General features: G+C 39.9%; 67 protein-coding genes, 1 rRNA gene, 2 pseudogenes and 2 other annotated features (1 of these 72 running past the window's edge). Of the genes and pseudogenes, 1 reads left to right on the top strand and 69 read right to left on the bottom strand.

The window, feature by feature from the left end; all coding sequences use genetic code 11:
* On the bottom strand, positions 1-2,101 hold the 5' portion of the coding sequence (locus AC1DUW_RS02875) for an alpha-mannosidase (protein WP_053349042.1). It extends 617 nt beyond the left edge of the window; 2,101 of the gene's 2,718 nt are visible here — the first part of the coding sequence; the start codon lies at positions 2,099-2,101; its stop codon lies beyond the left edge, outside the window.
* Between the two features lie 846 nt (positions 2,102-2,947).
* Here AC1DUW_RS02875 and AC1DUW_RS02870 point away from each other — a divergent pair.
* Positions 2,948-3,087: pseudogene (locus tag AC1DUW_RS02870) on the top strand (site-specific integrase); the annotation flags it as partial.
* 107 nt (positions 3,088-3,194) lie between these two features.
* On the opposite strand, the gene rpsI reads toward AC1DUW_RS02870, so the two are convergent.
* The 68 genes and pseudogenes from rpsI to rrf all read right to left on the bottom strand — a co-directional run bounded on the left by rpsI (position 3,195) and on the right by rrf (position 56,889).
* Entirely contained in the window at positions 3,195-3,587 is a 393-nt protein-coding gene (gene rpsI / locus AC1DUW_RS02865; protein WP_053349043.1) for a 30S ribosomal protein S9, read from the bottom strand.
* Between the two features lie 20 nt (positions 3,588-3,607).
* Complete coding sequence (gene rplM / locus AC1DUW_RS02860; RefSeq protein WP_034304960.1) at positions 3,608-4,045, bottom strand: 50S ribosomal protein L13; 438 nt, start codon at positions 4,043-4,045, stop codon at positions 3,608-3,610.
* A gap of 267 nt (positions 4,046-4,312) precedes the next feature.
* Positions 4,313-5,053 (bottom strand): tRNA pseudouridine(38-40) synthase TruA, encoded by a 741-nt coding sequence (truA, locus tag AC1DUW_RS02855; RefSeq protein WP_053349044.1) that lies wholly within the window; start codon positions 5,051-5,053, stop codon positions 4,313-4,315.
* A 16-nt stretch (positions 5,054-5,069) separates the two neighbouring features.
* Positions 5,070-5,867: an energy-coupling factor transporter transmembrane component T family protein gene (locus AC1DUW_RS02850; protein WP_477641945.1), complete on the bottom strand. Its 798-nt coding sequence runs from the start codon at positions 5,865-5,867 to the stop codon at positions 5,070-5,072.
* A complete protein-coding gene (locus AC1DUW_RS02845) occupies positions 5,867-6,733 on the bottom strand; it encodes an energy-coupling factor ABC transporter ATP-binding protein (RefSeq protein ID WP_053349046.1) in 867 nt (288 codons plus the stop codon). Before AC1DUW_RS02845 ends, AC1DUW_RS02850 begins: the two co-directional genes overlap by 1 nt.
* On the bottom strand, positions 6,709-7,548 hold the full coding sequence (locus AC1DUW_RS02840; protein ID WP_053349047.1) for an energy-coupling factor ABC transporter ATP-binding protein: 840 nt from the start codon (positions 7,546-7,548) through the stop codon (positions 6,709-6,711). The genes AC1DUW_RS02845 and AC1DUW_RS02840 overlap by 25 nt, the downstream gene beginning before the upstream one ends.
* A gap of 375 nt (positions 7,549-7,923) precedes the next feature.
* Entirely contained in the window at positions 7,924-8,286 is a 363-nt protein-coding gene (rplQ, locus tag AC1DUW_RS02835) for a 50S ribosomal protein L17 (RefSeq protein WP_053349048.1), read from the bottom strand.
* An 82-nt stretch (positions 8,287-8,368) separates the two neighbouring features.
* The gene (locus AC1DUW_RS02830; protein WP_053349049.1) at positions 8,369-9,313 is read right to left on the bottom strand and encodes a DNA-directed RNA polymerase subunit alpha; all 945 of its coding nucleotides are present in this window, start codon (positions 9,311-9,313) and stop codon (positions 8,369-8,371) included.
* Positions 9,314-9,489: 176 nt separating this feature from the next.
* The gene (rpsK, locus tag AC1DUW_RS02825) at positions 9,490-9,879 is read right to left on the bottom strand and encodes a 30S ribosomal protein S11 (RefSeq protein WP_028390438.1); all 390 of its coding nucleotides are present in this window, start codon (positions 9,877-9,879) and stop codon (positions 9,490-9,492) included.
* Between the two features lie 22 nt (positions 9,880-9,901).
* The gene (rpsM, locus tag AC1DUW_RS02820; RefSeq protein ID WP_053349050.1) at positions 9,902-10,267 is read right to left on the bottom strand and encodes a 30S ribosomal protein S13; all 366 of its coding nucleotides are present in this window, start codon (positions 10,265-10,267) and stop codon (positions 9,902-9,904) included.
* Positions 10,268-10,289: 22 nt separating this feature from the next.
* A complete protein-coding gene (gene rpmJ, locus AC1DUW_RS02815) occupies positions 10,290-10,403 on the bottom strand; it encodes a 50S ribosomal protein L36 (protein ID WP_003156543.1) in 114 nt (37 codons plus the stop codon).
* A 40-nt stretch (positions 10,404-10,443) separates the two neighbouring features.
* A complete protein-coding gene (infA, locus tag AC1DUW_RS02810) occupies positions 10,444-10,662 on the bottom strand; it encodes a translation initiation factor IF-1 (RefSeq protein ID WP_028390440.1) in 219 nt (72 codons plus the stop codon).
* A 177-nt stretch (positions 10,663-10,839) separates the two neighbouring features.
* A pseudogene (locus tag AC1DUW_RS02805) lies at positions 10,840-11,057 on the bottom strand (M24 family metallopeptidase); the annotation flags it as partial.
* A 169-nt stretch (positions 11,058-11,226) separates the two neighbouring features.
* Positions 11,227-11,880, bottom strand: coding sequence for an adenylate kinase (locus AC1DUW_RS02800; protein ID WP_053349051.1), 654 nt, complete (start codon positions 11,878-11,880; stop codon positions 11,227-11,229).
* 58 nt (positions 11,881-11,938) lie between these two features.
* Positions 11,939-13,234 (bottom strand): preprotein translocase subunit SecY, encoded by a 1,296-nt coding sequence (secY, locus tag AC1DUW_RS02795; protein ID WP_053349052.1) that lies wholly within the window; start codon positions 13,232-13,234, stop codon positions 11,939-11,941.
* Positions 13,234-13,674, bottom strand: coding sequence for a 50S ribosomal protein L15 (gene rplO / locus AC1DUW_RS02790; RefSeq protein ID WP_053349053.1), 441 nt, complete (start codon positions 13,672-13,674; stop codon positions 13,234-13,236). The genes secY and rplO overlap by 1 nt, the downstream gene beginning before the upstream one ends.
* A 32-nt stretch (positions 13,675-13,706) precedes the next feature.
* Positions 13,707-13,889: a 50S ribosomal protein L30 gene (rpmD, locus tag AC1DUW_RS02785; protein ID WP_053349054.1), complete on the bottom strand. Its 183-nt coding sequence runs from the start codon at positions 13,887-13,889 to the stop codon at positions 13,707-13,709.
* Positions 13,890-13,905: 16 nt separating this feature from the next.
* On the bottom strand, positions 13,906-14,406 hold the full coding sequence (gene rpsE / locus AC1DUW_RS02780; RefSeq protein WP_034304987.1) for a 30S ribosomal protein S5: 501 nt from the start codon (positions 14,404-14,406) through the stop codon (positions 13,906-13,908).
* Positions 14,407-14,429: 23 nt separating this feature from the next.
* Positions 14,430-14,792: a 50S ribosomal protein L18 gene (gene rplR, locus AC1DUW_RS02775; protein WP_053349055.1), complete on the bottom strand. Its 363-nt coding sequence runs from the start codon at positions 14,790-14,792 to the stop codon at positions 14,430-14,432.
* Between the two features lie 32 nt (positions 14,793-14,824).
* Positions 14,825-15,361, bottom strand: a complete 537-nt coding sequence (gene rplF / locus AC1DUW_RS02770; RefSeq protein WP_053349056.1) for a 50S ribosomal protein L6 — start codon at positions 15,359-15,361, stop codon at positions 14,825-14,827.
* Between the two features lie 30 nt (positions 15,362-15,391).
* Positions 15,392-15,790, bottom strand: a complete 399-nt coding sequence (gene rpsH, locus AC1DUW_RS02765) for a 30S ribosomal protein S8 (RefSeq protein ID WP_053349057.1) — start codon at positions 15,788-15,790, stop codon at positions 15,392-15,394.
* A 30-nt stretch (positions 15,791-15,820) separates the two neighbouring features.
* On the bottom strand, positions 15,821-16,006 hold the full coding sequence (locus AC1DUW_RS02760) for a type Z 30S ribosomal protein S14 (protein ID WP_034304998.1): 186 nt from the start codon (positions 16,004-16,006) through the stop codon (positions 15,821-15,823).
* Positions 16,007-16,031: 25 nt separating this feature from the next.
* Complete coding sequence (gene rplE, locus AC1DUW_RS02755) at positions 16,032-16,571, bottom strand: 50S ribosomal protein L5 (protein WP_053349058.1); 540 nt, start codon at positions 16,569-16,571, stop codon at positions 16,032-16,034.
* A gap of 29 nt (positions 16,572-16,600) precedes the next feature.
* Positions 16,601-16,912 (bottom strand): 50S ribosomal protein L24, encoded by a 312-nt coding sequence (gene rplX, locus AC1DUW_RS02750; RefSeq protein ID WP_053349059.1) that lies wholly within the window; start codon positions 16,910-16,912, stop codon positions 16,601-16,603.
* Positions 16,913-16,955: 43 nt separating this feature from the next.
* Positions 16,956-17,324, bottom strand: coding sequence for a 50S ribosomal protein L14 (gene rplN, locus AC1DUW_RS02745; protein WP_053349060.1), 369 nt, complete (start codon positions 17,322-17,324; stop codon positions 16,956-16,958).
* Positions 17,325-17,365: 41 nt separating this feature from the next.
* Positions 17,366-17,629 carry a 30S ribosomal protein S17 gene (rpsQ, locus tag AC1DUW_RS02740; RefSeq protein WP_034305007.1) on the bottom strand — a complete coding sequence of 88 codons (264 nt, stop codon included), beginning with the start codon at positions 17,627-17,629 and terminating at the stop codon, positions 17,366-17,368.
* Positions 17,630-17,647: 18 nt separating this feature from the next.
* Positions 17,648-17,851 carry a 50S ribosomal protein L29 gene (gene rpmC / locus AC1DUW_RS02735; protein WP_034305010.1) on the bottom strand — a complete coding sequence of 68 codons (204 nt, stop codon included), beginning with the start codon at positions 17,849-17,851 and terminating at the stop codon, positions 17,648-17,650.
* Entirely contained in the window at positions 17,841-18,275 is a 435-nt protein-coding gene (rplP, locus tag AC1DUW_RS02730; protein ID WP_053349061.1) for a 50S ribosomal protein L16, read from the bottom strand. The genes rpmC and rplP overlap by 11 nt, the downstream gene beginning before the upstream one ends.
* A gap of 1 nt (position 18,276) precedes the next feature.
* Positions 18,277-18,933: a 30S ribosomal protein S3 gene (gene rpsC, locus AC1DUW_RS02725; RefSeq protein ID WP_053349062.1), complete on the bottom strand. Its 657-nt coding sequence runs from the start codon at positions 18,931-18,933 to the stop codon at positions 18,277-18,279.
* Positions 18,934-18,936: 3 nt separating this feature from the next.
* Positions 18,937-19,278: a 50S ribosomal protein L22 gene (gene rplV / locus AC1DUW_RS02720; protein ID WP_034305017.1), complete on the bottom strand. Its 342-nt coding sequence runs from the start codon at positions 19,276-19,278 to the stop codon at positions 18,937-18,939.
* 17 nt (positions 19,279-19,295) lie between these two features.
* Positions 19,296-19,574: a 30S ribosomal protein S19 gene (gene rpsS / locus AC1DUW_RS02715; RefSeq protein ID WP_034305018.1), complete on the bottom strand. Its 279-nt coding sequence runs from the start codon at positions 19,572-19,574 to the stop codon at positions 19,296-19,298.
* 60 nt (positions 19,575-19,634) lie between these two features.
* Positions 19,635-20,465 carry a 50S ribosomal protein L2 gene (gene rplB / locus AC1DUW_RS02710; RefSeq protein WP_053349063.1) on the bottom strand — a complete coding sequence of 277 codons (831 nt, stop codon included), beginning with the start codon at positions 20,463-20,465 and terminating at the stop codon, positions 19,635-19,637.
* Positions 20,466-20,491: 26 nt separating this feature from the next.
* Positions 20,492-20,776, bottom strand: a complete 285-nt coding sequence (rplW, locus tag AC1DUW_RS02705; protein ID WP_034305023.1) for a 50S ribosomal protein L23 — start codon at positions 20,774-20,776, stop codon at positions 20,492-20,494.
* A complete protein-coding gene (gene rplD, locus AC1DUW_RS02700; RefSeq protein ID WP_053349064.1) occupies positions 20,776-21,399 on the bottom strand; it encodes a 50S ribosomal protein L4 in 624 nt (207 codons plus the stop codon). The genes rplW and rplD overlap by 1 nt, the downstream gene beginning before the upstream one ends.
* Positions 21,400-21,424: 25 nt before the next feature.
* Positions 21,425-22,054, bottom strand: coding sequence for a 50S ribosomal protein L3 (rplC, locus tag AC1DUW_RS02695; protein WP_053349065.1), 630 nt, complete (start codon positions 22,052-22,054; stop codon positions 21,425-21,427).
* Positions 22,055-22,094: 40 nt separating this feature from the next.
* A complete protein-coding gene (gene rpsJ / locus AC1DUW_RS02690) occupies positions 22,095-22,403 on the bottom strand; it encodes a 30S ribosomal protein S10 (RefSeq protein WP_019244375.1) in 309 nt (102 codons plus the stop codon).
* Positions 22,404-22,825: 422 nt separating this feature from the next.
* Positions 22,826-24,013, bottom strand: coding sequence for an elongation factor Tu (tuf, locus tag AC1DUW_RS02685; RefSeq protein WP_053349066.1), 1,188 nt, complete (start codon positions 24,011-24,013; stop codon positions 22,826-22,828).
* Between the two features lie 121 nt (positions 24,014-24,134).
* Complete coding sequence (fusA, locus tag AC1DUW_RS02680; protein WP_056521830.1) at positions 24,135-26,213, bottom strand: elongation factor G; 2,079 nt, start codon at positions 26,211-26,213, stop codon at positions 24,135-24,137.
* A 44-nt stretch (positions 26,214-26,257) separates the two neighbouring features.
* Positions 26,258-26,728 carry a 30S ribosomal protein S7 gene (gene rpsG / locus AC1DUW_RS02675; RefSeq protein ID WP_048677878.1) on the bottom strand — a complete coding sequence of 157 codons (471 nt, stop codon included), beginning with the start codon at positions 26,726-26,728 and terminating at the stop codon, positions 26,258-26,260.
* A 41-nt stretch (positions 26,729-26,769) separates the two neighbouring features.
* Entirely contained in the window at positions 26,770-27,192 is a 423-nt protein-coding gene (gene rpsL / locus AC1DUW_RS02670) for a 30S ribosomal protein S12 (protein ID WP_053349068.1), read from the bottom strand.
* 104 nt (positions 27,193-27,296) lie between these two features.
* Entirely contained in the window at positions 27,297-27,545 is a 249-nt protein-coding gene (locus tag AC1DUW_RS02665; RefSeq protein ID WP_034305040.1) for a 50S ribosomal protein L7ae-like protein, read from the bottom strand.
* Between the two features lie 294 nt (positions 27,546-27,839).
* The gene (gene rpoC, locus AC1DUW_RS02660) at positions 27,840-31,439 is read right to left on the bottom strand and encodes a DNA-directed RNA polymerase subunit beta' (RefSeq protein ID WP_098174991.1); all 3,600 of its coding nucleotides are present in this window, start codon (positions 31,437-31,439) and stop codon (positions 27,840-27,842) included.
* A gap of 181 nt (positions 31,440-31,620) precedes the next feature.
* The gene (gene rpoB / locus AC1DUW_RS02655) at positions 31,621-35,190 is read right to left on the bottom strand and encodes a DNA-directed RNA polymerase subunit beta (RefSeq protein ID WP_053349070.1); all 3,570 of its coding nucleotides are present in this window, start codon (positions 35,188-35,190) and stop codon (positions 31,621-31,623) included.
* Positions 35,191-35,428: 238 nt separating this feature from the next.
* Complete coding sequence (locus tag AC1DUW_RS02650) at positions 35,429-36,034, bottom strand: class I SAM-dependent methyltransferase (protein ID WP_477641951.1); 606 nt, start codon at positions 36,032-36,034, stop codon at positions 35,429-35,431.
* Between the two features lie 190 nt (positions 36,035-36,224).
* Positions 36,225-36,584, bottom strand: a complete 360-nt coding sequence (gene rplL, locus AC1DUW_RS02645) for a 50S ribosomal protein L7/L12 (RefSeq protein WP_053349071.1) — start codon at positions 36,582-36,584, stop codon at positions 36,225-36,227.
* Between the two features lie 63 nt (positions 36,585-36,647).
* Positions 36,648-37,148: a 50S ribosomal protein L10 gene (gene rplJ, locus AC1DUW_RS02640; RefSeq protein ID WP_053349072.1), complete on the bottom strand. Its 501-nt coding sequence runs from the start codon at positions 37,146-37,148 to the stop codon at positions 36,648-36,650.
* Between the two features lie 39 nt (positions 37,149-37,187).
* Positions 37,188-37,338 (bottom strand) — a sequence feature (ribosomal protein L10 leader region).
* Positions 37,339-37,388: 50 nt separating this feature from the next.
* Positions 37,389-38,081: a 50S ribosomal protein L1 gene (rplA, locus tag AC1DUW_RS02635; protein ID WP_477641944.1), complete on the bottom strand. Its 693-nt coding sequence runs from the start codon at positions 38,079-38,081 to the stop codon at positions 37,389-37,391.
* Positions 38,082-38,185: 104 nt separating this feature from the next.
* Positions 38,186-38,611: a 50S ribosomal protein L11 gene (gene rplK, locus AC1DUW_RS02630; RefSeq protein WP_053349074.1), complete on the bottom strand. Its 426-nt coding sequence runs from the start codon at positions 38,609-38,611 to the stop codon at positions 38,186-38,188.
* A gap of 174 nt (positions 38,612-38,785) precedes the next feature.
* Positions 38,786-39,319 carry a transcription termination/antitermination protein NusG gene (gene nusG, locus AC1DUW_RS02625; protein WP_053349075.1) on the bottom strand — a complete coding sequence of 178 codons (534 nt, stop codon included), beginning with the start codon at positions 39,317-39,319 and terminating at the stop codon, positions 38,786-38,788.
* 257 nt (positions 39,320-39,576) lie between these two features.
* Positions 39,577-39,759, bottom strand: a complete 183-nt coding sequence (gene secE, locus AC1DUW_RS02620; RefSeq protein ID WP_098174992.1) for a preprotein translocase subunit SecE — start codon at positions 39,757-39,759, stop codon at positions 39,577-39,579.
* 54 nt (positions 39,760-39,813) lie between these two features.
* The gene (gene rpmG, locus AC1DUW_RS02615; RefSeq protein WP_082527447.1) at positions 39,814-39,963 is read right to left on the bottom strand and encodes a 50S ribosomal protein L33; all 150 of its coding nucleotides are present in this window, start codon (positions 39,961-39,963) and stop codon (positions 39,814-39,816) included.
* Positions 39,964-40,163: 200 nt separating this feature from the next.
* A complete protein-coding gene (gene sigH, locus AC1DUW_RS02610; protein ID WP_098175004.1) occupies positions 40,164-40,796 on the bottom strand; it encodes an RNA polymerase sporulation sigma factor SigH in 633 nt (210 codons plus the stop codon).
* 85 nt (positions 40,797-40,881) lie between these two features.
* Entirely contained in the window at positions 40,882-41,391 is a 510-nt protein-coding gene (locus AC1DUW_RS02605) for an NYN domain-containing protein (protein WP_053349078.1), read from the bottom strand.
* A 4-nt stretch (positions 41,392-41,395) separates the two neighbouring features.
* On the bottom strand, positions 41,396-42,139 hold the full coding sequence (rlmB, locus tag AC1DUW_RS02600; RefSeq protein WP_053349079.1) for a 23S rRNA (guanosine(2251)-2'-O)-methyltransferase RlmB: 744 nt from the start codon (positions 42,137-42,139) through the stop codon (positions 41,396-41,398).
* Complete coding sequence (locus AC1DUW_RS02595; protein ID WP_053349080.1) at positions 42,136-42,558, bottom strand: Mini-ribonuclease 3; 423 nt, start codon at positions 42,556-42,558, stop codon at positions 42,136-42,138. The genes rlmB and AC1DUW_RS02595 overlap by 4 nt, the downstream gene beginning before the upstream one ends.
* Positions 42,559-42,561: 3 nt before the next feature.
* Positions 42,562-43,959, bottom strand: a complete 1,398-nt coding sequence (gene cysS, locus AC1DUW_RS02590; RefSeq protein WP_053349081.1) for a cysteine--tRNA ligase — start codon at positions 43,957-43,959, stop codon at positions 42,562-42,564.
* A 1-nt stretch (position 43,960) separates the two neighbouring features.
* Positions 43,961-44,611, bottom strand: coding sequence for a serine O-acetyltransferase (gene cysE / locus AC1DUW_RS02585; protein ID WP_053349082.1), 651 nt, complete (start codon positions 44,609-44,611; stop codon positions 43,961-43,963).
* An 85-nt stretch (positions 44,612-44,696) separates the two neighbouring features.
* Positions 44,697-44,946 (bottom strand) — a binding site (T-box leader).
* A 42-nt stretch (positions 44,947-44,988) separates the two neighbouring features.
* Positions 44,989-46,446, bottom strand: a complete 1,458-nt coding sequence (gene gltX, locus AC1DUW_RS02580; protein WP_477641943.1) for a glutamate--tRNA ligase — start codon at positions 46,444-46,446, stop codon at positions 44,989-44,991.
* Between the two features lie 90 nt (positions 46,447-46,536).
* Positions 46,537-47,016, bottom strand: coding sequence for a 2-C-methyl-D-erythritol 2,4-cyclodiphosphate synthase (gene ispF, locus AC1DUW_RS02575; protein WP_053349084.1), 480 nt, complete (start codon positions 47,014-47,016; stop codon positions 46,537-46,539).
* A 17-nt stretch (positions 47,017-47,033) separates the two neighbouring features.
* Positions 47,034-47,714 carry a 2-C-methyl-D-erythritol 4-phosphate cytidylyltransferase gene (gene ispD / locus AC1DUW_RS02570; RefSeq protein ID WP_053349085.1) on the bottom strand — a complete coding sequence of 227 codons (681 nt, stop codon included), beginning with the start codon at positions 47,712-47,714 and terminating at the stop codon, positions 47,034-47,036.
* A 21-nt stretch (positions 47,715-47,735) separates the two neighbouring features.
* On the bottom strand, positions 47,736-48,833 hold the full coding sequence (locus tag AC1DUW_RS02565) for a PIN/TRAM domain-containing protein (protein ID WP_053349086.1): 1,098 nt from the start codon (positions 48,831-48,833) through the stop codon (positions 47,736-47,738).
* Positions 48,834-49,059: 226 nt separating this feature from the next.
* Positions 49,060-50,133: a DNA integrity scanning diadenylate cyclase DisA gene (gene disA / locus AC1DUW_RS02560; protein ID WP_053349087.1), complete on the bottom strand. Its 1,074-nt coding sequence runs from the start codon at positions 50,131-50,133 to the stop codon at positions 49,060-49,062.
* Positions 50,130-51,524 (bottom strand): DNA repair protein RadA, encoded by a 1,395-nt coding sequence (gene radA / locus AC1DUW_RS02555; protein WP_053349088.1) that lies wholly within the window; start codon positions 51,522-51,524, stop codon positions 50,130-50,132. Before radA ends, disA begins: the two co-directional genes overlap by 4 nt.
* Positions 51,525-51,757: 233 nt before the next feature.
* Complete coding sequence (gene clpC, locus AC1DUW_RS02550) at positions 51,758-54,199, bottom strand: ATP-dependent protease ATP-binding subunit ClpC (protein WP_053349089.1); 2,442 nt, start codon at positions 54,197-54,199, stop codon at positions 51,758-51,760.
* Positions 54,200-54,317: 118 nt separating this feature from the next.
* On the bottom strand, positions 54,318-55,394 hold the full coding sequence (locus AC1DUW_RS02545; protein ID WP_053349090.1) for a protein arginine kinase: 1,077 nt from the start codon (positions 55,392-55,394) through the stop codon (positions 54,318-54,320).
* Positions 55,391-55,942 (bottom strand): UvrB/UvrC motif-containing protein, encoded by a 552-nt coding sequence (locus AC1DUW_RS02540; protein ID WP_201188188.1) that lies wholly within the window; start codon positions 55,940-55,942, stop codon positions 55,391-55,393. The genes AC1DUW_RS02545 and AC1DUW_RS02540 overlap by 4 nt, the downstream gene beginning before the upstream one ends.
* Before the next feature lie 20 nt (positions 55,943-55,962).
* The gene (locus tag AC1DUW_RS02535; protein ID WP_053349092.1) at positions 55,963-56,424 is read right to left on the bottom strand and encodes a CtsR family transcriptional regulator; all 462 of its coding nucleotides are present in this window, start codon (positions 56,422-56,424) and stop codon (positions 55,963-55,965) included.
* Positions 56,425-56,773: 349 nt separating this feature from the next.
* Positions 56,774-56,889, bottom strand: a 5S ribosomal RNA gene (gene rrf / locus AC1DUW_RS02530).
* Between the last annotated feature and the right edge of the window lie 89 nt (positions 56,890-56,978).

The following is a 56,978-nucleotide window of genomic DNA, read 5'->3' as shown; positions in this document are numbered from 1 at the left end:
TAGGACGTTTTGCCACTTCAAAAATACTGTCTGCATAGTGTTCATTCGTACTTAGATTAGTTGGAAAAAGAACACGTAGACGATGATCCTTTGCTTGGTTTTCAATTGTAACCTTAACAGAAGGCCCCTTCGCTTTTTGATCTAACTGAATATGAGTAGTTAAACGAATTGTTACATTTTCAGAAGATCGACCTGATAGCCGGTCCTTATGCCAAACTAATAGTTCCTTTTCTCGTTGAAACTGTTCACCAGCCTCTTTTGGAATCTCCCACTCATGAACAAGTTCTATAACGGAACGTAATGAATGGTCTTCAACTACTCTTATCTCCGCTTTCAAATCTTTCGTTGTAAGTGGAACTTCACCATTTGGCTTCTTAAACATATATTCGTTACCAATGTCCCCGCTATTTTCATAAATTCCTAGATTTTCGAATACTTTCCCAGTCTGTTTGTCAGTCAATGTATACGAACCATTTTCATGAACAAACAAATGAACAAATTCATTCTCCAATTCACGAGCACATTGATTAATCGATGGCTGTTCATTCAACTTCGTTTCCTTGGCCGGTTTGATATAAAATGTTTTATATCCATAGCCCGGAAGAGATTGAGCTAGGAATGTTAATTTGATAATTCTTGCATAATAGGGACGTCGGAAACCATCTCCTGGTAACTCATATCCAAAACGGGTACCAAGGTCCTTTGTTTTACAAACATGTACCTTACCACTTTTATCAACCAAATTAATATCAGGTAAATCCTTCGAACCAAGGAAATCTGGAATCTCTGAAAAAGGCATATCTGAAAAATAGACTTTTTCTAGCTCAACTTCCTTTTCGATAACCACATCTCGTGAATTTCCTGATGTGTTAAAAACAACAACTGGAATCATATCCTCATCAACAACACTTTGTTTCGTTGAAATATGAGATACAACTTCATTGGCCTTCTCCTCGATAATAGTTGATGTAGTCTGCTGAACCTTCTCAAAACGAGTTACCATTTCTCGATGTACTTCATCTACACTACAACCGCAAATACTGTCATGTGGATGGTTTTCCATCAAAGTTTTCCATGCATATCGTAAATAATCACGTGGATATTCATGACCAAGAAAATATGAAAAAACGGATAGTGGTTCAGCCACTTTTTCTAAAAGTGTTTGACACTTTTGATTCATCTGCTTTAAATAGATGCGGGCAGATGCTGTATTTACAAGAGTTGACCACCCATCTGTACGTTGATTTCGCAGTTCACCGGTAATAGTCTGGAGTTGTTCTGGTAATGATTCCTGAAGTACTTCCATATAATCATCAAAATTAGAGTGTACAAACGTGATATCTGGAAAAAGTTCTTCAGCCACCTTGATTGCTTCTCCTATATCCACTTGAATTGGCTGATGATCACAACCATTCATGAAAAGAAGATTTGGTGTTGAAGAATATTTCTTAGCATCAGCTAGTTTTGTTTCCCAATACTTTTTCGCACTCTCTCTATCAACTGGTACTTCATTGCCGTTTGAATACCAATTCGCAAACAAAACACCAAGCACCGCCGAGCCATCTGGCGACTTCCACTTAAGTTCTGAATATGGCGATTCAAATGTTTTCGCATCGCTCACCATATTATTAAATCCGGTTGGTTTCACACCTCTCCCAAACGCAGCAGTTTTAATATTAGCTTGCTGAAGCAATTGAGGTGCTTGCCCGTAAATGCCAAATGTATCTGGGAAGTACCCTACCTTTGACACAACACCGTATTCCTTTGCAGCTTGTAACCCATACAACATATTTCTGACATTCGCTTCCGAGCTTGTTAAAAATGCGTCCTGTAACACATACCAAGGACCGATATGAAGCTTTTTTTCTTGTACTAGCTTCTTAATCAATTCTTTTTTATCAGGACGAATTTGGAAATAATCTTCTAAAATAATCATTTGTCCATCCAAGTGAAAGCTCTGAAAATCTTCCCCCTTTTCAAACAAATCGATAAGTGTATCCATCAACTTCACTAAATAGTACCGATGCTTTTCAAAAGGCATATACCATTCCCGATCCCAGTGGGAGTGGGAAATAATATGCGCAGTAGTCTTAAATTCCATTTTGTTTCCCTCCTATATCTCAATCCTTCGACAGGATAGCAACCGCAGCATCCTTTACTCCCGTCAATGTACCAAGACGCTTTTTATAACTTCAGTAATTAGCTATCTTGGTGTAAAAGGTAATTGGTTATTTACTACTAGCCATTAATAAAATGCTGGCTGTTCGATGATGGCACCACCACCTAATACGAACAGCTAAGGATTTAATACTTGAACTGCTAGATCGGTATTAGGAAAGCGCTATCAATATTTTGCACTATAGGATAACCATGCCACGATTTAAATTGTGTGGATTTAGTACCTTCACTTGTTTCAAATCTAGCTGACCCGGAGCACCTATACCGATTCCTGTAATGGTTAGGAATTGTTGCATTGAATTCTTTTACACACGATACACTCAAGTTGGTAGCGTATAACCTGGTATTTTACTTAGGTCGGAAATTCATGTGCTGTTAGGACGTCTCCATCCTCTTGTACAAAGTCAATCGCTATATTCGTTCCTCCAATATCATGCCTATAGCAGTTTTCATGTACAATCGCCTTCTTCTACTTTTCTTCACATTAACGATATGTTTCAGCAAATCAATAGTCAATCACCACAGAGAAAGTGATAAGCTTTTTCCATATAATCTAAAATTTATCCATATTTTATGAAAGTGTAATTTTTTTTTAGTATAAGACCTTGTTCAAATAGAAAGACAAAAAGAGCCGAGTAGATCAATGCACCGAAATTTAGAGTAGTGGGGGAGATATCTTTTTAAAGTCAAAATTTCAATACTTGGCTAACTTATATGATAAGTATCTGTAATTTTTGAGAAGCATGAGGAACTTTAGCCCATTACTATACATGCTTCCCTTTTATTTGAAGCTGGTGTAGGTATAAAAGAGGCTCAAGAGCGGTTAGGTCATCTGGGGATATTCAAATTACAATGAACGCCTATATACACCTTACAGACTACTTAATAGAGCAGACAGGAGAGCCCTAAAGGTACATTGAGCTATGATAGTGATGAAATACGTGTGGGCAAAAAATTTTATACAAAAAAAAGACCCCCAACCAAAATGGTTGAGAGCCTTTGAAACGGTAATAGAATTAACGTTTTGAGAACTGAGGTGCACGACGTGCGCCTTTAAGACCGTATTTTTTACGTTCTTTCATACGTGGGTCACGAGTTAGTAAACCAGCAGATTTAAGAGCTGGACGGAATTCTGGATCAACTTGAAGCAATGCACGAGCGATACCGTGACGGATTGCTCCAGCTTGACCAGTGTATCCACCACCGCTAACGTTTACAAGAACGTCGTAATTTCCAGTAGTTTCTGTTGCAACTAGTGGTTGGTTAACAACTTCACGTAATGCTGCGAAAGGAATATATTCATTAATGTCACGACCGTTAATAACGATGCGACCTTCGCCTGGTACTAAACGTACACGAGCTACTGAGCTCTTACGGCGACCAGTACCATAATATTGAACTTGTGCCAAGATAGTAACCTCCTTAGTAATTATCCGCGTAATTCGTATACTTCTGGTTGTTGAGCAGCGTGTGGGTGCTCAGCTCCAGCGTATACGTGTAATTTTTTATAGATTTGACGACCAAGAGAATTCTTTGGAAGCATACCTTTGATAGCAAGTTCAAGCATTCTCTCAGGGTAGTTTGTACGCATTTCAAGAGCAGTTCTAGTTTTAAGACCGCCTGGATGCATAGTGTGACGGTAATAAATTTTGTCAGTCAATTTTTTACCAGTCAAATGGATTTTTTCAACATTGATCAAAATTACATGATCACCAGTGTCAATGTTTGGTGTAAAAGTTGGTTTATGTTTACCACGTAAGATGGATGCTACTTCAGTAGAAAGGCGACCCAAAGTTTTGCCTTCAGCGTCAATCACATACCATTTACGTTCTACTTCATTAGCTTTCGCCATAAATGTCGTACGCATGGTTAACCTCCTAAAAAACTTTTTAATTTTTTATATTTATTTTCAATCACAATAAACTTCCGGGGCTTATCGTGGGATTAAAATACATACCATATTATATTAACTTCTCCCAGTTTCATTGTCAAGGGAATGTTACACTAGGATAAGTTGTCTATAAAACACTTTCTACAACTCAGCGAAAAGATCAGTATCGCCTCAACCCGCTTTACTATTGATCTTAACCATTTTGTCACTTGTAAAAAAACTGATATCACACTTAAAATATTTTTATTTGTAAAATACTTTCCATAAATACAGTCCATGACCTGGTGCTGTTTTCCCAGCAAAACTACGGTCTTTCTTGTCCAATATCCCAATTATATCTCGAGGTGCTATTTTGCCGCTCCCGACTTCTAGAAGCGTCCCAACTAAGATACGCACCATATTATACAGAAAGCCTTCTCCAACAAAGCGAAAAACCATAAATCCATCAGTCTCATTAAAATCCATTTCTTGAATAGTTCGGACTTTATCGACCACTTCTGTTTTTGCCGAACAAAAACTTGTAAAGTCATGGGTCCCTATTAAATAGGAAATTGCTTCCCTCATTGCCTTCTCATCTAATGAATAAGGATAATGATAGGCGTAATTGCGTTGAAACGGATCCTGCAGTTTTGAACGGGCAATAATATATCGGTACTCCTTGCCAGTCGTATGGAACCTTGCATGAAAATCTGCAGACACAATATCGACTTCCAAAACGACGATATCGCTTGGAAGAAGGGCGCTGAACGCCTTTACCCAATTTTCAGTAGGAAATGTAAGGGGTGATTCAAAATGAATGACCTGACCCTTTGCATGAACCCCTGAATCTGTCCGGCCTGAAGCTGTCACTTTTACAATTTCACCCTTATGCATTTTGGCTAGGACTTCCTCAAATTCACTTTGTATCGTTCGTTTCTCAGGTTGCACCTGATAACCAGCGAAATCTGTGCCATCATAAGCAATCACACATTTATATTTTGGCATATAGTACTCTTCCTTATTATGAACGTAATAAAAATAACATGACCGCAAGAGCACCTAGAGAGACCATCAACAGGGTGTCACTAGTCTTCCAACTTAATTGACGGTATTTTGTACGGCCTTCCCCACCACGGTATCCTCTGGATTCCATGGCTGTTGCCAATTCTTCTGCCCGTTTGAACGAGCTCACAAATAATGGGACAAGCAGCGGTACTATCGATTTAACCCTATCCTTTATTGGACCTGATGAAAAATCAACTCCCCTTGCTGTTTGTGCCTTCATGATTTTTTCGGTTTCTTCCATTAGCGTTGGAATGAAGCGAAGGGCAATGGACATCATCAATGCTAGTTCATGAACCGGCATCTTCCATTTTTTTAAGGGCCCCAACAACTCTTCCATTCCATCAGTAATGGATATCGGTGTTGTCGTCAACGTTAATAGAGACGTAACCAGAATTAGTAAGGTAAACCTTAAGGATATAAATAACCCTTGCATCAAGCCACCTTCGTAAATTTCAAACCAGCCATATTTAAAAAGGACTTCTCCTTCTTTCGTAAACAAGATATGCAGTAAGAATGTAAAGACGATTAAGAAAAAGATAGGTTTTAATCCATTATAAAGATAGCGAAGCGGAATCTTAGAAAGACTAATTAACATAACAGTAAATACAGCAAGCAAAGAGTATGAAACGACATTATTCGCCAAAAAAACGACACAGACAAACAGGAATACCAACAGTAGCTTAGCCCTCGGGTCCATTTTATGCATCATAGAGTCAGAAGGGACATAACGCCCGATAATCATTTTATCCAGCATTAGCGGTTCCCCCGTTTCATCGCTTTATCGATTTCTATCGCTAAATCCCCGATATTAAGACAAGGGTGATCAAAACGAACACCTAGTTCCTTCTGAAGCTTGAGCTGAAAACGGACCGTATCAGGTACATCTAGACCAAGCTCTAGCAACTGCTCAGGCTGGGAAAAAATCTCCTGAGGAGTTCCTTTTTTGAACACCGTACCCTGGTGCATGATAATGATGTCATCTGCATACTTAGCTGCATCCTCCATGCTATGAGTCACCAGAATCGTTGAAATGCCGCGAACTTTATGCAAATCATAAAACATATCCATAATCTCTTTCCGTCCTCTTGGATCAAGTCCGGCTGTAGGCTCATCTAGTACCAATACTTCCGGTTCCATAGCCAGTACACCTGCAATTGCTACCCGTCGCATTTGACCACCGGATAAGTCGAATGGAGATTTTACCAGGATATCCTCACTTAGTCCAACTTGTACAATGGCTTTCCTTGCTAATTTCTTAGCTTCTACTTCAGAAACCCCAAAATTCATTGGCCCGAAACATATATCCTTTTCAACGGTTTCATCAAATAGCTGGTGTTCCGGAAACTGAAAAACAATACCGACCTTTTGTCTAATCGGCCGTAATAACTTTTCTTTTTTTCCGGCTTCTATCGTCCGGTCTCCAATGAAGACTCGGCCCTTAGTCGGTTTTAAAAGAGCATTTAAATGCTGCAGTAACGTTGATTTACCGGAGCCTGTATGGCCTATTATTGCAGTATAGGTTCCCGATTCCATTGAAATATTAACATCATGAAGGGCTAGATGTTCAAAGGGAGTATTGACCTGATAGCGGTATTCTACATCATCGAGTGTAATTCGCATAAATCCTTCACCAACTCTTCCTCTGTCAAATGCCCATTCACAACACGAACACCATTTTTTTGCAACTCTTTAGTTAGTTTTACCGAAAAGGGAATATCTAGACCAAGAGCTATTAATTCTTCCTCTAATTCAAAAATATCTTGAGGAGGCCCTTCGCGATATAACTGACCTTGATTCATGACTATCATACGATCAGCTTTCGCAGCTTCCTCAAGATCATGGGTAATCGATATAACTGTAATCTCATTTTCCTGTTTTAATTCTCTCACAGTTTCAAGCACTTCTTCACGGCCTCTTGGGTCAAGCATAGAGGTTGCTTCATCTAAGATGATGATATCTGGCTGTAAGGCAATGACACCTGCTATGGCCACTCGTTGCTTTTGACCGCCGGATAGATGGTGCGGCTCTTGATTAAGAAAGGCATTCATTTTAACCTTATTCAGCGCACCATGAACACGCTCCACCATAACCTGCTGAGAAACACCGGCGTTTTCTAAACCAAAAGCCACATCATCCTGAACTGTAGTGCCTACAAATTGATTATCTGGATTTTGAAAAACCATGCCAATTTTCTGGCGTACATCCCAAACGGTTTCTTCCGTCATTATTTGATCATTAATCATAATCGTACCTGAGTGGGCGAACTGAAGACCATTCAATAACTTCGCTAATGTCGACTTGCCGGAACCATTATGGCCAACGATCGCAAGCCACTCCCCTTGATAAATATCAAAAGAAACATCATCTAAGGCGTTTCGAGACTGACCCTCATATCTAAAAATAATATTCTCTAAAGAAACCAGCTTCTTCCCCATGTGGCCCTCCTCATCCTCGACTGCACTCATCTTATCTTAACTCTGCTGAATTAACATAAATAAACAATGAAATATCAGTATTTATTCTTCTGAAAATATAAAAAAACGCTGCACCCCTTCCACCGAAAGAATTTTCGGTAAATTAAGAGCAGCTTACAGCGGGCCTGTTACGAAAAACAGGTTATCTTATAATCGCTTATAAAAAGCGGGAAGGGATGCTTGAGCTAGACGTGAAGGCTCCCTGTAGAACAGGTTCCGCCAGCCATCGTAACACTCAATGCGAATTTCTAAAAAAACAGAATTTCTATAAAAAAAGAAAAAGGGCAAAGAACAAGTGAGTATATTCATTTGTCCCGCCCTTTTTCATCGTTGTTATTAAACTAATTCAATAACCACGACTGGTGCACCGTCACCGCGGCGTGGACCAACTTTCATGATACGAGTGTATCCGCCTTGACGTTCTTCATAACGTGGAGCAACGTCACTGAATAGCTTATGAAGGGCATCTGTACCATTCTCAGCGTCAGCGATTTCGTTACGGATGAATGCTGCAGCTTGACGGCGTGCATGCAAGTCACCACGTTTACCAAGAGTGATCATTTTATCTACTACAGAACGTAATTCTTTTGCACGTGCTTCAGTAGTTTCAATGCGCTCATGGATAATAAGATCCGTAGCTAAATCACGAAGTAATGCTTTACGTTGTGCGCTAGTGCGTCCTAACTTTCTGTAACCCATTAGAGATTCCCTCCTTTGTTGAAGTTCTATATTGTGTGTCTATTACAAGGCTCACAACATAATGGATGATTCCGCCATGTTATCAGTCGTCTTTACGAAGACCTAAGCCTAATTCTTCTAGTTTCGCTTTCACTTCTTCAAGTGATTTACGGCCTAGATTACGAACTTTCATCATATCTTCTTCCGTTTTGTGAGCAAGCTCTTGAACGGTATTGATTCCAGCACGTTTCAAGCAGTTATAAGAACGAACAGAAAGGTCTAATTCTTCGATCGTCATCTCAAGAACTTTTTCTTTTTGATCCTCTTCTTTTTCAACCATGATTTCAGCATTTTGAGCTTCGTCAGTTAACCCAACAAAGATATTTAAATGCTCTGTTAAAATCTTAGCTCCAAGTGCTACCGCTTCTTGCGGACCCGTACTGCCATCAGTCCAAACATCGAACGTTAACTTGTCAAAGTTAGACAACTGTCCAACACGTGTATTTTCAACTTGGAAAGATACTCGTGAAACTGGAGTGTAAAGAGCATCGATTGGAATTACACCAATTGGCTGATCTTCTCTCTTGTTTTGAACAGCAGGAGTGTAGCCGCGGCCGCGACGTGCAGATAAACGCATACGCATATGACCGTTTTTACCGATTGTAGCAATATATAAATCCGGATTAAGAATTTCTACATCACTATCATGAGTGATATCAGCAGCCGTAATGACTCCGTCACCTTGAACGTCAATTTCTAGCGTCTTCTCTTCATCAGAGTAAATCTTTAGAGCTAGTTTTTTCACATTAAGAATGATAGATGTAACATCTTCTACGACGCCTTCAATTGTTGAGAACTCATGTAGCACTCCATCAATTTGTATAGCTGTGACAGCAGCACCTGGGAGTGAGGATAAAAGGATACGACGTAAGGAGTTACCCAATGTAGTACCATACCCACGCTCTAGTGGCTCTACGACGAATTTACCGAATTTGGTATCGTCGTTGATTTCAACCGTTTCGATTTTTGGTTTTTCTATTTCGATCATCAATAAACCCTCCTTCAAAACGTCAAAACCCCGGTAAGTAAACATGTCACTTAAACCGAAATTCCCCATGTATACGTTCCCGCTGTGCGCAACAACTGAAAATTAATCTTCTGTAAGAACGCAAACTTAGTATTATATCCCATTATTGACAGGAATACAAAATCTATACAGAAAAATTAAACACGGCGACGTTTTGGTGGACGGCATCCGTTATGTGGAACTGGAGTTACATCTTTAATTGCAGTTACTTCTAGGCCAGCAGCTTGAAGTGCACGAATAGCAGCCTCACGTCCAGCACCAGGTCCTTTAACTGTAACTTCAAGAGTTTTCATACCATGTTCAATTGATGTTTTAGCAGCTGTTTCAGCAGCCATTTGTGCAGCGAATGGCGTAGATTTACGAGATCCACGGAATCCTAAAGCTCCAGCACTTGACCAAGAAATAGCATTACCATGAGAGTCAGTGATCGTAACGATTGTGTTATTGAATGTTGAACGAATATGTGCAATACCAGTTTCTATATTCTTTTTCACACGACGTTTACGTGTATTAGTTTTACGTGCCATGAAAAGTAACCTCCTTTACTAATTATTTTTTCTTGTTAGCTACAGTACGACGAGGTCCTTTACGCGTACGAGCATTGTTTTTTGTATTTTGTCCACGAACAGGAAGTCCACGACGGTGACGTAAACCACGGTAAGAACCGATTTCCATTAGACGTTTAATGTTAAGGGAAATTTCACGACGAAGGTCGCCTTCTACTTTTAACTTGTCAATGATATCACGAATTTTGTTCAATTCGTCTTCCGTTAAGTCACGAACGCGAGTTTCTTCAGAAACACCAGCTTCTGCAAGAACTTTAATCGCTGTTTGTTTTCCAATACCATATATATATGTTAATGAGATAACAATACGTTTGTCACGGGGAATATCTACTCCAGCAATACGTGCCATGCTTGAGTGCACCTCCTTCTATTTAGCCTTGTTTTTGTTTATGTTTAGGGTTTTCGCAAATAACCATAACTTTACCTTTTCTGCGGATAACTTTACACTTTTCGCAGATTGGTTTGACTGATGGTCTGACTTTCATTGCTATCTAACCTCCTTATACAGATCGGAGCGTAACCGGATTATTTAAACCGGTATGTGATTCTGCCGCGAGTTAGATCATACGGGGAAAGCTCAACCGTAACTTTATCTCCAGGCAAAATGCGAATAAAGTGCATACGAATTTTACCGGATACATGAGCTAAAACAGTATGACCATTTTCTAATTCTACCTTAAACATTGCATTTGGCAAAGTCTCTTGTACTGTGCCTTCTACTTCAATTACATCATCTTTCGCCATTAAAGTGATTCTCCCTTCTCTATGCGTGAACCTATTAAAGGTACACATCTTTCCGTCAACATTACTCCAGTCCAATTATCCTCAAAAGTCATACAATTCTGCATCAAGTATTCACCATTTTGTAGAACCAGGCTTTAACTGAGGACCTTTATCAGTTGGACCGAAATGAGGAATTTATGGGTCCTCATGTAAGTCTTGACCGATTCCGTGACCGACATACTCTCAAAATAGAGAAGCAATTAGTCTCGACATAGGTTTGAATAGCATGGGAGATGTTTGAAAGGCGCACGCCTGACATAGCTTCTTTCAACCCTCTATATCATGACTCTTTAGGAATCCTAATAGAGTCACTGCATTTCTTCATCAATTTTGCCGACCGGATATGTCCATGAAGATTACTTATAAAGTAATCGCCCAATTCAGGGAATACCAAGTACAAGAACCTGATTAATAAATGTGAGAATGCTCTAGCGAAATCCATTATACCCTTTGTATTAAAGGAATGCACCAAGTTTAACTAGTAAGTTGTAAAAATGGTATGAATTTCATAAATCAATACGATGATTAATTTTGCAAAGCACCAAGTAACACATCAATGTTTTCAAATACCTTATTAATATCTTGCTGTCCGTTAATGTTTACCAAGTATCCTTTTTCTCCGTAGAAATCAAGAAGTGGCTTAGTTTGTTTCAAATTCACATCTAAGCGATTTTGAACCGTTTCTTCATTATCGTCAGCACGTTGATATAATTCTCCGCCACAGCGGTCGCATACATCATCTTTAGTAGGAGGATTGAATACAAGATGGTATGTCGCACCACATGATTTGCAAATACGACGTCCTGTCAATCTTTCCATTAAGATGCTTTTATCCACATCGATATTAATGACAAAATTTATTTTACGATCTAAATCAGTAAGGATGCTTTCAAGTGCTTCTGCTTGTGCCACAGTACGTGGGAATCCATCAAGCAAAAATCCTTTTAGGCAGTCCTCCTTGCTTAAACGCTCACGTACAATGCCGATGGTAACTTCATCAGGTACCAATTCGCCTTTGTCCATGAATGATTTTGCCTTTAGACCTAATTCTGTTCCATCTTTGATAGCTGTTCGGAACATATCTCCAGTAGAAATATGAGGGATATTATATTTTTCTACGATTTGTTCGGCTTGAGTGCCCTTACCAGCACCCGGCAGACCCATTAACACTAGATTCAATTTTCTTCCCCCTCAAACTCTATAATGGGTAAAGGGAACATGTTGTTCCCAAAACTCATTACTTTATAAAGCCTTTATAGTGTCTTTTCACAAGTTGTGACTCTAGCTGTTTCATCGTATCAAGGGCTACCCCTACAACGATTAGTAAACTAGTTCCACCAATCTGTGCAGATTGAGGAAGGTCAGCAAGCTTTATGAAAAATACCGGTAAAACGGCGATGACTGCTAAGAATATAGAACCAACAAACGTTAGACGGTATAAAACACGTGTTAAATATTCTTGTGTACTCTTACCTGGACGAATCCCCGGCACATAGCCACCTTGCTTTTTCAAATTCTCAGCCATTTGTTCAGGATTAACCTGAATGAATGCATAAAAATACGCAAAAGCAATGATAAGAGCAACATATATGATCATACCAATTGGATTGGTATAAACAAGATGTTCTGTAATCCAACTAGTGACACTGTTCTTTCCAAAAAAAGAAGCGATTGTAGTTGGGGTGATAAGAAATGCCATTGCAAAGATTACCGGAATAACCCCCGCAGCATTTACTTTCAATGGTAAATGTGTAGACTGGCCACCCATTTGTGTACGACCTACCGCAGCACGTTTAGCATACTGAATAGGAATTTTACGCAATGCCTGCTGAATAAAAATAACAGCAACCACGATTGCTAATACTGCTAAAACAATAAGGACAATAGTTATTATTCGTAAAAATAATTGATCTCCAGCATTTTCGAACTGCTGTGCGTAGATCTGGTTTGCCGTATTTGGCAAACTAGCCACGATACCAGCAAAGATTATGATAGAAATCCCATTACCTACACCTTTAGCAGTGATCAGCTCTCCTAACCACAGAAGAAAAGCTGTTCCTGCCGTTAAGACAGTCGCAATAAGCAAGTATGTTGCAATTCCAGGATTTTCAATCAACTGGCCACCTGACATATTATTGAACCCATAAGACATACCAAAAGCTTGGATAAATCCGAGTATAATAGTGAAGTACCTCGTGAATTGAGCTAATTTACGGCGCCCTGCTTCTCCTTGTTTAGACCATTCAGTGAACTTTGGTACAACATCCATCTGTAATAGTTGAACGATAATAGATGCCGTGATATACGGCATAATACCCATCGCTAAAATAGAGAAGTTTTGAAGTGCTCCGCCGCCAAAGGTATTTAAAAGACCTATGACGCTTAGCTGGTCCTGTGCAGCGAGAAAATCGGCATTCACATGCGGCACAGGAATAAATGTACCGATGCGATAGACGATTAACATTAGAAGGGTAAAAATAATCTTATTCCTTATTTCACCCACGCGCATAAAATTGGAGATCGTGCGAAACATTAGATCACCTCTGTATTACCGCCAGCAGCTTCGATAGCTTCTTTAGCAGTAGAAGAGAATTTGTGAGCTTTAACAGTAAGCTTTTTCTCAATGCTTCCTTTTGCAAGAATTTTGATTCCTGCTTTTTCTTTACTTACAATACCAGTCTCAAGTAATAGAGCTGGTGTTACTTCAGTACCGTCTTCGAAAAGATTTAACGTATCAAGATTCACGATAGCATAGTCTTTACGGTTAATGTTGGTAAATCCACGTTTAGGTAAACGTCTGAATAGAGGAGTTTGTCCCCCTTCAAATCCAAGGCGTACACCGCCGCCGGAACGAGCGTTTTGTCCTTTGTGACCTTTACCTGCTGTTTTACCGTTACCAGATCCAATACCGCGACCTTTACGTTTACGTTCTTTACGAGAACCTTCTGCAGCTTTTAACTCATGAAGTTTCATGTTGGCACCTCCTTGTTAAGTTAAAAATTATTTTATTGTTCTTTTACAGTAACAAGATGAGCAACTTTGGTAATCATACCGCGAATCGCAGGGTTATCATCATGAACAACCGTTTGATGCATTTTACGTAAACCCAAAGTGTTAACTGTAACACGTTGATCTTCAGGACGACCAATCAAGCTGCGAGTGAGGGTAATTTCTAATTTATTAGCCATAATTTGATTTCCCTCCTTATCCTAACAGTTCTTGTACTGATTTTCCACGTAACTTAGCTACGTCTTCAGCACGTTTCAATTGCTTCAATCCTTCGATTGTTGCGCGAACCATATTAATAGGTGTGTTAGTACCTAATGATTTAGACAAGATATCGCTAACTCCGCCTAATTCAAGTACCGCACGAACAGGACCACCAGCAATTACTCCTGTACCTTCAGAAGCTGGTTTCAATAGAATGTGACCTGCGCCATAGCGTCCGTTCACAAGGTGAGGAATTGTAGTTCCAACCATTGGTACAGTAATTAGATTTTTCTTAGCGTCCTCAATAGCTTTACGGATTGCATCCGGAACTTCTTGAGCTTTACCAGTACCAAATCCAACATGACCGTTTTTATCACCTACAACTACTAGTGCAGTGAAACGGAAACGACGTCCGCCTTTAACAACTTTAGCTACACGATTTACTGTAACTACGCGTTCTTCAAGTTCTAATTTATTAGGATCAATGCTACGCATCTGTTTATGTCCCTCCTTATCCATTAAAATTCTAAGCCGTTTTCACGAGCAGCGTCAGCCAATGCTTTAACACGACCATGGAAGAGGTAACCACCGCGGTCAAATACCACAGCTTTGAAACCTTTTTCAACAGCACGTTTCGCAATAAGTTCGCCAACTTTTTGAGCTGCTTCAGCATTGCTACTAGCTTCGATACCGATCTCTTTATCAAGAGTTGAAGCACTTGCTAATGTTACGCCTTTTGCATCGTCAATTAATTGTGCGTAAATGTGTTTGTTTGAACGAAACACATTTAAACGAGGACGAGCTTCTGTTCCAGAAAGCTTTGCACGCACACGTGCATGTCTTTTCTGACGAGTAGCATTTTTATCAAGCTTCGTAATCATTTACGTCACTCCTTTCGTTTACTTATGCGGCATTACTTACCAGTTTTACCTTCTTTACGACGAACGAATTCGCCTTCGTAACGAATACCTTTACCTTTATATGGTTCAGGTGGGCGAACATCACGGATATTAGCTGCAAGAGCTCCTACACGTTCTTTGCTAGCACCTTTAATAATTACTTTTGTATTAGAAGGAACTTCGACTTCAACACCAGCTTCTGGTTCTATTTCTACAGGGTGAGAATATCCTACGTTAAGGATAAGCTTAGTACCTTGCTTTTGCGCACGGTACCCAACCCCAATAAGTTCAAGTGATTTTACAAATCCTTTTGATACACCTTCAACCATGTTAGAGATAAGTGCGCGAGTAGTACCGTGTAAAGAACGGTGAGTCTTCTCGTCAGATGGGCGTGTAACAGTTACCACGTTCTCTTCAACAACGATTGTAAGATCAGGACTAAATGATCTAGATAATTCACCTTTAGGTCCTTTAACAGTTACTTCACTTCCGTTAACAGTAACTGTTACACCTGCAGGGATTTCAATAGGTTTTTTACCTATACGAGACATATTGTGCACCTCCATTCTTGTGAAAATGTATTACCAAACGTATGCTAAAACTTCTCCGCCAACTTGTTTAGAGCGAGCTTCCTTGTCAGTTAAAACTCCGTGAGAAGTAGAAACAACTGCGATACCTAAACCGTTTAAAACGCGTGGTACTTCTCCAGTTTTTGCATATACACGCAAACCAGGTTTGCTGATACGTTTTAGACCAGTGATAACACGTTCGTTGTTTGCACCGTATTTTAAGAAGATACGGATGATACCTTGTTTGTTGTCTTCGATTAATTCAAAGTCACGTACGAAGCCTTCACGCTTTAAGATCTCAGCAATTTCTTTCTTGATCTTTGAAGCAGGAACTTCTAGTTTTTCGTGACGAACCATATTCGCATTACGGATGCGAGTAAGCATATCTGCAATAGGATCTGTCATGACCATTATATTTTACCTCCTTCCCAAACTCGGGTTTTACCAGCTAGCTTTTTTAACGCCAGGAATTTGTCCTTTATATGCAAGTTCGCGGAAACAAATACGACAAAGCTTAAATTTACGTAATACAGAATGTGGACGTCCGCAACGTTCGCAACGTGTATATTCTTGTACTTTAAACTTTTGTTCGCGTTTTTGCTTTACGATCATAGACTTTTTAGCCACGATTTCGCCTCCCTTTATTTAGAGATTACTTTTGGAACGGCATTCCAACTTGAGTAAGTAGTTCACGAGCTTCTTCGTCAGTGTTGGCAGTCGTTACGATAACGATATCCATACCACGAACTTTGCTCACTTTATCGTAATCAATCTCAGGGAAGATAAGTTGTTCTTTAACACCTAATGTATAGTTCCCACGTCCGTCAAAAGATTTCTTTGAAACGCCGCGGAAATCACGTACACGTGGTAAAGATACTGATACTAGCTTATCAAGGAATTGATACATACGTTCTCCACGTAATGTAACTTTCGCTCCGATAGGCATACCTTCACGCAAACGGAAGCCTGCGATTGATTTTTTAGCTTTTGTTACAACTGGTTTTTGACCAGTGATAAGTGTAAGTTCTTCAACAGCTGTATCTAAAGCTTTTGAGTTAGATACTGCGTCACCAACACCCATATTAATAACGATTTTCTCAATGTTTGGTACTTGCATTACTGATTGATAGTTGAATTTACCCATCAATGATGGTGTAATTTCACTTTTGAATTTTTCTTTAAGGCGGCTCATTGCTTAGTGTACCTCCCTTCATTTATGACTTATTTATCTAAAGTTTCACCTGATATTTTAGCTACGCGTACTTTTTTACCATTTTCAATCTTATATCCAACACGAGTCGGTTTACCTGATTTTGGATCAAGTGGCATTACATTGGATACGTGAATTGCAGCTTCTCTGCTAATAATTCCACCTTGTGGATTAATTTGAGATGGCTTGGAATGCTTTTTCACGATGTTAATTCCTTCAACAAGCACACGATTTTGTTTCGGATATGCTTCAAGAATTGTTCCTTGTTTGCCTTTGTCCTTACCAGAGATGACTACGACTTTGTCACCTTTTTTAACATGCATTAGCTTGGCACCTCCTTGAAAGGCTTTATACAAATTTTACATATTATAGAACTTCTGGAGCTAGAGAAACGATCTTCATGAAACTATTGTTACGTAATTCACGAGCAACAGGTCCAAAAATACGAGTTCCACGTGGGCTCTTATCGTCACGGATAATTACACATGCGTTTTCATCAAAACGAATGTAAGAACCGTCAGGACGACGCATACCACGTTTTGTACGGACAACAACAGCCTTAACGACTTCACCTTTTTTAACAACGCCTCCTGGTGTTGCCTGTTTAACTGTACAAACGATAACATCACCGATGTTAGCATATTTACGGCCAGAACCACCTAGGACTTTAATTGTTAGTACTTCACGAGCACCTGAATTGTCAGCGACTTTTAAACGAGATTCTTGTTGAATCATGTACGGTACCTCCCTTCGGAATTAGCTTAATCCGAACTATATTAAATAATTACTGCTTTTTCTACTACTTCTACAAGACGGAAGCGTTTTGTAGCTGAAAGTGGACGAGTTTCCATAATACGTACTACGTCGCCAGCTTTCGCTTCATTTAGCTCGTCATGAGCTTTTAACTTTTTAGAGTATTTCACGCGTTTACCGTATAAAGAATGCTTTTTATAGGTTTCTACAACAACTGTTACTGTTTTATCCATTTTATCGGATACTACGCGGCCAGTGTAGATTTTGCGTTGGTTGCGTTCGCTCATTCTGCAAACCTCCATTCATTATCGATTAGTGACACCGATCTCTCTTTGACGAACAACTGTTTTCATACGAGCAATCGATTTGCGAACTTCACGGATGCGAGCTGTATTTTCAAGTTGTCCAGTAGCTAACTGGAAACGAAGATTAAATAGTTCTTCTTTAAGAGATTTTAGTTTTTGTTCAATTTCAGCAGTGGTTAGATCTTTGATTTCATTAGCTTTCATTTGTTTCACCACCAATTTCCTCTCTTTTTACAAACTTACATTTGATTGGAAGTTTGTGTGCTGCAAGGCGCAATGCTTCTCTTGCCACCTCTTCAGATACACCAGAGATTTCAAACAATACTTTGCCCGGTTTAACTACTGCTACCCAACCTTCAGGAGCACCTTTACCGGAACCCATCCGTACTTCAAGCGGTTTTGCAGTGTAAGGTTTGCTTGGGAAAATCTTAATCCAAACTTTTCCTCCACGTTTCATGTAACGAGTCATCGCAATACGAGCTGCCTCGATTTGACGGTTAGTGATCCAAGAAGCTTCTTGAGCTTGAAGTCCAAATTCTCCAAAATGAACTTCAGTGCCGCCCTTAGCCATCCCTCTCATCTTACCGCGATGTTCACGACGGTATTTTACGCGTTTTGGCAATAACATATTATTTTCCTCCTTCCTCAGATTTCTTCTTAGTAGGAAGAACTTCTCCACGGTAGATCCAAACTTTCACGCCTAGCTTCCCGTAAGTAGTATCTGCTTCAGCATGAGCATAATCTATGTCAGCACGAAGTGTGTGAAGTGGAACTGTTCCTTCGCTGTAGTGTTCAGCACGAGCAATATCAGCACCGCCAAGACGACCAGAAACTTGTGTTTTGATTCCTTTTGCGCCAGAACGCATAGTGCGTTGAATAGCTTGTTTTTGAGCACGACGGAATGAAACACGGTTTTCTAATTGACGAGCGATGTTTTCAGCAACCAATTTTGCATCAAGATCTGCTCTTTTAATTTCAATGATATTAATATGAACTCTTTTGCCAGTTAGCTGGTTCAAAGCTTTACGAAGTGCTTCAACTTCAGTACCGCCCTTACCGATAACCATTCCTGGTTTAGCAGTATGAACTGATACATTGATGCGGTTAGCAGCACGTTCGATTTCAACCTTGGATACAGAAGCATCACTTAAGCGTTTCGCGATATATTCACGAACTTTAATGTCTTCATGCAAAAGAGTAGCGTAGTCTTTATCAGCGTACCATTTGGATTCCCAATCACGAATGATTCCGATACGCAAACCGATAGGATTTACCTTTTGACCCACAGATTACCCCTCCTTCTTTTCTGATACAACGATTGTAATATGACTAGTACGTTTGTTTATTGCACTCGCACGACCTTGAGCGCGAGGACGGAAACGTTTTAATGTTGGTCCTTCGTTTACGTATGCCTCTGAAACGACTAGGTTATTAATATCCATTTCGTAGTTGTGTTCTGCATTTGCGATAGCAGATTTCAGAATTTTTTCTACGACTGGAGAAGCAGATTTTGGTGTTAAGCGAAGAATCGCTACTGCTTCACCTACTTGTTTTCCTCGAATTAAATCTGCGACTAAACGCACTTTACGAGGAGCAATACGAACTGTTTTAGCGACAGCTTTTGCTTGCATGAGATGCCCTCCTCTCATTAACGTCTTGTTTTCTTGTCATCACTTGCGTGACCTTTATAAGTGCGTGTAGGCGCGAATTCGCCTAGTTTGTGACCTACCATATCTTCTGTTACATAAACCGGCACATGCTTACGACCGTCATAAACAGCGATTGTATGTCCGATGAATTGCGGGAAGATTGTTGAGCGACGAGACCAAGTTTTTACTACCTGTTTCTTGTCAGCTTCATTTAATTTTTCAACTTTTACCAATAAATGATCATCAACAAAAGGCCCTTTTTTTAAGCTACGACCCATGCGAGTACCTCCCTTCGTGACTGTTCTACGGTTCTATATATGAACCGTAGGTCAATCCCGTTATTTTTTACGACGACGTACGATAAATTTATCGGATTTGTTTTTCTTCTTACGAGTTTTGAATCCAAGAGTTGGTTTACCCCATGGAGACATTGGTGATTTACGTCCGATTGGAGATTTACCTTCACCACCACCGTGTGGGTGATCATTCGGGTTCATTACTGATCCACGAACAGTTGGGCGTTTGCCTAACCAACGATTACGACCAGCTTTACCAATGTTGATAAGTTCATGTTGTTCGTTACCAACTTGACCGATTGTAGCACGGCAAGTAGCAAGAATCATACGAACCTCACCTGAGTTTAAACGTACAAGTACATAACGACCTTCTTTACCAAGTACTTGAGCAGATGTTCCTGCTGAACGGACTAATTGTCCACCTTTTCCTGGTTTAAGTTCGATGTTATGAATTACTGTACCAACTGGGATGTTAATAAGAGGAAGAGCGTTACCCACTTTAATGTCAGCTTCTGGACCTGACATGATTTCCAAACCTACTTCTAGGTTTTTCGGAGCTAGGATATAACGTTTTTCTCCATCAACATAATTAATTAATGCAATGTTTGCAGAACGATTTGGATCGTACTCAATAGTAGCAACGCGTCCAGGTATACCATCTTTATTCCGTTTGAAATCGATGATACGGTATTGACGCTTGTGGCCGCCACCTTGATGACGAACTGTTAACTTACCTTGGTTATTACGGCCGCCTTTGCTGTGTAAAGGAGCAAGTAATGATTTTTCCGGTTTGTCTGTAGTAATCTCAGCAAAATCGGAAGTTGTCATATTACGTCGACCGTTAGAGGTAGGTTTATACTTCTTAATCGCCATTTGTATTTCCCTCCTTCTCTAATGAATTAAGCCTCGAATAGCTCGATTTCTTTGCTGTCAGCAGTTAATTTAACAATAGCTTTACGGCGCTTGTTAGTATAGCCTGCATGTTTGCCCATACGTTTAAATTTACCTTTGTAGTTCATGATGTTTACTTTCTCAACTTTAACGCCGAAAATTTCTTGAACAGCATCTTTAACTTGAGTTTTGTTAGCTCTAACATCAACTTCAAAAGTATATTTTTTCTCAGCCATTATGTCTGAAGAGCGTTCAGTGATTACGGGGCGCTTAATGATATCGCGTGCATCCATTATGCAAGCACCTCCTCTACTTTTTCGACAGCTGATTTAGTCAAGATCAATTTGTTGTGTGAAACAACATCAAGAACATTAAGACCAACAGCTTCCACTACAGTAACACCAGGGATGTTACGTGCAGAAAGAGCAACTTTCTCATCTAAACCGTCAGTAACGACTAACGTTTTAGTATCAACAGAAAGGTTTTTAAGTACTGCTACAAATTCTTTTGTTTTTGGAGCTTCGAAAGACAAGCTTTCAAGTACCAAAATGTTCTCTTCCAATGCCTTTGCAGACAATGCAGATTTAATAGCTAAACGACGTACCTTTTTAGGTAGCTTGTAAGCGTAAGATCTTGGAGTTGGTCCAAAAACAACGCCACCGCCACGCCATTGTGGAGAACGGATAGAACCTTGACGCGCGCGTCCAGTTCCTTTTTGTTTCCAAGGTTTACGTCCACCGCCTGCAACTTCAGAACGGTTTTTAACTTTATGAGTTCCTTGACGTAAGGAAGCTCGTTGCATAATGATTGCTTCAAATAATACATGATTATTAGGTTCGATACCAAAGATGGATTCATTTAGTTCGATGTCGCCAACTTGTGAACCTGTTTGGTTGAACAATGTAACTTTTGGCATTCTATTGCTCCTCCTTTCTCAGAAATTACTTTGCTTTAACAGCAGTTTTTACTTTGATCAATGCTTTTCTAGCACCAGGTACATTACCTTTGATCAATAGTAGGTTACGTTCAACATCAACTTTAACGATAGCTAAGTTTTGAACAGTAATTTGTTCCCCACCCATACGTCCTGGTAATAGTTTACCTTTGAATACGCGGTTTGGAGCTACAGGACCCATTGAACCTGGGCGACGGTGGTAACGAGAACCATGAGACATTGGTCCGCGTGATTGTCCATGACGTTTGATAGAGCCTTGGAAACCTTTACCTTTTGAAATTCCTGTTACATCTACTAAATCGCCTTCAGCGAAAATACTAACATTGACTTCTTGACCGATCTCATATTCAGTAAGATCCGTTCCGCGGAATTCGCGAATGAAGCGCTTAGGAGTAGTATTTGCTTTTTCAACATGTCCCTTTTCAGGTTTGTTAGAAAGCTTTTCACGTTTGTTTTCAAAACCAACTTGAACTGCTTCATAGCCATCAGTTTCAACAGTTTTCTTTTGAAGAACCACGTTATTAGCAGCTTCGATAACTGTTACCGGGATAAGTTCGCCGTTTTCAGCAAAAACTTGAGTCATACCGATTTTTCTTCCTAAGATTCCTTTGGTCATAAGTCACACCTCCTAGAGTAATTGTTCATATTTATATGAATTATAATTTGATTTCAATGTCAACGCCTGATGGTAAATCTAAACGCATCAATGAATCAACTGTTTGTGGAGTTGGATTAACGATGTCGATTAGACGTTTATGCGTACGCATTTCGAATTGTTCACGAGAATCTTTGTATTTATGAACCGCACGTAGGATCGTGTATACCGATCTTTCAGTAGGTAATGGAATTGGACCAGATACAGCCGCACCAGAACGTTTTGCAGTTTCAACAATTTTCTCAGCAGATTGATCAAGAATTCTGTGATCATATGCTTTTAAACGGATACGAATTTTTTGTTTTGCCATAATTTTCCCTCCTTTTCGCCTATTTTAAAATAGACCTTCTCAATGGAAATTTCCCACACACTCGCCATGGCAAAGCGGCCGGGTGTGTCAGCAACCTTCCATATCATCGCAGTCAAAGACCAACATTGTCTATTATACATAAAGCACAAGTAGAATGCAAGTTAAAGTTAAACTTTTCTTGTGCAACACACTTTTATTATTATACATACTATCACAAGTATTTACAAGTACATTCTACACGGTCTTTCATATCCATTTTCTTCTTTTGAAATATCATTATAATTCTCTTTAAAATTTAATTACTTTTTAGGCAATACTATAGAAGAAATAAATTAAAAGTCTTTAATAAATAAAAAAAAGCAGATGGCGTCCCATCTGCTTTTCCTGGAAGGCGTCCCTTCCAATATTCATTAAAGAATCAATTACTCAGTGATTGTAGCAACGACACCAGCGCCTACAGTACGTCCACCCTCACGGATAGAGAATTTAGTACCTTCTTCGATAGCGATTGGAGCGATAAGTTCTACAGTCATTTCGATGTTGTCTCCAGGCATAACCATTTCTACGCCTTCTGGAAGGTTACAAATACCAGTTACGTCAGTTGTACGGAAGTAGAACTGAGGACGGTAGTTTGTAAAGAATGGAGTGTGACGTCCACCTTCTTCTTTAGAAAGAACATAAACTTCAGCTTTGAACTTTGTGTGTGGAGTGATTGTACCTGGTTTAGCAAGTACTTGTCCACGTTGGATATCTTCACGGGATACACCACGAAGTAGTGCACCGATGTTGTCACCAGCTTCAGCATAATCAAGAAGCTTACGGAACATTTCAACACCTGTTACAGTTGTTGGTTTAGACTCTTCGTTGAAACCGATGATGTCAACAACGTCACCGACTTTAACTTGTCCACGCTCAACACGGCCAGTAGCAACTGTACCACGACCAGTGATAGAGAATACATCCTCAACTGGCATCATGAATGGTTTGTCAGTGTCACGAGTTGGTTCTGGGATATACTCGTCAACAGCTGTCATTAATTCATGAATTTTTTCTTCCCAAGCAGCTTCTCCTTGAAGAGCTTTTAGTGCAGATCCTTTGATAACTGGAATGTCATCGCCAGGGAATTCGTATTCAGATAGAAGATCACGGATTTCCATTTCTACTAATTCAAGAAGTTCTTCGTCATCAACCATGTCGCATTTGTTCATGAATACTACTAGGAATGGTACACCTACTTGACGAGAAAGAAGGATGTGCTCACGAGTTTGTGGCATTGGGCCATCAGCAGCAGATACTACTAAGATTCCGCCGTCCATTTGTGCAGCACCAGTGATCATGTTTTTAACATAGTCAGCATGTCCTGGGCAGTCAACGTGTGCATAGTGACGAGTAGCTGTTTCGTACTCAACGTGTGCAGTAGAGATTGTGATACCACGTTCTCTTTCTTCTGGAGCACCATCGATTTGGTCATAAGCGCGAGCTTCTGCTCCACCAGTTTTAGCAAGTACAGTTGTGATTGCAGCTGTTAGAGTTGTTTTACCATGGTCGACGTGACCAATTGTTCCAACGTTAACGTGCGGTTTTGAACGATCAAATTTAGCTTTTCCCATTAGGAATTCCTCCTTAAAATTATATATAAAATATTAAGTATATAAGGGCTGTGAAAGAAGACTAATTCTTCCATCACAGCTTACATAAGATAGTTATACTTTAATAAGAGATGAAAATCAATTATTCACCTTTATTTTTTTTGATGATTTCTTCAGAAATGCTCTTAGGTACTTCTTCATAATGATCGAAGTGCATAGAGAATGTTCCGCGTCCTTGTGTGTTAGAACGTAGAGATGTAGCATATCCGAACATTTCAGATAGTGGAACCATCGCTTTAACCATTTGTGTGTTACCGCGAGCTTCCATACCTTCTACGCGACCACGACGAGATGTGATATCTCCCATGATGTCGCCTAGGTAATCTTCAGGAATTACAACTTCTACTTTCATAATTGGTTCAAGGATAACAGGCTTACATTTAGAAGCAGCATTTTTTAGTGCCATGGATGCTGCAATTTTAAATGCCATTTCATTGGAGTCAACGTCATGGTAAGAACCGTCAAATAATTTTGCTTTGATGTCAACTAGCGGGTAACCAGCAAGTACACCACGGTCAAGTGAATCAACTAATCCAGCTTGTACAGCAGGGATGTATTCACGTGGTACTACACCACCGACAATAGCATTTTCAAATTCGAATCCTTTACCTTCTTCGTTCGGACCAAATTCAATCCATACGTGTCCGAATTGTCCACGACCACCTGATTGGCGAACGAATTTACCTTCAACTTTAGCTGAACCACGGAAAGTTTCACGGTATGCTACTTGAGGAGCACCAACGTTAGCTTCCACTTTAAATTCGCGACGCATACGGTCAACAAGGATGTCCAAGTGAAGTTCACCCATACCAGCGATAATCGTTTGACCAGTTTCTTGGTCAGTATGCGCACGGAATGTTGGATCTTCATCTTGTAGCTTTTGTAAAGCTTGACCCATTTTGTCTTGGTCTGCTTTCGATTTTGGTTCAACTGAAAGAGAAATAACTGGTTCTGGGAATACCATGGACTCAAGAATAACTTGGTTCTTGTCGTCACATAGAGTATCACCAGTTGTAGTATCTTTCAATCCTACAGCTGCAGCAATATCTCCTGCGTATACAGTTGATATTTCTTCACGGCTGTTTGCGTGCATTTGAAGGATACGTCCAATACGTTCACGTTTACCTTTAGTTGAGTTGATTACATAAGAACCTGATTCTAATGTACCTGAGTACACACGGAAGAATGTAAGTTTACCAACGTAAGGATCCGTCATTACTTTAAACGCTAAAGCAGAGAACGGTTCAGAATCATCTGAGTGGCGTTCTACTTCTTCTTCTGTATCAGGAAGAGTACCTTTAATTGCTGGTACATCTAACGGAGATGGAAGGAAGTCGATAACGTTATCAAGCATTAATTGAACACCTTTGTTTTTGAAAGCTGATCCACAGATAACTGGGAAGAATTCAACGTTAACAGTTGCTGTACGAATAGCTGCTTTTAATTCAGCAATGCTGATTTCTTCGCCGCCAAGGTATTTTTCCATTAAGTCTTCATTAACTTCTGCTACTGCTTCAATTAACTTTTCACGGTATTCTTCAGCTAGTTCCCGATGTTCTTCAGGAATTTCACCAACAGTGATATCAGTTCCTAAATCATTAGCATAGAAATGAGCTTTCATTTCAATTAGGTCAATGATTGCAGAGAATTGATCTTCAGCACCGATTGGTAACTGAACTGGATGAGCATTAGCTTGTAGACGATCGTGGATTGTTCCAACTGAATAAAGGAAATCCGCACCGATTTTGTCCATTTTATTTACGAATACGACACGCGGTACACCATAAGTTGTAGCTTGGCGCCAAACTGTTTCAGTTTGAGGCTCAACACCTGATTGGGCATCAAGTACAGCTACAGCTCCATCAAGTACACGCAATGAACGTTCAACTTCAACTGTGAAGTCTACGTGTCCTGGTGTATCGATGATGTTTACACGGTGACCTTTCCACTGTGCAGTTGTTGCAGCGGATGTGATCGTGATTCCGCGTTCTTGTTCCTGTTCCATCCAGTCCATTTGTGAAGCACCTTCGTGTGTTTCACCAATTTTATGGATTTTACCAGTGTAGTATAGAACACGTTCTGTTGTTGTCGTTTTACCAGCATCGATGTGAGCCATGATACCAATATTACGAGTGTTTGCTAAGGAGAACTCTCTTGCCATTTGTCTTTCTCCTTCCTTCTATAAGGATTTTATAGTAATTGATCTTACCAGCGATAATGAGCGAATGCTTTATTAGCTTCAGCCATTTTGTGTGTATCTTCACGTTTCTTAACAGCTGCTCCAGTATTGTTAGCAGCATCCATGATTTCATAAGCTAAACGCTCTTCCATCGTTTTTTCTCCACGAAGGCGAGAGTAGTTTACTAACCAACGAAGTCCTAGAGTTGATTTACGATCTGGGCGCACCTCAACTGGTACTTGGTAGTTAGCTCCACCCACACGGCGTGCTTTTACTTCTAATACAGGCATGATGTTTTTAAGTGCTTGATCAAAAACTTCGATTGGTTCATTGCCAGTACGTTCTTTGATTAAATCAAATGCAGAGTAAAGAATTTTTTGTGATTTACCTCTTTGTCCATCAACCATTAATTTGTTGATTAAGCGAGTCACAAGTTTTGAATTATAAATTGGATCTGGTAATACGTCTCTTTTCGTTACAGGTCCTTTACGAGGCATTATATTTCCTCCTTTCAAGAAAGTTAATTTTTTGTTTCAAATTATTTTTTTGCTGCTTTCGGACGCTTAGTACCGTATTTAGAACGGCTTTGCATACGATTATTTACTCCTGCAGTATCAAGAGCACCACGTACGATATGATAACGTACCCCTGGTAAATCTTTTACACGACCGCCACGGATAAGAACCACGCTGTGTTCTTGTAGGTTGTGTCCAATACCTGGGATATAAGCTGTTACCTCGATACCGTTTGTTAAACGTACACGCGCATATTTACGTAACGCGGAGTTTGGTTTCTTCGGTGTCATAGTACCCACACGAGTGCAAACACCACGTTTTTGCGGAGATGATACGTTAGTTTGTGCTTTTTTAAAGCTGTTGTAGCCTTTGTTAAGTGCTGGAGATTTTGAATTAACCTCTTTAGACTCGCGTCCTTTACGCACTAATTGATTAATAGTAGGCATTACATTTTTCCTCCCTTCACGTTTTCATTTCTAGTACCACACATCCAGGTGGTTCATAAATGGGTAAAAACAAAGTCTTTGCAAATATTATTGCAAAAACATTTTTACTTTTTAATGGCAACAGTTGCTGCTCCGACATCAATACCACATGCTTTGCCAAGCATTCTCATCGAATCAACATATGTGATAGGAACATCCAATTCTTTAGCGGTCTCAACGACACGCCCAGTCAAGTATATATCTGCATCATCAGCGATGATAACTTCTTGAATTAAATTGTTTTTCAGAGCTCTAACTGCTTGTTTCGTCCCTATAATCACTGACTTTGCCTGTATTACTTTTTCATAAGACATGGTCCATATCCTCCAAAGTTACAGGGTAACATAGGAGCACCTTTGCTATAGTATCACTTTTAGTCGGATACTGTCAACTTCTTTCAAAAAATTAATTTAAGCAAAAGGTTTTCCTTACATAATACTATTAAGATATTCACTTTGCCTAAAATAGAAATAAAGCGAGTTTTCACTCGTCTATTTAGTTAGTCGTTCTTATTAAGAGAGACCAGCTCAATAAATTCTGATCCTTCAACTCCTCCATAATAAAGGAGTCCGGTCTTCAGTTTTAATGATGAGCTGGTCATATTTCATTTAATCTACTGTTACTGTATCTGTGCTTTCGCCACCAACAACGACAGGGTTAGCTTTTCTGTAACGAAGCATACCTGTTCCTGCAGGGACAAGTTTACCGATGATAACATTTTCTTTAAGTCCAAGCAATTCATCACGTTTTCCTTTAATTGCTGCATCCGTCAAGACTCTAGTTGTTTCTTGGAATGACGCTGCGGACAAGAAGGAATCCGTTTCTAGAGATGCTTTTGTAATACCTAGTAATACAGGACGTCCAGTAGCAGGTAATTTGCTAGTCAGTAATGCATCTGTGTTCGCAGTTGTAAACTGGTTAACATCCAATAATGTTCCTGGAAGAACTTCAGTTTCACCAGCGTCAAGCACACGGACCTTACGCATCATTTGTCTAACCATAACCTCGATGTGTTTATCACCGATTTCTACCCCTTGCATCCGGTATACTTTTTGTACTTCATGAAGCAGGTATTCCTGAACAGTAAGTACATCAGTAACTTTCAGCAATTCTTTCGGATCGATTGAACCCTCTGTTAACTCTTCGCCTCGACGTACGGCTGTATCAACAGCTACCCTTAAACGCGCTGTGTACGGCGCAGTATAAGTGCGTGATTCAACTGCACCTTGAACAACGATTTCCTGTTGTTTATCGCGGATTTCATTAATCGAAACAACTGTTCCTTCGATTTCAGAAATGATAGCTTGACCTTTAGGATTTCTCGCTTCAAATATTTCTTGGATACGAGGTAAACCTTGAGTAATATCATCTCCGGCAACCCCACCAGTATGGAATGTACGCATCGTTAACTGTGTACCTGGTTCTCCGATTGATTGAGCAGCAATAATACCAACTGCTTCGCCCACTTCAACTTCTTGACCAGTAGCCAAGTTACGTCCATAACATTTTTTACATACACCATGACTAGTGTTACATGTAAAGGCAGAACGAATCCATGCTGTTTCAATACCAAGAGATTCAATATAATTAGCCAGATCCTCAGTGATAAGATCGTTTTCAGCTACAATCACTTCATTTGTTTCTGGATGTTTAATCGCTTTTCTTGCATATCGGCCTACTAGACGTTCTTCAAGATGCTCGATTATTTCCGTACCCTCTCTCAAGGCAGAAATTTTCAAGCCGCGGTCTGTACCACAATCATCATCACGAATGATAACGTCTTGGGCTACGTCAACTAGTCGGCGTGTAAGGTAACCGGAATCGGCTGTTTTAAGTGCTGTATCAGCAAGACCTTTACGAGCACCATGTGTAGAGATAAAGTACTCTAACACTGTTAAACCTTCACGGAAACTTGATTTAATCGGTAATTCAATGATACGTCCAGCCGGGTTGGCCATCAATCCACGCATACCCGCAAGCTGCGTAAAGTTGGATGCATTACCACGGGCACCGGAGTCACTCATCATGAAGATTGGGTTGCGTCGGTCCAGAGAGTCCATAAGTTTCGACTGAATGGTATCCTTAGCGGCACTCCAGATTGAGATAACGCGATCATAACGCTCATCTTCCGTAATTAGACCCCGTCTAAATTGTTTTAGGACGTTATCTACTTTCGTTTGAGCTTCAGTAATGATTTCTTGTTTTTCTTTTAAAACAACAATATCAGCCACACCAACGGTAATACCTGCTTTTGTCGAATATTTGAAACCAAGATCTTTCATCCTGTCTAGCATTTTAGAAGTTTCGGTAATTTTGAAACGTTTAAAGACTTCCGCAATAATATTTCCAAGAATTTTTTTCTTGAATGGATCAATAGCGGGTTGAGCCTTAATCAATTCAGGTATATCAGCGCCTTTTTCCACGAAATACTTCTCTGGAGTTTTTGTTTCCAAATTATAACGTGTTGGTTCGTTAATATACGGGAATGATTTTGGTAAAATTTCATTGAAGATCAATTTACCAACAGTTGTTATTAGGAGTTGGCTATTTTGCTCTTCCGTGAATGTTTCGTTATTTAGTGATGATGCATGCACAGCACAACGGGAATGTAAGTGTACATAACCATTTTGGTATGCAAGCAACGCTTCACTTGTATCTTTAAAGATCATACCCTCACCGATAGCGCCTTCTCTTTCCAATGTTAAGTAATAGTTACCTAATACCATATCTTGAGAAGGTGTAACAACAGGTTTACCATCTTTAGGATTCAAAATATTTTGCGCAGCAAGCATTAGCATACGAGCCTCTGCCTGAGCTTCAGAAGATAAAGGAACATGGACCGCCATTTGGTCACCGTCAAAGTCAGCATTGTAAGCTGTACATACAAGCGGATGCAAACGAATTGCGCGACCTTCAACAAGAGTTGGTTCAAATGCTTGAATACCAAGTCTATGAAGAGTCGGTGCACGGTTCAGTAGTACCGGGTGTTCTCTAATAACTTCTTCCAGCACATCCCAAATTTCAGGAGATAGTCGTTCAATCTTACGTTTAGCAGATTTGATGTTATGCGCTAAACCTCTTTGAACTAGTTCCTTCATAACGAATGGTTTGAATAATTCAATCGCCATTTCTTTCGGCAGACCACATTGGTACATCTTTAAGTTAGGTCCAACTACGATAACAGAACGACCAGAGTAATCAACACGTTTACCAAGAAGATTTTGACGGAAACGGCCTTGTTTACCTTTTAACATATGAGATAAAGATTTTAATGGACGGTTACCAGGTCCAGTTACTGGACGACCACGACGGCCATTATCGATTAAAGCATCGACAGCTTCTTGAAGCATACGTTTTTCGTTTTGAACGATAATGCTTGGTGCTCCAAGGTCCAATAATCTTTTCAACCGATTATTACGGTTGATAACACGACGATATAAATCATTTAAATCAGATGTAGCAAAACGACCGCCATCAAGTTGTACCATTGGACGAAGTTCCGGTGGAATAACCGGTAGCACGTCTAGTATCATCCATGAAGGTTCATTACCAGAGTTACGGAATGCTTCTAGCACTTCCAAGCGTTTAATTGCACGGGTTCTGCGTTGTCCTTGAGCTGTTTTAAGCTCTTCTTTCAACGACTCTACTTCTTTTTCCGTATCAATGTCTTGTAAAAGTTTTTTAATAGCTTCCGCACCCATCGCTGCTTGGAACTTCTTACCGTATTTTTCACGGTATGTACGATATTCTTTTTCAGAAAGAAGCTGTTTCTTCTCTAAAGTTGTATCGCCTGTTTCAGTTACCACGTAAGATGCAAAGTAAATAACTTCTTCCAATGCACGCGGAGACATATCAAGAACAAGTCCCATACGGCTCGGAATTCCTTTAAAATACCATATGTGTGAAACTGGAGCTGCCAGCTCAATATGACCCATACGTTCACGACGAACCTTAGCACGAGTGACTTCAACGCCACAACGGTCACAAACTACGCCTTTATAACGAACACGTTTATATTTTCCACAATGACATTCCCAGTCCTTTTGAGGTCCAAAAATTCTCTCACAGAATAAACCGTCTTTTTCTGGCTTTAACGTACGATAGTTGATTGTTTCTGGTTTTTTAACTTCTCCATGGGACCAAGAACGAATCTTGTCTGGCGAAGCAAGACCAATTTTCATATACTCGAAATTATTAACGTCTAACAAGGGGCCTACCTCCCTTTTAATCTCCAGGTTTAACCCTTGATTGCCGTCTTAATATCAGGCAATCTACACCGGATGATGGTTGATTGAATCAATAAGACTCTAACAAGGCAGCAGGATCTTAAAAGAAACATCTTGCTGCCAGTCAGAGCGGATAATATATAAATTGATGTGTATATTTAATTTATTCTTTAGCTGGTGCTCCTACTTCTGAAGCAACCATATCTTTTGTTTCTGAATCAAGGCTTAATTTGTCTGCTTGGTTGGCTTCTTCTTCATCTTCCAAGTCACGCATTTCAATTTCACGGTCTTCGGCATTAAGAATTTTAACATCCAATCCTAAGCTTTGAAGTTCCTTAATCAATACTTTGAAGGATTCAGGGACACCAGGCTCAGGGACATTTTCACCCTTGACAATCGCTTCGTAAGTCTTCACACGACCGACGACATCATCTGATTTAACGGTAAGGATTTCTTGTAATGTATAAGCAGCACCATAAGCTTCAAGTGCCCATACCTCCATCTCACCGAAACGCTGTCCACCAAATTGCGCTTTACCACCAAGTGGCTGTTGCGTAACAAGGGAGTATGGTCCAGTTGAACGAGCATGAAGTTTATCATCAACCATATGTGCAAGTTTAATCATATACATGACACCAACAGACACACGGTTATCGAATGCTTCACCTGAACGTCCGTCATAAAGGACAGTTTTTGCATCGCGGGACATCCCAGCTTCTGCAATCGTACCCCAAACATCTTCCTCAGTAGCACCATCGAATACCGGCGATGCTACATGAATGCCAAGCGCGCGTGCTGCCATACCTAAGTGAAGCTCCAGCACCTGCCCGATGTTCATACGTGATGGTACACCCAATGGGTTTAACATGATGTCGACCGGTGTGCCATCTGGTAAGTAAGGCATATCTTCTTCAGGAAGAATCCTAGAGATTACCCCTTTGTTACCATGACGTCCAGCCATTTTATCGCCTTCGTGGATCTTACGTTTTTGAACGATATATACACGCGCAAGTTGGTTTACACCAGGGGGTAGTTCATCGCCATCTTCTCTGTTAAATACTTTAACATCAAGAACGATTCCACCGCCGCCGTGAGGTACACGAAGTGATGTATCCCGTACTTCACGTGCTTTTTCACCGAAAATTGCATGTAATAAACGTTCTTCAGCAGTCAATTCTGTTACACCTTTAGGCGTAACTTTACCAACTAGAAGGTCTCCGTCTTTTACTTCAGCGCCGACACGGATAATTCCGCGCTCATCAAGATTGCGAAGCGCATCTTCCCCAACATTCGGGATATCACGTGTGATCTCTTCCGGTCCTAATTTCGTATCACGGGACTCAGACTCATATTCTTCAATATGAATAGAAGTGTACACATCATCTTTAACTAAACGTTCACTCATGATGATGGCATCTTCATAGTTATATCCATCCCAAGTCATGAAGGCAACTAATACGTTACGTCCAAGCGCTAACTCACCTTTTTCCATTGAAGGACCATCAGCAAGAATCTCACCTTTTACAACGTTGTCACCAACACTTACGATTGGGCGTTGGTTATAGCACGTTCCTTGGTTGGAACGGATGAATTTTAATAAACGATATTTATCAATGTTTCCTTTTACTTGCTGTCCGTCAACCTCACTTACCCTACGTACCCATACTTCACGTGATTCAACGTGTTCTACGATTCCAGGATGTTTACAGATGACAGCAGCACCAGAGTCCTTCGCTGAAACATATTCCATACCTGTTCCAACTCGTGGGGCTTCCGGTTGCAGTAAAGGTACTGCTTGACGTTGCATGTTCGCTCCCATAAGGGCACGGTTGGAGTCATCATTTTCCAAGAAAGGAATACATGCTGTCGCGGCAGATACAACCTGTTTAGGAGATACATCCATGTAATCTACGCGGTCACGCGGTACAACGGTATTTTCACCGCGGAAACGAGCAACGACGTCATCATCAAGGAATGATCCGTCATCTGATAGACGAACATTCGCTTGAGCAACTACATAGTTATCTTCTTCATCAGCTGTTAAGTAATCAATTTGGCTAGTAATTTTACCTGTCTCAGGATCAACACGACGATATGGTGTTTCTATGAAACCATACGGGTTTACCTTTGCGAAACTAGATAATGAGTTAATCAAACCAATATTTGGTCCCTCAGGCGTTTCAATCGGACACATACGGCCATAGTGGGAGTAATGAACGTCACGTACTTCAAAGCCCGCACGTTCACGTGTTAAACCACCAGGTCCCAATGCAGATAGACGACGTTTATGCGTCAACTCAGCCAACGGGTTAGTTTGATCCATAAATTGAGAAAGCTGAGAGCTTCCAAAGAATTCTTTAATAGATGCAATAACTGGACGAATGTTAATTAGTTGCTGTGGAGTGATTGTATTCGTATCCTGAATAGACATTCTTTCACGAACGACACGTTCCATACGAGATAAACCAATTCTAAATTGGTTTTGCAGCAATTCACCAACAGAACGCAGACGACGGTTTCCTAAATGGTCAATATCATCTGTGATTCCTACACCATGCAATAAGTTAAAGAAATAGCTAATAGAAGAAATGATATCAGCCGGTGTAATGTTTTTAACCTGGTCGGTCACGTAAGCATTACCGATGATATTAATCACTTTTTCGCCTTCAGCATCGTTTGGTGCAAATACTTTAATAGGTTGAAGAAGAGTTTCTTCTTCTACCACACCACCAGATGGGTGGAATGTTTTAAAACCGATTCCCGCTTCAATATGAGGCAGAATTCTATCAAGAGTACGACGGTCAAGCATTGTACCTTTTTCAACTATAATTTCCCCTGTTTCTGGATCAATCAAAGTCTCCGCAATACGTTGCCCAAACAAACGGTTCTTAATATGCAGTTTTTTGTTTATTTTATAACGACCTACGTTAGCTAAATCATAACGTTTTGGATCAAAAAAGCGGGATACTAAAAGACTTTTCGCGTTATCGACTGTAGGTGGTTCACCCGGGCGTAGACGCTCATAAATTTCTAGTAATGCTTTTTCCACACTCTCAGTGTTGTCCTTTTCAAGAGTGTTACGAAGGTATTCATTGTCACCGATTAAATCAATAATTTCTTGATCGGTTCCGAATCCAAGCGCACGCATCAATACCGTAATAGGCAATTTCCTAGTGCGATCGATTCGAACATACACAACATCCTTGGCATCTGTTTCGTATTCGAGCCATGCGCCACGGTTAGGAATAACGGTCGCAGAGAATCCAAGCTTACCGTTTTTATCCATTTTACCATTGTAGTAAACACTTGGTGAGCGCACTAATTGGGATACAATTACCCGTTCTGCACCATTGATGACAAATGTACCTGTTTCAGTCATCAGAGGGAAGTCGCCCATAAATACATCCTGGTCTTTTACTTCCCCTGTTTCTTTGTTAACAAGGCGCACTTTCACACGAAGTGGAGCAGAGTAAGTTACATCGCGTTCTTTCGTTTCTTCCACAGAGTACTTCGGTTCAGCTAGGCTGTAATCGATGAATTCTAATGATAAATTACCTGTAAAATCCTCAATAGGAGAAATATCCTGGAACATTTCTTTTAAACCTACATCTAGAAACCATTGATAAGAAGCTGTTTGAATTTCAATCAGATTCGGAAGATCCAAAACCTCACTGATTCTTGCATAACTTCTACGTTGGCGATGTCGTCCATACTGAACAAGTTGACCTGTCAACTGATTCACCCCTTAAATCAAGCGTTATAAGGATCAATTTGCCTCGGAAAAGGAATCATTTCCATAGACAAAAAGAAAATGGTTTTTATTTTAAAAACCACTATTTCTCATAAAACGAACTATTATTTATATATTTTTCCCATATTATCCATTGGTTATACACCAATGGTATAAAAATTGCATAGTTACGGAATTATATATATGCATTTTATAATACTAACATAGCGAAAATTTAGAGTCAAACCTTTTTGGATAATAGTATATAGTAACCCTTTTTCTTAACTGGCACTTCAATATTTCCAAATAATTGCTCCATTTTATCAATGGCGGATGGTGCACCTTGTTTTTTTTGAATGACAACCCATAATTCTCCACCAGCTACCAAACTTTGATAGCTTTCTTCTAAAATTTCGTGGACAACACTTTTACCTGCGCGAATGGGAGGGTTTGTAAGAATTGCAGCGAATTGATTGGAGCCAACTTTGTCAAAACGATCACTTTCGAATATTTTTACATTGGCGATCCCGTTAGAAGCGGCATTCTCTTTTGACAATTCAACTGCCCGGCTATTTATATCAATCATTTCTATCGTTCTATCGGGATAAGCTGCTGCAATTGATATTCCAATTGGTCCATAACCGCAACCTACATCAAGAATATCTCCTTCCACAGCTTCATTAAGGTTAAAGGTTTCAACCAAAAGACGAGAACCAAAATCAACTTCTTTTTTTGAAAAAACGCCATTATCGCTTTTGAAGCGGAAAGTACGTCCCTTTAATGTAAAATCCCAAAATTTCGGATTGCTTACGACATCCGGTTTATGTGAGTAGTAATGCTCTGTCAGAGTCATCTCCCCCTATCAGAAAGGAATATTGAAGATTTAATGAGAGAAGAGATTTGAAGAATGGATACTTGCATACCGTTAAGTTTGTAGAATCTCTTAACCAAACTATTAACAACGATTTTCCGTCATTTTCTTTAAAATGAAGAGAAAAAAGCCCGCCAGTGATAGCGAGCTTTTTGTTTATGCAAGATTACTTAACTTCAACGCCAGCTCCAACTTCTTCAAGTTTAGCTTTAACTTCTTCAGCTTCTTCTTTAGAAGCGCCTTCTTTGATTGCTTTTGGAGTGTTGTCAACAAGTTCTTTTGCTTCTTTAAGTCCAAGACCTGTAACTTCACGTACAGCTTTGATAACTTTGATTTTTTGATCTCCAGCAGATGTAAGGATTACATCAAACTCAGTTTGCTCTTCAGCAGCAGCGCCACCAGCAGCAGCTACAGCTACAGGTGCAGCAGCAGTTACGCCAAATTCTTCTTCGATTGCTTTTACAAGGTCGTTTAATTCTAAAACAGTCATGTTTTTAACTGCTTCTAAGATTTGATCTTTAGTCATTGTTATTTCCTCCTCGAAATGGTTGGTTTTTTTTTGAATCAATAGGCTAAATAAGCGGTTAGCTTACGCGCCTTGTTCTTCTTTTTGATCTGCAACTGCTTTTGTAGCAATAGCAAGTCCGCGCATAGGTGCTTGTAGCACGCTGAGTAGCATTGAAAGTAGGCCTTCGCGTGAAGGTAGTTCTGCAAGAGCTTTAATTTCTTCTGCAGTTGCAACATTTCCTTCGATAACTCCAGCTTTGATTTCTAACGCTTCATGTTTTTTCGCAAAATCGTTAAGGATTTTTGCTGGCGCAATAACATCTTCAGTTGAGAATGCAATTGCGTTTGGTCCTGTTAATGATTCGTTCAAAGAGCTAAGTTCAGCACTTTCAGCAGCACGACGAGTTAAAGAGTTTTTGTAAACTTTAAACTCAACGCCAGCATCACGAAGTTGCTTACGAAGTTCTGTTAATTCAGCAACAGTCAATCCACGGTAGTCAACAACTACTGTTGATTGGCTTGCAGTTAATTTTTCAGAAATCTCAGCAACGATTTTTTGCTTTTGTTCAATAATTGCGTTCATCCTTACACCTCCTGTAGATTTGCTTGAAAACATTTATACCGTTTCAAAGAAAAAGCCTTCATCTCTATTGCAGACATGAAGGCAGTAATTTCAAAGGTCATAGTCAACGACTATTATTATCGAATTACCTCGGCAKGGAATTAAGCTCTAGTTGAGCACCTACTGTCTACGGTACAAATGATATTCATTTATTCACAACAAAACATATTATAACAATAATAGTTTTGGAATGTCAATTATTTATTTGAAAGAAGAAGAATCAACTTTCACACCAGGGCCCATTGTAGTTGTTACAGAAATATTTTTCATGTAAGTTCCTTTAGCAGCCGCAGGTTTTACTTTCATTAACGTATCATAGATAGTAGTGAAGTTTTCCACTAGTTTAGCATCTTCGAAAGATACTTTACCGATTGGAGCATGGATGTTACCAGCTTTATCTACGCGGTATTCAACTTTACCAGCTTTGATTTCGTTAACAGCTTTTGTTACATCAAATGTAACTGTGCCTGTTTTAGGGTTAGGCATTAAACCTTTAGGTCCTAATACGCGACCAAGTTTACCAACTTCACCCATCATGTCTGGAGTCGCAACGATTACATCGAATTCGAACCAACCTTGTTGGATTTTGTTGATGTAGTCAGATTCGCCAACGTAGTCAGCACCAGCAGCTTCAGCTTCTTTTGCTTTTTCGCCTTTAGCGAATACTAATACGCGTTGAGTTTTACCAGTACCATTCGGTAGAACAACTGCTCCACGAATTTGTTGGTCTGCTTTCTTAGGGTCTACACCTAAACGGAAAGCCACTTCAACAGTTGCATCGAATTTTGCGAAGTTAGCTTTTTTAGCAACTTCGATTGCTTCACTTACAGCATAAGCCTTAGAAACTTCTACAAGCTTAGCTGCTTCAAGATACTTTTTACCTTTTTTAGCCATGATATAAATCCTCCTAAATTGTGGTTTTAACGGTACAACCTCCCACGAATAAAGGTTGCGAGTATCAATCGYAACCCCGTAGAAACAAATAGCAATTACATGGATTAGTCTTCGATGACAATACCCATGCTGCGAGCAGTACCTTCAACCATACGCATTGCAGCTTCAACGTTTGCAGCGTTTAGGTCAGGCATTTTAGTTTCAGCAATCTCGCGCACTTGATCACGCTTGACTGTAGCAACTTTTTTACGGTTAGGTTCACCAGAACCAGACTCAATACCTGCTACTTTCTTAAGCAATACAGCAGCGGGTGGAGTTTTTGTAATGAATGTAAATGAACGGTCTTCAAATACCGTGATTTCAACAGGAATAATTAGACCAGCTTGATCTGCTGTACGAGCGTTGAACTCCTTACAGAATCCCATGATGTTTACACCAGCTTGACCTAATGCAGGACCAACTGGGGGAGCCGGATTCGCTTTACCAGCAGGAATTTGCAATTTAACCATTTTAATTACTTTTTTAGCCACGAGACACACCTCCTTATAAGTCCGTGATGTGGTAATAGGGATATACCCTCCCACTCATCTTGAATTCTTTATATATTAATAAAGAATACTTGTATCGTTGAGGCCTAAAAATTGAAACATACTGACCTTTGAAATTTTACCACTTTCAAATGGCAATTTCAAGTTTTTTTCCGTTTATAATTTTTCCACTTGATTAAAGTCAAGTTCAACTGGCGTATCACGGCCAAACATATTAACTAGAACTCTTACTTTACCTTTATCTTTATCAAGTTCTTCAATAGGACCTGCAAAGGTTGCAAATGGTCCTTCTTTAACCTGAACGGTATCGCCGATTTCAAAATCAACTTCGATTTTGCTTTCATCAACGCCCATCCGCTTAAGAACGACTTCAATTTCTTCAGGAAGAAGCGCTGTCGGTTTAGATCCGGCTCCTGACGAACCCACAAAACCTGTTACGCCAGGTGTATTCCGAACTACATACCAGGAATCGTCCGTCATAATGATTTCCACTAGTACATACCCTGGGAATACTTTCTTTTTCGTTACTTTCTTTTTGCCATCTTTAATTTCTGTTTCTTCTTCTTCAGGAACTACAACTCGAAAGATTTTGTCTTCCATCCCCATTGTTTCAACACGTTTTTCCAAGTTAGCCTTAACCTTGTTCTCATAACCTGAATAGGTGTGAACTACATACCAATTCTTTTCCATGTGTTAGGACTTTAACGTCCTTCCCTCCCTGCAACAATCATTTTCTTTATTAAACTTTATCTTTGAACGTTTTAGCCAAAAATCAATCCCCGGCGTTATCCCGACTTAACTAGAATATATTGTGATAATTCATTTCACAGCAGTGCTGAATTTTGAACTTCTTCACTTCTTAAAAAAGACAAATTAAAAAACCCGTTTCCGGGCTTTTCTGCTGACACATATTATTCTATCACTATTATACCTTATTTTCGAATCTCTTATTCAATAACTAAGCGAATTAATTCGGAAATGCCCAAATCTACCACCGTAAAGAATAAAGCCATAAACAATACAGTTGTTACTACCACGATTGTATATTTGGTAAGCTCTTTGCGTTTCGGCCAGCTTACTTTTTGCATTTCGCGAGCCACTCCGCTGAAAAATTCGGTCATGCGTTTCATGAATGTATCCTCCAAGCATTAGACAGCTTCTTTGTTAATCTATTAATAAAACGGTTATTTCGTTTCTTTATGAATCGCGTGTGAATTGCATGTACTACAAAATTTCTTTATTTCAAGGCGTTCGCTGCTTGTTGATTGATTACTTTCATAACTATAATTTCTTGAACCACATTCAGTACAAGCTAGAACAATTTTTTTTCTCATTTGATACACCTATCCTATCTACTATATCCATAAAACCTTATCACGACTGTCTTTTATTGTCAATAATAAAGCAGGCTGAGCCCATCCAAGATATCGTGTATCGAAAACCTTTGTTTCTTAACATCCAATTTTAAATCTTAGTGAATAAAACTTCCAAGTGGAGATGGGACAGATGAGATTAAGCGGAAAAAGCGGAGGGATTATAAACTGATTTCCCTTACTTCCAAATAGCGCTCGAGCTTTCTTTTCACCCGCTGAAGGGCGTTGTCGATTGACTTTACATGTCGGTTCAACTCTTCCGAAATCTCTTGGTAAGTTTGTCCATCTAGGTAAAGAGCTAACACTTTTCTCTCCAGATCACTCAGAAGCTCGGCCATCTTTAATTCGATATCGTCAAACTCTTCTTGATTGATAATCAGCTCTTCCGGGTCTAAAACTTTTGTACCCGATATTATATCCATAAGAGTTCGATCGGATTCCTCATCATAAATAGGCTTGTCCAGGGAAACATAGGAATTGAGCGGAATATGCTTTTGACGCGTTGCTGTTTTAATAGCTGTAATGATCTGCCTCGTAATACATAGTTCGGCAAACGCTTTAAAGGAGGATAACTTATCACCTTTAAAATCACGGACGGCTTTATATAAACCAATCATACCTTCTTGAACGATGTCTTCCTTATCTGCACCAATTAAGAAATAAGTCCTTGCCTTTGCTCTAACAAAATTACGATACTTTTGGATCAAGTAATCCAGCGCTTCACTGTCTCCAGTGTGTACCAACTCTATCAATTCATCATCATCAAACTGCAGATACTTTTCGTTCAGTTTCATTCCGAATTTGAGACCCACATTATATCCCCCTGACCTGACTCAGATAGAAATATTATACAGCAGGTAAAAATTACCCGTCAATGGTTCAAATCTTCCCTCGACGCCATTTTTCGAAAATTTCTGCAACTTCTTCACTTAAAGGGATTTTAGCAGCGGGTTTTATTATGGTTGTTTTTTTTACATCTTTCTCAATTTCCCCTTGAATTTCTTCCATCTCAATAAGCAGTTCGCGGGCAGATTTCCTTAGAGCCCCTTGGCCAAATATCACCCACTGCTCCGTGAAGTCAGAAGTCGCCACTTGAATCTGCGTTTTGATATTATTCAGTTCAATGGCCATCTTTTCTATTCTCTCATCAGCAGTTTCATTTTCTTTTGTAAAAATTACATCAACCTTATGATTTTTGAATATCCGGGCAATTCCTTGAACATATTGGGCGTCAAATACGACAATTACGCGATACCCGGTAAAGGCTTGATATTCTGCCATCATTTCAATTAACCGGTCCCTTGCAGCAGCAAGATCCCGTTCTTTCAATTCTCTCAGTTCCGGCCAGGCCCCAATAATGTTGTAACCGTCCACTAACAGAATATTCATCCCATTATTGGCCTAAAGGATTTCTTTTTCTATAGACCTCATACATCAATAAACCAGCTGCTACCGATGCATTTAACGACGTTACTTGTCCTACCATAGGGAGACGGATGAGGAAATCGCATTTTTCCTTCATTAAACGGGCCATTCCTTTACCTTCACTACCAATTACAAGTCCAATGGGCATCTTGCCGTCCATGTTACGGTAATCATCGCTACCTTTCGCATCTGTACCGACAATCCAGACACCACGCTCTTTTAACTCTTCAACTGCTCGTGCCAAATTCGTAACACGAGCAACTGGAATATACTCAATTGCACCGGTCGATGCTTTCGCTACTGTTGCCGTTAATCCCACTGCTCTCCGTTTTGGAATAATAATTCCATGGGCTCCGACAGCATCTGCTGTTCTCATAATTGATCCTAAATTATGTGGATCTTCAACTTCATCAAGAATCATGAAAAATGGCGCTTCATCCCGTTCTGCCGCTTTGGCGAATAAGTCATCCAATTCTACATATTCATAAGCCGCCACTTGTGCGACAACACCTTGATGAATACCATCTGCCATTTGATCAATTTTTTTCTTTGGAACAATTTGCACAAATACCTTCTTTTCTTTAGCAAGACCAATTAGTGGTTGCATTGACCCTTTTTGTGAGCCTTCTGCTATCCAAATTTTATTTATATCCCGTTCGGAGCGAAGTGCTTCCAATACGGGGTTTCTTCCAATGATGTATTCTTCACTCATGGGTTACTCCCCTTTTCTTCTTCAATGAATTCAATAGACTTTCTAATAAGCTCTTCCATTCTTTCTATTCGACCTGATAAATACAGAAAGCCCATAAGAGCCTCAAAGGCCGTACTGTAACGATACGTTTGCACATCTGTATTCTTCGGAACCGAACCGGATTTCGCATTACGGCCGCGACGGACGACAGCGGATTCTTCTTCTGATAACCAACCTGACTCCAAGAAAAAATGAATAATCCTATTTTGAGCTTTAGCTGATACAAAAGATGTTGCTTTTTTGTGAAGAAGATTAGGCTTGACCGCTCCTTTTTGAATGAGATGATGCCGGATATACGTTTCATATACGGCATCACCTATATAGGCTAGAGCAAGACTGTTTAACATTTTTTCATCTACTTTATTATCGTAATGAAGCATCAATTACCCTCTTTTCCATCTTGTACCTTGAGGGGTATCCTCTAATATAATATTCATGTTTTTCAAGCGGTCACGAATTTCATCAGATAACCCAAAGTTGCGATCTTTCCGCGCTTGAATTCTCTGCTGAATCAAGCCTTCAATTTCTTCATCCAACAACCCTTCTTCTTCTAGAGACAAACCTAGAACTGAAAACAGTGTTTGGAATTCTTCAAGGAAAGCCTCAATGACTTCCTTGTCGGTATTTTTCTCCATCAAGTAATAGTTTGCTTGCTTGGACAGTTCAAAGAGAATGGATATCGCGTTAGCTGTGTTAAAATCATCGTCCATTTCTTGAATGAACTGTTCATGTAACGCATTTACTTTCTCCAGCCAAACATCATTATTCTCAGTCAACCCATCACTCACTTGGAGACGATGCTTTAAGTTTTGGTATGATGTTCTTAAACGATCAAGTGCCGCTTTTACATTCTCTAGTACTTCTTCGCTGTAATTGATAGGATGGCGGTAATGTACGGATAACATGAAGAAGCGTAACACTTGTGGATCATGCTTCTGAATGATGTCATGCACAAGAACAAAATTGCCTAAGGACTTAGACATTTTTTCATTATCAATATTGATATACCCGTTATGCATCCAATAATTCGCAAAGGTCTTGCCCGTTAATGCCTCAGATTGTGCAATTTCATTTTCATGATGGGGAAAAGCTAGATCTTGGCCGCCTGCGTGTATATCAATTGTATCGCCCAAATACTTTCTGACCATGGCAGAGCATTCGATATGCCAACCGGGACGCCCCTTACCCCATGGACTCTCCCAAGATATTTCACCTTCCTTAGCCGCTTTCCAAAGGGCAAAATCAAGGGCATCTTGTTTTTTCTCACCAATTTCAATGCGTGCCCCAACTCGAAGCTCATCGATGGATTGGTGGGACAACTTTCCATACCCTTCAAATTTACGAGTTCGGTAGTACACATCACCTTCAGATTCATAGGCGAATCCTTTTTCAATCAATGCCGAAATAAATTCAATAATTGTATCCATGTTCTCCATCACGGTCGGATGTGCATCCGCCTTTTTGCAACCAAGCGCAGAAACGTCTTCAAAATACGCCTTAATAAAACGTTCTGAAATGGTCGGGACATCTTCCCCCAATTCTTTTGCTGCGCGAATGAGTTTATCATCAACGTCTGTGAAATTCGAAACAAATTGAACTTCATACCCACGATAATCTAAATATCTTCGAACGGTATCAAATACTATTGCGGGTCTAGCATTTCCAATATGAATGTAATTGTAGACAGTAGGTCCGCACACATACATTTTCACCTTTCCTTCTTCAATCGGAACGAAGGCTTCTTTCTGTCTTGTAACTGTGTTATATATTTTAATTGCCATATTATAAACTCCTTTCTTCCTGCCTCTGCTCAGCCAACTTCGCTTTTAAGGCAAAGATTTCTTTATCCATTTCCTTAAAACGGTCAGCAATCGGATCAGGAAGATCTGAATGATTTAAGTCTTTATTGATTTTGATACCATCTCGAATGACTACTTTACCTGGAATGCCTACCACCGTTGAATTAGGAGGTACTTCCTTTAAAACGACAGAACCTGCACCGATTTTTGAGTTTTCACCAACTGTGATGGAACCCAGCACTTTTGCTCCTGTTGCAATCAATACATTATCTTTTATCGTAGGATGGCGTTTTCCCTTTTCCTTACCTGTTCCTCCAAGCGTGACCCCTTGAAAGACAGACACATTGTCGCCAATTTCACATGTTTCACCAATGACGATCCCCATTCCATGATCAATGAAAAATCGACGGCCTATAGTAGCCCCTGGGTGAATTTCAATCCCGGTAAAAAACCGACTGATCTGAGAAATACTTCTCGCTAGGAAAAAAAACTTCTTCTTGAAAAGTGCGTGAGCCATTCTATGACTCCAAATTGCATGTAAACCAGCATACGTTAAAATAACTTCCAAATAACTACGCGCAGCAGGATCTTGATCAAAAACCACTTCGATATCCTCTTTAAACATCTTTAACAAAATGATTCCCCCCTATGTTCCTTCCTTATCCAGCATCCCCTCATAAACCTTTTAAAGCATATAAAAAAGCGTCTCTGTCCTAATAGACAGAGACGCTCTAAGCGCGGTTCCACTCTGTTTGGAATGGTTTCCAGCAGGTAAAAAGCACCCCTTTTTTTCCATTCCCAACTTTTATCCCTATAACGGAGGATATTCCGCCTGTGCCTACTAGAGGTTAGTTCAGCAAAGGACTCAAGGGTGCATTTCAGAAAACGAGAGGCTTGAACCACTTTCAGCAGGTTATGGTTCTCTCTAATAAGCTTCGTTTACTTACTTCTCCCCATCTACGCGTTCTTTTGTAAGATTATTAAATACTATATTACATTTTTGACAAATTGTTAATATAAAATACTTTGAATACGTTGTTTAATTTTTTCTTTGCCAAGTAATGAAATAGCTTTAGGCAAGTCAGGTCCATGTGTTTGACCAGTCACAGCTGCACGAATTGGCATAAATAATTTTTTCCCTTTATGCCCTGTGCTTTTTTGTACAGCTTTAATTGACTTCTTGATTTCGTCGGCCTTAAATTCCTCCAGCCCTTCGATTTCTTGAAGGAAAGCATTCATGACTTCTGGTACTTGTTCTTCTGCTAGGACTTCTTTCGCTTCAGTCTCAAACTCGACCTCATCCTTGAAAAATAGTTCAGACAGCTCAACAATTTCCGCTCCATAGCTCATCTGCTCTTGATAAAGAGAAACAAGCCCGTGTACCCACTCTTCTTCTTCAGCAGTTAGGGACGCAGAAACCTTCCCAGCCTTGATTAAATGTGGCATAGACAATTCCACTGCACGATCCTCATCCAATTGCTTCACATATTGGTTATTCATCCAAGTAAGCTTTTGCTTATCGAAAAGTGCAGGCGATTTAGACAATCGATCAGCATCAAAAAGATTAATAAACTCTTCTTTTGAGAAGATCTCTTCCTCGCCGCCCGGTGACCATCCTAGTAAAGTAATGAAGTTGAATAACGCTTCAGGCAAATAACCCAGCTCTTCATATTGCTCAATGAATTGAATAATCGATTCATCACGTTTACTTAGTTTTTTTCGGCTTTCATTTACAATTAGAGTCATATGACCGAACACAGGCGGTTCCCAACCGAACGCTTCATAAATCATTAATTGCTTTGGAGTATTGGAGATATGATCATCACCGCGAAGAACATGGGAAATCTTCATCAAGTGATCATCCACCGCTACCGCAAAGTTATAAGTTGGAATACCATCTTTTTTAACGATAACAAAGTCTCCAAAACCATCTGTCTCAAACGATACGTCATCCTTAACCATATCTTTGAACGTAAGGACCTTACCCGAAGGAACGGCAAAACGAACGCTAGGCTTTCTGCCTTCTGCCTCTAGTTTCACTTGCTCTTTATCAGTTAAATGCCTGCACTTCCCTGAATACTTTGGTGTTTCATTACGTTCAACCTGTCCTTCCCGCTCTGCTTCAAGTTCCTCTTCCGTACAATAGCATTTATAAGCCAAGCCCTTGTTCAGAAGCTCTTGATACAATCCTTGGTACAGGTCGTTTCTCTCTGATTGACGATACGGGCCATATTCCCCGCCAATATCAACACCTTCGTCCCAGTCCATACCAAGCCATTTTAAATATTTCAGCTGACTTTCTTCGCCGCCTTCAATATTTCTCTTTTTGTCGGTATCTTCAATCCGGATGATGAATTTCCCGCCCTTATTTCGTGCGTATAAATAATTAAATAAAGCCGTCCGTGCATTTCCTATATGTAAATGTCCAGTCGGACTCGGTGCATAGCGAACTCGAATATCGCTGCTCATGATATATCTAGACCTCCCAGTCTTTCTTTTCTATCGTTTATTTTATCATTTAAATTCATTGGGATAAAGGCATCCACTCTAAAAACGAATTTAGTTTGATTTAACCAATAAGACAACAGCCTGTGCCGCAATTCCTTCACTTCTGCCAGTAAATCCAAGCTTCTCGGTTGTGGTTGCTTTTACATTGATTTGATCAACTGAAGCATCTAAAAGTTCTGCAATCCTGACTCGCATTTCTTCAATATATGGAGCCATCTTCGGACTTTGTGCAATGATTGTACAATCAGCATTCCCTAGTACATAGCCTTCTTTTTTTACAATCGCCCAAATATACTGCAGCAGTTTTGCCGAATCAGCGCCTTTAAATTCCGGGTCAGTATCCGGAAAATGCTTACCAATATCTCCTGCACCAATTGCCCCTAAGCAAGCATCGGCAACAGTATGTAGAAGCACATCCGCATCCGAATGGCCAAGTAACCCTTTCTCATAAGGAATTGTAATCCCACCAATAATTAAAGGTCTTCCCTCTACAAGCTGATGAACGTCATATCCTTGTCCAATTCGAAACATCTTATTCTCCCCTATCATCAAAGTTGTTGTTTATGTAAAATCGCTTCTGCAAAATAAAGGTCTTCCTGTGTCGTAATTTTAATATTATCATAATTGCCTTCAATAATAACTACCTGTTCGTTGATCCGTTCTAGCAAACTTGAATCGTCCGTACCTAAAAATGACTCTAACTCCGCCTGTTCATGCGCCCTTTTTAATATAGATACACGAAAAGCTTGTGGAGTTTGTACCGCCCACAAGCTTGATCGTTCCACCGTTTCTAGAACCTTTTTATCGGCGGCTTTTTTTATAGTATCCTTTACTGGAACCGCAATGACCGCCCCTCCATGAAGGGAAGCAGAAGACGTTAATTCACTGATTTGCACCTGGTCGATAAAAGGGCGAGCGCCGTCGTGGACCAGGATAATTTCTTCTCCTGCATGTTTTAGCCCATTATAAACACTCTGTTGACGTTCCTTGCCACCTGTCACGAGTTTCTTGACCTTCTTAAGGTCATAAGTCTCTATCATTTGTATGAAATAATCCTCTTCTGCCGGATTTATCGAAAGGATAATCCCCCGACAGTTAGGATCTTCTTCAAAAACACGAAGTGTATAAACAATAATCGGGGTACCTGATAGTTCAATAAAAAGTTTATTCTTGCCCGCTTTCATTCGTTTTCCTTGTCCAGCTGCAGGTATCACTACTTCATAAAACATAACGGTTTCTCCTACTCTTCTTTATAATGCTTTTTCTAATAGTTTCGGTTTAGCAAAAATCATCCGACCTGCTGAGGTTTGCAGTACACTTGTCACAAGTACATCAATGCGTTTTCCAATATGATCACGGCCACCTTCGACAACAATCATCGTACCGTCATCTAAATAAGCAATGCCTTGATTCTGCTCTTTCCCATCCTTAATGACTTGCACATTCATTTCTTCCCCAGGAAGTACAACCGGTTTAACAGCATTCGCCAGGTCATTAATATTAAGGACTGCTACATTTTGAAACTCGCATACTTTATTTAAATTAAAGTCATTTGTAACAACCATCCCACCTGATATTTTGGCAAGCTTCACTAATTTACTGTCCACTTCTTGGATGTCTTCAAAATCCCCTTCGTACATCTCTACTTTAATCGGTAGTTCTTTTTGAATCCGGTTAAGGATATCCAATCCACGTCTACCGCGGTTCCTTTTCAAAGCATCTGAGGAATCAGCAATGTGCTGAAGCTCGTTTAATACGAATTGTGGTATTACTATGGTCCCCTCTAGGAAGCCTGTCTGACAGATATCTGCAATTCTACCGTCAATAATAACGCTTGTATCGAGGATCTTCAATCGCTTGCTGTAACCTTCTTCGTCCTCTTCATTTTCTTCACCGTCTGAAGTTTTTTTCTTATTATTTTTCGTAAATAAATTCAATAGTTCATCACGTTTTTTAAAGCCAACCTGAAACCCAAGATAACCAAACAAAAGCGTAAGGATGATAGGAACTACTGTATTTAAAATGGGCACCCTAATTGCACTAAAAGCGGATCCAACTAAAAATGCCGCAAGTAGTCCTACTAAAAGACCGACGCTGCCAAAGATTATATCCGTACTTGGTATCTTAACAAGCTGTTCCTCCAGCCACTTCATAAAATAGATCACATGATCTACTGCCCAAAAAGTAATAAGATAAAAGATAATGGCACCCAACAGTACACTTACATAAGGATTGTTTATTAAAGCAATATCATCTGCATGTAAAACAGTTAATAATTCCGGAATAAGTAACATACCAAGTGTCCCACCGACTATTAAGAAGCATGCTTGTATAATGCGTTTTAACATCCCTTTCACCTCCCTCTACTCATTATTGACCAATAAAAAAAAATGAAACCTTCGAAAATTCGTTTTCATTATATACGTGAAATTCACCTAAGGAATTAGTGGATTTACAAATATGATTCCTTCTCTTTTTCGTATTATTAGCCTAGCACCCTAAGTTTTGAGTGTCAAAAATAAACACTAATCAATTTAAAGCTAATATAGGAAAATTCAGATGCAAGTTTGCACCTTACATCCTTCGATTTGTGACAAGCTGATTTTTCAAAATACGAAGTCCTTCTCTAATTTTATTGGCACGGACTTCCCCAATACCTTCTACATCGTCAAGATCTTCAACCGTCGCTTTATTGACCTCCTTAAAGCTTTCGAACTGTTTCACTAAATTTTCAATGATCAAACCCGGCAAGCGTGGGATTTTATGAAGAATCCGGTATCCACGGGCATGTATAGCCTCATCAAGATGAATGTAACCATGATAGCCCAGTACTTTTAAAAGTATGCTTTCGTCCAATTGTTCCTGCATGGCCAACTCTTGAAGCCGGAAGATGATTTCTTCAGGTTTTTCATCATTACTAGAGGTATAATCCTTGATAAGCCATTTTCCTTCCGTTTCAATATCCGCCAGAATTTCGTTCATTTGCAGACGGATCAACCGTCCTTCTGTACCGAGTTCATTTAGGTAGGTAAGTAACTCCGCTTTGATTCGAAGAACCATAACATAACGATGAAATACTTGTAAAAGGTCAGCATAGGTCACAAGTTCTTCAAATTCCAGAGCTCCTAACACCGATATGCTCTGCTGCAGAACCACCTTATATTTTTCCAAGGTTTGAATGGCTAGATTAGCCTTAGCGAGTATGACACCAATATCTTTAAGGGCATATCGAAAATTACCTTGATATAAAGTAATTACATTTCGACGTTGTGAGATTGCAATTACTAAAGACTTGGTCTCTCTAGCTACACGTTCCGCTGTCCGGTGCCGCATACCTGTTTCAGTGGAGGGTGTACTATTATCAGGTACTAATTGAGCATTGGCGAAAATGATAGTATCTGCCTTTTCATTTAAAATGATGGCTCCGTCCATCTTCGCCAGCTCATATAATGTACTTGGGGTACAGTTACAGTTAATTTGGAAGCCACCATCTACAATTGTGCGCACCTTTTCGTTATATCCAACTACAATCAATCCACCCGTATTTGCCCTCAGGACATTTTCAATGCCTTCCCGAAGCGGGGTACCCGGGGCTACAATTTGCAAAATCTCCAATTTTGTTTTCTCATACCCTTTTTTATCTGTCATCTTTCCCCCCCTAACGATTGATGAAGAGCCTCCGAAACCGATGAAACCCCAACGATCTTAATACCCTTTGGAGCTGTCCATCCACCTATATTATTAGCTGGTATAATGACCCGTTCAAACCCCAGTTTTGCTGCTTCCTGTACTCGTTGTTCAATCCGGGACACCCTTCTTACTTCCCCCGTTAACCCAACTTCTCCAATGATGCAATCGGCGGGATTTGTTGGTTTATCACGGAAGCTTGAGGCAATGCTAATTGCCACAGCCAGATCAATTGCCGGTTCATCCAGCTTGACACCTCCAGCAACCTTTAGGTACGCATCTTGGTTTTGTAATAACAAACCCACTCTCTTTTCCAAGACCGCCATTAAAAGCGAGACCCTATTGTGATCAATTCCAGTAGCCATTCGCCTTGGATTTCCAAAACTCGTCGGCGAAATTAATGCCTGAATTTCGACAAGCACCGGTCTTGTTCCTTCCATTGACGCAACAACGGTAGATCCCGAAGCTCCTTGTGACCGTTCCTCAAGGAAAATTTCTGAGGGATTCGCGACTTCTTCTAGACCATGTTCCTTCATTTCAAAAATACCCATCTCATTTGTCGAACCAAAGCGGTTTTTGACCGCGCGTATAATTCGATATGTATGGTGTCTTTCTCCTTCGAAATATAAAACAGTGTCTACCATATGCTCAAGCAACCTTGGCCCGGCAATCGCCCCTTCTTTCGTAACATGCCCGACGATAAAGATCGCAATTCCATTCGTCTTCGCAATACGCATGAGCGATGCCGTACATTCCCTTACTTGTGAAACACTTCCCGGCGCGGAAGTCACTTCAGAATGATACACCGTTTGAATTGAATCAATAATAACTAAATCCGGATTTACCTCTTGAATTGCCTGTTGGATATAATCCATATCAGTTTCTGCATAAACGAATAGATTTTCTGACATAACCCCAAGCCGGTCTGCTCTCAGTTTGGTCTGTTTAACTGATTCTTCACCTGAAATATATAGCACTTTTTTCTGTTTATGCGCCAACTGTGAAGATACTTGCAAAAGTAGGGTAGATTTACCAATACCCGGATCTCCTCCAATTAACACAAGTGACCCCTGCACAATCCCGCCACCAAGCGCACGATTCAATTCCATTAAATCTGTCTTAATCCGAGGTTCCTTGTCTGACTGAATAGTAGTTATAGGTGCCGCCTTCTCACGTTCCCCTGAACCTCTAACCTCTGAATGAGTAAAAGCTCCTTTTCTAGCCGGTTTAACAATTTCGGTTTCCTCGACCATCTTATTCCATTCTCCACAGCCCGGGCATTTTCCCATCCACTTCGCCGATTCATACCCACAAGACTGACACATAAACTTAGTTTTCTTTTTTGCAGCCATAATTACTCCTCTTCCTATTTGAAAAAATACCTATATAAAGGATATTATATCTCGGTTTTATTTAAACCTTCTTAATGATAAGTTTTTTAGAAAATAACTTCTGCACCCATATTTCCTTTTTTTTCGCCAGATATTGATTGCTAAAAATTTTAAATATGAACATTTCTACCTATGAATAAAAAACAGAGGTACACTGCAAAAAATCTGCGTGTACCTCGAAGTTTAGAATCAGATTATTCACTTACGTTAACAGGTTCGCCTTGTCGGATTGCAAACTCATTATTCACAACGTCCATCACGACCGTTTGCCCTTTTTTCACATTACCTTTAAGCAACTCTTCGGACAAATAATCTTCTACATGTTTCTGAAGCGCTCTTCGGATTGGACGTGCTCCGTATTCAGGATCAAAGCCTTCCGTAGCAATTTTTTCTCTAGCCGCATCTGTCAGCTCCAAGTATATTTCCTGTTCTTTCAAACGGGTAGTCAGCTGATTAGACATTAATGTAACAATTTGTTTCAAGTGATCTTTCTCTAACGCGTGGAACACGATGGTTTCATCAATACGATTCAGGAATTCTGGACGGAAGGCACGTTTAAGTTCTTCCATCACTTTCCCTTTCATATTTTTGTAGTCCTGGCCAGTGTCCTGGATGTTAAAGCCGACATACTTATCAATTTTTAATGCAGAAGCCCCAACATTTGAAGTCATAATCAGAATCGTATTCCTAAAATCAACAGTACGGCCTTTAGAGTCTGTCAGCCTTCCGTCTTCTAGTACTTGAAGAAGAATATTAAAAACATCTGGATGTGCCTTTTCAATTTCATCAAGCAGAACGACGGAATATGGTTTTCTCCGCACTTTTTCTGTTAACTGTCCGCCTTCTTCGTATCCTACATATCCTGGAGGGGATCCAACAAGACGTGAAGTTGAATGTTTCTCCATATATTCAGACATGTCGATCCTTATCATGGCATCTTCATCACCAAAGATGGATTCAGCTAGAGCACGGGCAAGCTCGGTTTTACCAACTCCTGTAGGCCCCAAGAAGATGAATGAACCGATTGGACGCTTAGGATCTTTCAATCCTGCTCTTGCACGCCGTACCGCTTTAGAGACTGCTATGACGGCTTCTTCCTGCCCAATTACACGATCATGGAGGATTGATTCCATATTAAGCAGTTTATCAGACTCAGTTTGCGCCAGTTTAGTGACCGGGACTCCAGTCCAGCTGGAAACGACATGGGCAATATCGTCCACTGTCACTTCACTATTCTCTTGCCCTTGTTTTTCTTTCCATGTTTTCTTCGTTTCTTCCAATTGTTCTCTTAAACGTTGTTCTGTATCGCGAAGTGAAGCAGCTTTTTCAAACTCTTGACTTTGAACGGAAGCGTCCTTTTCCTTACGAACATCATCTAGTTTCACTTCAAGTTCTTTTAAGTTTGGTGGTGTTGTATATGAGCGTAACCGTACTTTTGAACCTGCTTCATCAATCAAGTCAATCGCTTTATCCGGTAAGAAGCGATCGGAAATATAACGATCAGATAATTTAACTGCAGCGTCAATCGCTTCATCCGTAATTGAAACGCGGTGATGGGCTTCATACCGGTCACGTAAACCCTTCAATATTTGAATGGACTCTTCCATCGTTGGCTCGTCGACTTGAATTGGTTGAAAGCGTCGTTCGAGCGCAGCGTCTTTTTCGATATATTTACGGTACTCATCCAAAGTCGTTGCACCGATACATTGTAATTCACCACGGGCCAATGAAGGTTTAAGGATATTAGAAGCATCAATGGCACCTTCAGCCCCGCCAGCACCAATCAATGTGTGCAACTCATCGATGAATAAGATGATATTGCCTGCCTGACGAATTTCGTCCATTACTTTCTTTAAACGGTCCTCAAACTCACCACGATATTTCGTACCAGCTACAACAGTACCCATATCAAGTGTCATAACGCGTTTATCGCGCAGGATTTCAGGTACCTCATTATTAATGATCTGTTGAGCAAGACCTTCAGCGATGGCTGTTTTACCAACCCCAGGTTCACCGATTAATACTGGGTTATTTTTTGTACGACGACTTAATACCTCAATGACTCTCTGTATTTCCTTGCTTCTTCCGATAACAGGATCCAGGCTGCCTTCACGAGCAATCGCCGTTAAATCTCGGGCAAGACTATCCAGGGTTGGTGTGCTTGCATTTGAGGCTGCTGACCCCTGATGTCCACCTGATTCATTACTGCCTAACAGTTGTAATACCTGCTGGCGTGCTTTATTTAAGCTTACTCCAAGGTTGTTCAGTACTCGGGCTGCAACACCTTCGCCTTCTCGTATTAGACCAAGAAGTACATGCTCTGTCCCAACATATGAATGGCCTAATTTTCTTGCTTCATCCATAGAAAGCTCAATGACTTTTTTAGCTCTTGGGGTATAGTGTATTGTTTGGGCAGTATCCTGTCCACGGCCAATCAGATTTTCTACTTCTTTCTGGATTTTTTCCGCTCCTAAACCAAGAGCATATAACGCTTTAGCTGCAATACCATCGCCTTCTCGAACCAGGCCTAACAAAATATGTTCTGTACCAATATTATTATGTCCTAAGCGGATTGCTTCTTCTTGGGCTAATGCTAATACTTTCTGGGCTCTTTCAGTAAAACGACCAAACATCATAGGGAATTCCTCCTTAATAATTTTCGTTTTGAGTAAAGCTACTCTAAGTAACGGCAGAAGCTTCATTGCACTACATTTATTACATGAATATAGGTACTCACTCAGAGGTAATTACCCTCTATGAGGAGGAAGTTTCCGTGAAGTTTAAGCGTTCTCGAATGAGTGCTGCTCTACGGATATCCCTTTCATGGGATCTTAATGGGCCACCTGCGTATTTTTGTAAAAATCCTGACTGAGTTAATATCATCAACTCATTTAAGATGCTTTTAGAAATATTTTTTATATACCCAAGATCTATACCTAACCTAACATCGGAGATACAGGTAGTTGCTTCCTTAGTCTCAATGACTCGAGCATTAGACAAAATCCCATAAGAACGGTAAACTCTATCTTCTAATTGTATGTGAGAGGTCTTCACTAATGCATCCCTTGCTGACCTTTCCTGGGCAATGATTTGTTGAACTACACTCGTTAGATCTTCAACAATGTCTCTTTCAGACTTTCCGAGAGTAATTTGATTAGAGATTTGAAAGATATTCCCTAACGCTTGACTGCCCTCTCCATAAATCCCTCGAACTACCAACCCTAATTGATTGATAGCCGGTATAATTTGATTCATCTGCTGTGTAAGGACTAGGCCCGGCAGATGCATCATGACCGAAGCCCTTAATCCTGTTCCCACATTAGTTGGACAACTAGTTAAGTATCCTCTTTCTTCATCATATGCATAGTCTATGGATTCTTCAATCCAATCGTCAAGAACATTTGCGAGCTTTAACGTTTCTTTTAGCTGCAACCCAGACATTAAACACTGAATACGGAGATGATCCTCTTCATTGATCATGATACTTATTTCTTCATTTTCCGAGAGAAGACAAGCACCTTTTGCTGATTCATCAACTAAATGAGGACTGATTAAATGCTTTTCAACGAGAACACGCTTTTCTAGTGGTTGGATTTGGTCAATCTCTAGAAGTTCAAGTTTGCCAATCTCCGGGGTAACTTCCTCTTCAATTCTTTTTTTTACTAATTCAATGATTTCTTTAGCTTCTTCGTTAGAAAAGGAGGTAGGAAAGGTGAAATCTTTGAAGTTCCTGGCCAACCGAATTCTAGAACTTAATACAATATCAATTTCAGGCCCTTCGGCACTCATCCAGGAACTCAAGGCGTTTTCTACAAACTTTTCTAAACTCATAATTCGTCGCCTCCCTCTTGTGCTTCATACCTTTTTTCAAGGGAGCGAACCTTATCTCTTACTTCTGCTGCTTTCTCAAATTCCTCTTGATTGATGTGAATCTTTAAAACCTCTTTCAAATCTGAAATTTGTTTTCGAAGATAAATGGTGCCACCAATCCTTTTTGGAATTTTACCTATATGTGCAATGTTGCCGCTATGAACCCTCTTTAAAATCGGATTTAATTGATCATTGAAAGTTTTATAACATTCAGCACATCCAAATTTACCAAGGTGGACAAACTCTTTATAGGATCGGTGACAATGAGGGCAGCGCTTCTCTTCTGTCTTAGGAAATGCATTTGCCTTCGTCTGTTGAATATTCGACTCCATATTCAACAATCCTGCTAACAAATTATTTATTGAAAAACCATGTCCTCCTGCAACCATAGCCATTTCACCTTTTTCCTGAGCACATTTCTCACAAATCATAACCTCGGTTTTTTTTCCATTAATGATCTTGGTGAAGTGCAGGGTAGCAGGCCTTTGATGACATTCTTGGCAAATCATGTTCATCACCTCTGCCAGTCTTATTTATATTTTAAAGTTGTAAGCATCGCAGTTAAAATCCTTGCCCTAAGCTCATCTCGATCGGGTAAATCTATATAAATCACCGATCTATCAATGACGCTCATCATGATCTTGGCTTCTCTTTCATTTATAACTTCTTCACTCATAAGCCGAGAAATAACTCCTTCAGCCATCGATTGGGTTACCCTAGAACCAATAAGGGATAATAATTGGTTAATAAGATGCACGTAATCCTGCGATTTCACTTTCATGATCCGTATATAACCGCCGCCTCCACGCTTACTCTCTACAACATAACCTCTTTCGATTGTAAACCTGGTATTAATTACGTAATTGATTTGAGAAGGAACACACTGAAATTTATCTGCTATTTCACTTCTTTTAATTTCTAAGATATCTTTCTGACTTATTTCTAGTACTTGTTTCAAATAAGTTTCGATAATATCAGATATGTTTCTCACTCAGCCTCCTCCAATCTGACTTTGACTATATTTGACTATTATTATACAAGGAAAAATGCATTTTGCAACTTAAATGCACTCATTTAAATGTATTATCCATTTTCTCCAAATTATATGTACTTACATACCCTAATGCACACTAAAATTTAAATATCTTACATAAATACCCTAAACAGTTAAACACAAAACCTATTTTATAATAGAATATTCTATTACGTGTATTAATTCTCCTGCCGAATCCAAACACCTGGTCAAATACAAAGAAGACCAACATCTTTGCTGATCTTTAAATCGCTATCTATTTGTAAAAGAAAAAAGACCAGCCAAGGATGGCTGATCTTTTTGAATGGCTTGGCGGCGTCCTACTCTCACAGGGGGAAACCCCCAACTACCATCGGCGCTGAAGAGCTTAACTGCCGTGTTCGGAATGGGAACGGGTGTGACCTCTTCGCTATCGCCACCAAACAATAAAGGAACGTTGTTCCTTCAAAACTAGATAATAAGAAGGTATTTCATTTTTTAAAGCGTGGTTAAGTCCTCGATCTATTAGTATC

It is taken from the genome of Peribacillus sp. P4_C12, from assembly GCF_056402095.1.
The sequence above is the reverse complement of the archived record's forward strand: the minus strand, read 5'-3'. Positions and strand labels throughout refer to the sequence as shown.

What these genes read in the sequence shown, in the direction of transcription:
- AC1DUW_RS02845 (WP_053349046.1), bottom strand. Translation starts at nt 6,733, where the DNA reads ATGCGAATTACACTCGATGATGTAGAATACCGCTATCAGGTCAATACT.
- rpmD (WP_053349054.1), bottom strand. Translation starts at nt 13,889, where the DNA reads ATGGCTAATAAATTAGAAATTACCCTCACTCGCAGCTTGATTGGTCGT.
- rpsM (WP_053349050.1), bottom strand. Translation starts at nt 10,267, where the DNA reads ATGGCACGTATTGCTGGAGTAGATATTCCCCGTGACAAACGTATTGTT.
- fusA (WP_056521830.1), bottom strand. Translation starts at nt 26,213, where the DNA reads ATGGCAAGAGAGTTCTCCTTAGCAAACACTCGTAATATTGGTATCATG.
- AC1DUW_RS02840 (WP_053349047.1), bottom strand. Translation starts at nt 7,548, where the DNA reads ATGGGGAAGAAGCTGGTTTCTTTAGAGAATATTATTTTTAGATATGAG.
- rplD (WP_053349064.1), bottom strand. Translation starts at nt 21,399, where the DNA reads ATGCCAAAAGTTACATTGTTCAACCAAACAGGTTCACAAGTTGGCGAC.
- AC1DUW_RS02540 (WP_201188188.1), bottom strand. Translation starts at nt 55,942, where the DNA reads ATGATTTGCCAAGAATGTCATCAAAGGCCTGCTACCCTGCACTTCACC.
- AC1DUW_RS02565 (WP_053349086.1), bottom strand. Translation starts at nt 48,833, where the DNA reads ATGTTAAAACGCATTATACAAGCATGCTTCTTAATAGTCGGTGGGACA.
- rplB (WP_053349063.1), bottom strand. Translation starts at nt 20,465, where the DNA reads ATGGCGATTAAGAAGTATAAACCTACCTCTAACGGTCGACGTAATATG.
- secY (WP_053349052.1), bottom strand. Translation starts at nt 13,234, where the DNA reads ATGTTTCGCACGATCTCCAATTTTATGCGCGTGGGTGAAATAAGGAAT.
- secE (WP_098174992.1), bottom strand. Translation starts at nt 39,759, where the DNA reads ATGAAACGCATGACCGAATTTTTCAGCGGAGTGGCTCGCGAAATGCAA.
- truA (WP_053349044.1), bottom strand. Translation starts at nt 5,053, where the DNA reads ATGCCAAAATATAAATGTGTGATTGCTTATGATGGCACAGATTTCGCT.
- AC1DUW_RS02830 (WP_053349049.1), bottom strand. Translation starts at nt 9,313, where the DNA reads ATGATCGAAATAGAAAAACCAAAAATCGAAACGGTTGAAATCAACGAC.
- radA (WP_053349088.1), bottom strand. Translation starts at nt 51,524, where the DNA reads ATGGCTGCAAAAAAGAAAACTAAGTTTATGTGTCAGTCTTGTGGGTAT.
- rplP (WP_053349061.1), bottom strand. Translation starts at nt 18,275, where the DNA reads ATGTTATTGCCAAAACGCGTAAAATACCGTCGTGAACATCGCGGTAAG.
- rplQ (WP_053349048.1), bottom strand. Translation starts at nt 8,286, where the DNA reads ATGGGTTACAGAAAGTTAGGACGCACTAGCGCACAACGTAAAGCATTA.
- nusG (WP_053349075.1), bottom strand. Translation starts at nt 39,319, where the DNA reads ATGGAAAAGAATTGGTATGTAGTTCACACCTATTCAGGTTATGAGAAC.
- rlmB (WP_053349079.1), bottom strand. Translation starts at nt 42,139, where the DNA reads ATGAGTGAAGAATACATCATTGGAAGAAACCCCGTATTGGAAGCACTT.
- ispD (WP_053349085.1), bottom strand. Translation starts at nt 47,714, where the DNA reads ATGTTTTATGAAGTAGTGATACCTGCAGCTGGACAAGGAAAACGAATG.
- infA (WP_028390440.1), bottom strand. Translation starts at nt 10,662, where the DNA reads ATGGCGAAAGATGATGTAATTGAAGTAGAAGGCACAGTACAAGAGACT.
- gltX (WP_477641943.1), bottom strand. Translation starts at nt 46,446, where the DNA reads ATGAGCAGCGATATTCGAGTTCGCTATGCACCGAGTCCGACTGGACAT.
- rplV (WP_034305017.1), bottom strand. Translation starts at nt 19,278, where the DNA reads ATGCAAGCAAAAGCTGTCGCTAAAACAGTTCGTATTGCTCCTCGTAAA.
- rpsK (WP_028390438.1), bottom strand. Translation starts at nt 9,879, where the DNA reads ATGGCACGTAAAACTAATACACGTAAACGTCGTGTGAAAAAGAATATA.
- rpsG (WP_048677878.1), bottom strand. Translation starts at nt 26,728, where the DNA reads ATGCCTCGTAAAGGACCTGTAACGAAAAGAGACGTATTACCAGATCCA.
- AC1DUW_RS02605 (WP_053349078.1), bottom strand. Translation starts at nt 41,391, where the DNA reads ATGAATATTCTGTTAGTGGACGGTTACAACATTATTGGGGCCTGGCCG.
- AC1DUW_RS02850 (WP_477641945.1), bottom strand. Translation starts at nt 5,867, where the DNA reads ATGCTGGATAAAATGATTATCGGGCGTTATGTCCCTTCTGACTCTATG.
- rpsL (WP_053349068.1), bottom strand. Translation starts at nt 27,192, where the DNA reads ATGCCTACTATTAATCAATTAGTGCGTAAAGGACGCGAGTCTAAAGAG.
- rplC (WP_053349065.1), bottom strand. Translation starts at nt 22,054, where the DNA reads ATGACCAAAGGAATCTTAGGAAGAAAAATCGGTATGACTCAAGTTTTT.
- rpsS (WP_034305018.1), bottom strand. Translation starts at nt 19,574, where the DNA reads ATGGGTCGTAGCTTAAAAAAAGGGCCTTTTGTTGATGATCATTTATTG.
- rpsQ (WP_034305007.1), bottom strand. Translation starts at nt 17,629, where the DNA reads ATGAGCGAACGCAACCAACGCAAAATCTACACTGGCCGCGTAGTATCC.
- rplN (WP_053349060.1), bottom strand. Translation starts at nt 17,324, where the DNA reads ATGATTCAACAAGAATCTCGTTTAAAAGTCGCTGACAATTCAGGTGCT.
- cysS (WP_053349081.1), bottom strand. Translation starts at nt 43,959, where the DNA reads ATGGCAATTAAAATATATAACACAGTTACAAGACAGAAAGAAGCCTTC.
- rpmC (WP_034305010.1), bottom strand. Translation starts at nt 17,851, where the DNA reads ATGAAAGCTAATGAAATCAAAGATCTAACCACTGCTGAAATTGAACAA.
- rpsJ (WP_019244375.1), bottom strand. Translation starts at nt 22,403, where the DNA reads ATGGCAAAACAAAAAATTCGTATCCGTTTAAAAGCATATGATCACAGA.
- rplO (WP_053349053.1), bottom strand. Translation starts at nt 13,674, where the DNA reads ATGAAACTTCATGAGTTAAAAGCTGCAGAAGGTTCTCGTAAAGAACGT.
- rplA (WP_477641944.1), bottom strand. Translation starts at nt 38,081, where the DNA reads ATGGCTAAAAAAGGTAAAAAGTATCTTGAAGCAGCTAAGCTTGTAGAA.
- sigH (WP_098175004.1), bottom strand. Translation starts at nt 40,796, where the DNA reads ATGAAACTGAACGAAAAGTATCTGCAGTTTGATGATGATGAATTGATA.
- clpC (WP_053349089.1), bottom strand. Translation starts at nt 54,199, where the DNA reads ATGATGTTTGGTCGTTTTACTGAAAGAGCCCAGAAAGTATTAGCATTA.
- AC1DUW_RS02665 (WP_034305040.1), bottom strand. Translation starts at nt 27,545, where the DNA reads ATGTCTTATGAAAAAGTAATACAGGCAAAGTCAGTGATTATAGGGACG.
- ispF (WP_053349084.1), bottom strand. Translation starts at nt 47,016, where the DNA reads ATGTTTCGAATTGGACAAGGATATGACGTTCATCAGCTTGTAGAGGGA.
- rpmG (WP_082527447.1), bottom strand. Translation starts at nt 39,963, where the DNA reads ATGAGAAAAAAAATTGTTCTAGCTTGTACTGAATGTGGTTCAAGAAAT.
- rpmJ (WP_003156543.1), bottom strand. Translation starts at nt 10,403, where the DNA reads ATGAAAGTCAGACCATCAGTCAAACCAATCTGCGAAAAGTGTAAAGTT.
- rplM (WP_034304960.1), bottom strand. Translation starts at nt 4,045, where the DNA reads ATGCGTACGACATTTATGGCGAAAGCTAATGAAGTAGAACGTAAATGG.
- rpsE (WP_034304987.1), bottom strand. Translation starts at nt 14,406, where the DNA reads ATGCGTAGCATTGATCCTAATAAATTAGAACTTGAAGAACGCGTAGTT.
- rplX (WP_053349059.1), bottom strand. Translation starts at nt 16,912, where the DNA reads ATGCATGTTAAAAAAGGTGACAAAGTCGTAGTCATCTCTGGTAAGGAC.
- rplJ (WP_053349072.1), bottom strand. Translation starts at nt 37,148, where the DNA reads ATGAACGCAATTATTGAACAAAAGCAAAAAATCGTTGCTGAGATTTCT.
- rplF (WP_053349056.1), bottom strand. Translation starts at nt 15,361, where the DNA reads ATGTCTCGTATAGGTAAAAAACCTATTGAAATCCCTGCAGGTGTAACA.
- rpsH (WP_053349057.1), bottom strand. Translation starts at nt 15,790, where the DNA reads ATGGTCATGACAGATCCTATTGCAGATATGCTTACTCGCATCCGTAAT.
- tuf (WP_053349066.1), bottom strand. Translation starts at nt 24,013, where the DNA reads ATGGGAAAAGCTAAATTTGATCGTTCAAAACCGCACGTTAACGTTGGA.
- AC1DUW_RS02595 (WP_053349080.1), bottom strand. Translation starts at nt 42,558, where the DNA reads ATGCTTCATTACGATAATAAAGTAGATGAAAAAATGTTAAACAGTCTT.
- rplR (WP_053349055.1), bottom strand. Translation starts at nt 14,792, where the DNA reads ATGATTACGAAGCTTGATAAAAATGCTACTCGTCAGAAAAGACATGCA.
- disA (WP_053349087.1), bottom strand. Translation starts at nt 50,133, where the DNA reads ATGACAGATAAAAAAGGGTATGAGAAAACAAAATTGGAGATTTTGCAA.
- AC1DUW_RS02545 (WP_053349090.1), bottom strand. Translation starts at nt 55,394, where the DNA reads ATGAGTTTAGAAAAGTTTGTAGAAAACGCCTTGAGTTCCTGGATGAGT.
- rplE (WP_053349058.1), bottom strand. Translation starts at nt 16,571, where the DNA reads ATGAGCCGCCTTAAAGAAAAATTCAAAAGTGAAATTACACCATCATTG.
- rplL (WP_053349071.1), bottom strand. Translation starts at nt 36,584, where the DNA reads ATGACTAAAGATCAAATCTTAGAAGCAGTTAAAAACATGACTGTTTTA.
- rplW (WP_034305023.1), bottom strand. Translation starts at nt 20,776, where the DNA reads ATGGATGCACGCGATATCATTAAGCGCCCCGTAATCACTGAACGCTCT.